General features: G+C 42.9%; 49 protein-coding genes (1 of these 49 running past the window's edge). 26 read left to right on the forward strand and 23 right to left on the reverse strand.

What is annotated here, in order from left to right:
- From ACRC32_RS26815 to ACRC32_RS26825, 3 genes are all read right to left on the reverse strand, one after another.
- A partial coding sequence (locus ACRC32_RS26815) for an FAD-dependent oxidoreductase (RefSeq protein WP_438556833.1) occupies window positions 1-1843 on the reverse strand: 1843 nt, incomplete at its 3' end.
- A 218-nt stretch (window positions 1844-2061) separates the two neighbouring features.
- The gene (locus tag ACRC32_RS26820; RefSeq protein ID WP_438556834.1) at window positions 2062-2319 is read right to left on the reverse strand and encodes a sarcosine oxidase subunit delta; all 258 of its coding nucleotides are present in this window, start codon (window positions 2317-2319) and stop codon (window positions 2062-2064) included.
- 2 nt (window positions 2320-2321) lie between these two features.
- Window positions 2322-3563, reverse strand: coding sequence for an FAD-dependent oxidoreductase (locus tag ACRC32_RS26825; protein ID WP_438556835.1), 1242 nt, complete (start codon window positions 3561-3563; stop codon window positions 2322-2324).
- A gap of 152 nt (window positions 3564-3715) precedes the next feature.
- Here ACRC32_RS26825 and ACRC32_RS26830 point away from each other — a divergent pair, with 152 nt between their 5' ends.
- Complete coding sequence (locus tag ACRC32_RS26830; RefSeq protein WP_438556836.1) at window positions 3716-4345, forward strand: helix-turn-helix domain-containing protein; 630 nt, start codon at window positions 3716-3718, stop codon at window positions 4343-4345.
- A 254-nt stretch (window positions 4346-4599) separates the two neighbouring features.
- Here ACRC32_RS26830 and clpB read toward each other — a convergent pair whose 3' ends face one another.
- On the reverse strand, window positions 4600-7227 hold the full coding sequence (gene clpB, locus ACRC32_RS26835; RefSeq protein WP_438556837.1) for an ATP-dependent chaperone ClpB: 2628 nt from the start codon (window positions 7225-7227) through the stop codon (window positions 4600-4602).
- Between the two features lie 160 nt (window positions 7228-7387).
- Complete coding sequence (purH, locus tag ACRC32_RS26840; protein WP_438556838.1) at window positions 7388-8962, reverse strand: bifunctional phosphoribosylaminoimidazolecarboxamide formyltransferase/IMP cyclohydrolase; 1575 nt, start codon at window positions 8960-8962, stop codon at window positions 7388-7390.
- 175 nt (window positions 8963-9137) lie between these two features.
- On the opposite strand from purH, the gene ACRC32_RS26845 reads away from it, so the two are divergent.
- The gene (locus ACRC32_RS26845; protein ID WP_438556839.1) at window positions 9138-9662 is read left to right on the forward strand and encodes a DUF937 domain-containing protein; all 525 of its coding nucleotides are present in this window, start codon (window positions 9138-9140) and stop codon (window positions 9660-9662) included.
- Between the two features lie 62 nt (window positions 9663-9724).
- A complete protein-coding gene (fmt, locus tag ACRC32_RS26850) occupies window positions 9725-10717 on the forward strand; it encodes a methionyl-tRNA formyltransferase (protein ID WP_438556840.1) in 993 nt (330 codons plus the stop codon).
- Between the two features lie 20 nt (window positions 10718-10737).
- Here the strand turns inward: fmt and ACRC32_RS26855 are convergent, their stop codons facing one another.
- The 13 genes from ACRC32_RS26855 to codB all read right to left on the reverse strand — a co-directional run bounded on the left by ACRC32_RS26855 (window position 10738) and on the right by codB (window position 29235).
- Window positions 10738-11091, reverse strand: a complete 354-nt coding sequence (locus tag ACRC32_RS26855) for a DUF6464 family protein (protein WP_438556841.1) — start codon at window positions 11089-11091, stop codon at window positions 10738-10740.
- Between the two features lie 131 nt (window positions 11092-11222).
- A complete protein-coding gene (locus ACRC32_RS26860; protein WP_438556842.1) occupies window positions 11223-12656 on the reverse strand; it encodes a sugar transferase in 1434 nt (477 codons plus the stop codon).
- Window positions 12657-13055: 399 nt separating this feature from the next.
- A complete protein-coding gene (locus tag ACRC32_RS26865; protein WP_438556843.1) occupies window positions 13056-16541 on the reverse strand; it encodes a Calx-beta domain-containing protein in 3486 nt (1161 codons plus the stop codon).
- Window positions 16542-16725: 184 nt separating this feature from the next.
- Window positions 16726-17847, reverse strand: coding sequence for a glycosyltransferase (locus ACRC32_RS26870; RefSeq protein WP_438556844.1), 1122 nt, complete (start codon window positions 17845-17847; stop codon window positions 16726-16728).
- A 152-nt stretch (window positions 17848-17999) separates the two neighbouring features.
- A complete protein-coding gene (locus ACRC32_RS26875; RefSeq protein ID WP_438556845.1) occupies window positions 18000-19094 on the reverse strand; it encodes a glycosyltransferase family 4 protein in 1095 nt (364 codons plus the stop codon).
- 116 nt (window positions 19095-19210) lie between these two features.
- On the reverse strand, window positions 19211-20200 hold the full coding sequence (locus ACRC32_RS26880; protein ID WP_438556846.1) for a glycosyltransferase family 2 protein: 990 nt from the start codon (window positions 20198-20200) through the stop codon (window positions 19211-19213).
- A 71-nt stretch (window positions 20201-20271) separates the two neighbouring features.
- Window positions 20272-21483 carry an O-antigen ligase family protein gene (locus ACRC32_RS26885; protein ID WP_438556847.1) on the reverse strand — a complete coding sequence of 404 codons (1212 nt, stop codon included), beginning with the start codon at window positions 21481-21483 and terminating at the stop codon, window positions 20272-20274.
- A 170-nt stretch (window positions 21484-21653) separates the two neighbouring features.
- Window positions 21654-22373, reverse strand: coding sequence for a CatB-related O-acetyltransferase (locus ACRC32_RS26890; protein WP_438556848.1), 720 nt, complete (start codon window positions 22371-22373; stop codon window positions 21654-21656).
- A gap of 20 nt (window positions 22374-22393) precedes the next feature.
- Window positions 22394-23314, reverse strand: a complete 921-nt coding sequence (locus ACRC32_RS26895) for a glycosyltransferase family A protein (protein ID WP_438556879.1) — start codon at window positions 23312-23314, stop codon at window positions 22394-22396.
- Window positions 23315-23316: 2 nt separating this feature from the next.
- The gene (locus ACRC32_RS26900) at window positions 23317-24033 is read right to left on the reverse strand and encodes an FkbM family methyltransferase (protein ID WP_438556849.1); all 717 of its coding nucleotides are present in this window, start codon (window positions 24031-24033) and stop codon (window positions 23317-23319) included.
- A gap of 5 nt (window positions 24034-24038) precedes the next feature.
- Window positions 24039-25346 (reverse strand): flippase, encoded by a 1308-nt coding sequence (locus ACRC32_RS26905; protein WP_438556850.1) that lies wholly within the window; start codon window positions 25344-25346, stop codon window positions 24039-24041.
- A gap of 8 nt (window positions 25347-25354) precedes the next feature.
- Window positions 25355-27565 (reverse strand): GumC family protein, encoded by a 2211-nt coding sequence (locus ACRC32_RS26910; RefSeq protein ID WP_438556851.1) that lies wholly within the window; start codon window positions 27563-27565, stop codon window positions 25355-25357.
- 377 nt (window positions 27566-27942) lie between these two features.
- Entirely contained in the window at window positions 27943-29235 is a 1293-nt protein-coding gene (gene codB / locus ACRC32_RS26915) for a cytosine permease (protein WP_438556852.1), read from the reverse strand.
- Window positions 29236-29690: 455 nt separating this feature from the next.
- Between codB and ACRC32_RS26920 the strand changes: the two genes are divergently transcribed.
- From ACRC32_RS26920 to ACRC32_RS26950, 7 genes are all read left to right on the forward strand, one after another.
- On the forward strand, window positions 29691-31730 hold the full coding sequence (locus tag ACRC32_RS26920) for an aconitate hydratase (protein ID WP_438556853.1): 2040 nt from the start codon (window positions 29691-29693) through the stop codon (window positions 31728-31730).
- A gap of 155 nt (window positions 31731-31885) precedes the next feature.
- Window positions 31886-32233: a polyribonucleotide nucleotidyltransferase gene (locus tag ACRC32_RS26925; RefSeq protein WP_438556884.1), complete on the forward strand. Its 348-nt coding sequence runs from the start codon at window positions 31886-31888 to the stop codon at window positions 32231-32233.
- A 168-nt stretch (window positions 32234-32401) separates the two neighbouring features.
- Entirely contained in the window at window positions 32402-32680 is a 279-nt protein-coding gene (locus ACRC32_RS26930; RefSeq protein ID WP_438556854.1) for an acylphosphatase, read from the forward strand.
- A 220-nt stretch (window positions 32681-32900) separates the two neighbouring features.
- The gene (locus ACRC32_RS26935; protein ID WP_438556855.1) at window positions 32901-33971 is read left to right on the forward strand and encodes a 3-deoxy-7-phosphoheptulonate synthase; all 1071 of its coding nucleotides are present in this window, start codon (window positions 32901-32903) and stop codon (window positions 33969-33971) included.
- A gap of 13 nt (window positions 33972-33984) precedes the next feature.
- Complete coding sequence (locus ACRC32_RS26940; protein WP_438556880.1) at window positions 33985-34968, forward strand: alpha/beta hydrolase family protein; 984 nt, start codon at window positions 33985-33987, stop codon at window positions 34966-34968.
- 246 nt (window positions 34969-35214) lie between these two features.
- Entirely contained in the window at window positions 35215-36657 is a 1443-nt protein-coding gene (locus ACRC32_RS26945; protein WP_438556856.1) for a RecQ family ATP-dependent DNA helicase, read from the forward strand.
- 15 nt (window positions 36658-36672) lie between these two features.
- A complete protein-coding gene (locus ACRC32_RS26950; protein ID WP_438556857.1) occupies window positions 36673-37710 on the forward strand; it encodes a threonine aldolase family protein in 1038 nt (345 codons plus the stop codon).
- Between the two features lie 38 nt (window positions 37711-37748).
- Here the strand turns inward: ACRC32_RS26950 and ACRC32_RS26955 are convergent, their stop codons facing one another.
- The 3 genes from ACRC32_RS26955 to ACRC32_RS26965 all read right to left on the reverse strand — a co-directional run bounded on the left by ACRC32_RS26955 (window position 37749) and on the right by ACRC32_RS26965 (window position 39902).
- Complete coding sequence (locus ACRC32_RS26955; protein WP_015156623.1) at window positions 37749-38150, reverse strand: fasciclin domain-containing protein; 402 nt, start codon at window positions 38148-38150, stop codon at window positions 37749-37751.
- Window positions 38151-38280: 130 nt separating this feature from the next.
- Entirely contained in the window at window positions 38281-39147 is an 867-nt protein-coding gene (locus tag ACRC32_RS26960) for a metal ABC transporter permease (protein WP_438556858.1), read from the reverse strand.
- On the reverse strand, window positions 39147-39902 hold the full coding sequence (locus ACRC32_RS26965) for a metal ABC transporter ATP-binding protein (protein WP_438556881.1): 756 nt from the start codon (window positions 39900-39902) through the stop codon (window positions 39147-39149). Before ACRC32_RS26965 ends, ACRC32_RS26960 begins: the two co-directional genes overlap by 1 nt.
- Window positions 39903-40056: 154 nt before the next feature.
- Here ACRC32_RS26965 and ACRC32_RS26970 point away from each other — a divergent pair, with 154 nt between their 5' ends.
- The 8 genes from ACRC32_RS26970 (at window position 40057) to ACRC32_RS27005 (ending at window position 46219) form a co-directional block, all read left to right on the forward strand.
- Window positions 40057-41157, forward strand: coding sequence for a metal ABC transporter substrate-binding protein (locus ACRC32_RS26970; protein WP_438556859.1), 1101 nt, complete (start codon window positions 40057-40059; stop codon window positions 41155-41157).
- Window positions 41158-41160: 3 nt separating this feature from the next.
- Window positions 41161-42102 (forward strand): urease accessory protein UreD, encoded by a 942-nt coding sequence (locus ACRC32_RS26975; RefSeq protein ID WP_438556860.1) that lies wholly within the window; start codon window positions 41161-41163, stop codon window positions 42100-42102.
- Window positions 42103-42183: 81 nt separating this feature from the next.
- Window positions 42184-42486 (forward strand): urease subunit gamma, encoded by a 303-nt coding sequence (gene ureA, locus ACRC32_RS26980; RefSeq protein ID WP_438556861.1) that lies wholly within the window; start codon window positions 42184-42186, stop codon window positions 42484-42486.
- An 82-nt stretch (window positions 42487-42568) separates the two neighbouring features.
- Window positions 42569-43213: a class I SAM-dependent methyltransferase gene (locus ACRC32_RS26985; RefSeq protein ID WP_438556862.1), complete on the forward strand. Its 645-nt coding sequence runs from the start codon at window positions 42569-42571 to the stop codon at window positions 43211-43213.
- A 70-nt stretch (window positions 43214-43283) separates the two neighbouring features.
- Window positions 43284-43799 carry a hypothetical protein gene (locus ACRC32_RS26990; protein ID WP_438556863.1) on the forward strand — a complete coding sequence of 172 codons (516 nt, stop codon included), beginning with the start codon at window positions 43284-43286 and terminating at the stop codon, window positions 43797-43799.
- Window positions 43800-43864: 65 nt separating this feature from the next.
- The gene (locus ACRC32_RS26995) at window positions 43865-44752 is read left to right on the forward strand and encodes a hypothetical protein (protein ID WP_438556864.1); all 888 of its coding nucleotides are present in this window, start codon (window positions 43865-43867) and stop codon (window positions 44750-44752) included.
- A 195-nt stretch (window positions 44753-44947) separates the two neighbouring features.
- Window positions 44948-45322 carry a hypothetical protein gene (locus tag ACRC32_RS27000; RefSeq protein ID WP_438556865.1) on the forward strand — a complete coding sequence of 125 codons (375 nt, stop codon included), beginning with the start codon at window positions 44948-44950 and terminating at the stop codon, window positions 45320-45322.
- 78 nt (window positions 45323-45400) lie between these two features.
- Window positions 45401-46219, forward strand: a complete 819-nt coding sequence (locus ACRC32_RS27005) for a glucosamine-6-phosphate deaminase (protein WP_438556866.1) — start codon at window positions 45401-45403, stop codon at window positions 46217-46219.
- Window positions 46220-46384: 165 nt separating this feature from the next.
- Here the strand turns inward: ACRC32_RS27005 and ACRC32_RS27010 are convergent, their stop codons facing one another.
- The gene (locus tag ACRC32_RS27010) at window positions 46385-48262 is read right to left on the reverse strand and encodes an N-acetylmuramoyl-L-alanine amidase (protein ID WP_438556882.1); all 1878 of its coding nucleotides are present in this window, start codon (window positions 48260-48262) and stop codon (window positions 46385-46387) included.
- Between the two features lie 218 nt (window positions 48263-48480).
- Here ACRC32_RS27010 and ACRC32_RS27015 point away from each other — a divergent pair, with 218 nt between their 5' ends.
- The gene (locus tag ACRC32_RS27015) at window positions 48481-50127 is read left to right on the forward strand and encodes a CTP synthase (RefSeq protein ID WP_438556867.1); all 1647 of its coding nucleotides are present in this window, start codon (window positions 48481-48483) and stop codon (window positions 50125-50127) included.
- A gap of 36 nt (window positions 50128-50163) precedes the next feature.
- Here the strand turns inward: ACRC32_RS27015 and ACRC32_RS27020 are convergent, their stop codons facing one another.
- Window positions 50164-50397: a Nif11-like leader peptide family natural product precursor gene (locus ACRC32_RS27020; RefSeq protein ID WP_438556868.1), complete on the reverse strand. Its 234-nt coding sequence runs from the start codon at window positions 50395-50397 to the stop codon at window positions 50164-50166.
- A gap of 334 nt (window positions 50398-50731) precedes the next feature.
- Between ACRC32_RS27020 and dxr the strand changes: the two genes are divergently transcribed.
- The 7 genes from dxr to ACRC32_RS27055 all read left to right on the forward strand — a co-directional run.
- Window positions 50732-51928, forward strand: a complete 1197-nt coding sequence (gene dxr, locus ACRC32_RS27025) for a 1-deoxy-D-xylulose-5-phosphate reductoisomerase (protein ID WP_438556869.1) — start codon at window positions 50732-50734, stop codon at window positions 51926-51928.
- 82 nt (window positions 51929-52010) lie between these two features.
- Complete coding sequence (locus tag ACRC32_RS27030) at window positions 52011-52583, forward strand: Uma2 family endonuclease (protein ID WP_438556870.1); 573 nt, start codon at window positions 52011-52013, stop codon at window positions 52581-52583.
- A gap of 42 nt (window positions 52584-52625) precedes the next feature.
- Window positions 52626-53282 (forward strand): hypothetical protein, encoded by a 657-nt coding sequence (locus tag ACRC32_RS27035; RefSeq protein WP_438556871.1) that lies wholly within the window; start codon window positions 52626-52628, stop codon window positions 53280-53282.
- Between the two features lie 78 nt (window positions 53283-53360).
- Window positions 53361-53843 (forward strand): adenosine-specific kinase, encoded by a 483-nt coding sequence (locus tag ACRC32_RS27040; RefSeq protein WP_438556872.1) that lies wholly within the window; start codon window positions 53361-53363, stop codon window positions 53841-53843.
- A gap of 461 nt (window positions 53844-54304) precedes the next feature.
- Window positions 54305-54649, forward strand: coding sequence for a DUF962 domain-containing protein (locus tag ACRC32_RS27045; protein ID WP_438556873.1), 345 nt, complete (start codon window positions 54305-54307; stop codon window positions 54647-54649).
- A 77-nt stretch (window positions 54650-54726) separates the two neighbouring features.
- A complete protein-coding gene (locus ACRC32_RS27050) occupies window positions 54727-56127 on the forward strand; it encodes an amidohydrolase family protein (RefSeq protein ID WP_438556874.1) in 1401 nt (466 codons plus the stop codon).
- 247 nt (window positions 56128-56374) lie between these two features.
- On the forward strand, window positions 56375-57671 hold the 5' portion of the coding sequence (locus tag ACRC32_RS27055; RefSeq protein ID WP_438556875.1) for a B12-binding domain-containing radical SAM protein. Its footprint extends 272 nt past the window's final position; 1297 of the gene's 1569 nt are visible here — the first part of the coding sequence; the start codon lies at window positions 56375-56377; its stop codon lies beyond the right edge, outside the window.

Consider the following 57671-nt stretch of genomic DNA (forward strand, 5'->3'; position numbering starts at 1 on the left):
ATTGGGTGTAGTATTCAGGTCGTCGCCAAGCTCCTGCTAGCATAAACTCAGCGCCCAAAGCAGCATGACGACTATGCAAAGGAGTATAGCGCTCTGGAGTAAAGCCCCGTCCGGCTAAGTGCGATAAGGGAACTGGATGAAAGAACGGTCGAGCTGTTGTCGTACCCACTTCACCAGGAGATTTACCTGTAATGCGTGCTAAAACTCGCAATGCATTCATGTTGGAGTGCTTGCCCTGGCTCGGTCCCATGCCTACGGTGGTAAATCGCTTCAGCAATTCAATATTGTCAAATCCTTCCTGAATGGCGTTGGGAAAATCTTTGAACTGAAGATCTTCATCAAAATCGACAAAGTTCTTACCTGCCGGATGTTCCACGATCGCCCACGGATGTGAGGGGGATTCTGAACCAGGTGCAACAGCAATCTCGACTTTTTCTGTCAATCCCAGAAAAGTAGCCGCCTCTAATCCAGCCCGACGACCATCAACTAACTTGCGATCGAACTCGTACGCGCCATTCACCCGTCCGCAGGCAAAGACACCCGCAGGTAAGCGTTCGGGAACGAACTGCTGCAAGTCTTCATCAAAGCGCATCTTCGCGCCTGCTTGATAGAGCAAATTTGCTGCACCTGCCCAGCCGACACTCATAATAATCCCATCGCAGGCGATCGCTTGTTTGAATTCTGTCTGCGTGCCGTTGGCATCCAGCGGACAAAGAATAGCACTAGAAACGCCATCTTGAGCCGGATTCGTTCTGGCTTCGTAAATACAATGGCTGGTGAAGATGGGAATACCGAGCGTTTGTAAAGCTTGAGTTGTTGGGTTAGTCGTGTAGATTGGGCGTAAATCTGCGATCGCCTTCACCTCAACACCATGTTTTGCTAAATCTAAAGCAGCTTGATAACCGTCACTATTAGCCGTTAATACCACGGCTCGCTGCATCGGTTTGACAGCATAGCGATAAATTAATCGTTGTGCAGCAGAAGCTAACATCACTCCTGGTAAATCGTTATTGCGAAACACGGCTGGCTGTTCGTATGCCCCATTTGCCATCACGACGGCTTTTGCCCGCATTTTAGTCAGGCGATGGTCGCTTCGCGAACCGCCGAAGGCATCGCGATCGACCAGTGGAATCCAGTTATCCGCGTAATACGCAGCAGCTACTGTTTCGGTGTAGAGCCGGATGCGATCGCAGTTTTTAACTGCTTCTACGAGTTCGTGCGTCTGCGTCAACCATCCACCAGAACCGCCTGCGCGTGGATTCTCATCCACAATCACTACATCTGCCCCTGCATCGGCTGCGGCTAACGCTGCTGAAAGTCCTGCCACGCCTGCGCCAATAACTAGCACATCGCAGAAATCATACTGCTTTGCCGTGCGAATGTGGGGTGTGGAAACATCAACTTTGCCCAATCCACTCAGATTGCGGATCGTCCGTTCCCAGAAGGGAAATAGCCTTTTGTTGTGAAAGGCTTTGTAATAAAACCCGACTGGGAGGAATGGGGAGAAAAAATCTAAAATGCTGTGGCGATCGCCCATCACCCCACCATTCGTATTCACCGCATACAAAGACATTCCCGCCTCTATTGGCGTAACATCGGCTCTCACGTTGAGCCGTTGCCCATTTTGCATCAGAGCATTAATGTCGTGACTCGCCAAACTCAAAATTCCGCGCGGACGGTGGTATTTGAAACTGCGTCCCAGCACTCGTTGTCCAGCAGCCCATAACGCACTGGCGATTGTGTCTCCGGCATAACCCCAAAAGCAATTTCCTTCAAAGGTAAAGTCAATCCGCTGGCTGCGGTCGATCCATTCACCGGAAATAGGTGGTAGGCGATTGCTCATAGGGCAATAGGTTGGGTTAAAAGCGATCGCTCCGCGAAGATCCCCCCTAGCCCCCCTTCAAAAGGGGGGAACAATGCTCTCATTTTTAAAAGTTCCTTAAAAAGACTGAGCCAAACGCTCCACCAATCCTGAGATGAGAGGAACAATGCCCCCCTTTTTAAGGGGGGTTGGGGGGATCGAATCTTATCCCAACTGTATTGCCTCATGCAACATTCTCCTCACCGGATAAATAGATACAAATAAGTACGCAAAACCTCATCAGTCAGCGTATTGCGCTCTGCAATAAACCAGGTATTACTTGGCGTATGACACCACCATTCCTGTTTAATTCCAGGTACGCCAGTGCGGTTAAATACATACTCTGCCCACTTTTGGTCATCTACTGTTTGCGGATCGGGCATGGAGCGAACTTCCCCGCCACAGATAAACTCAGAAATCGGTCTTGTCCCGTTAATCGGACAGGTCATCATTTTCATTGTTAATGCCCTACTGATGCTGCACCCTTCTCACCCACCAACGCATAATTTTTGAAGCGATCGAGGGAGAATTTTGCAATTAATTCGTGAGTGCGATCGTTTGCCACGGTATACGCCATCGTTTTGCCACACACCGGAGTTGCTTTAAAACCCCAAGTTCCCCACCCAGCATCGAGATAAAATCCCGCGATCGCAGTTTTGCCCATAATTGGCGCAAAATCAGGAGTCATATCTGCCATGCCCGCCCATTGCCGCACGATCTTAACGTGAGAGAGAAACGGAAAGAGTTCGAGCATATGCGCTGCTAGCCCTTCCGCAAAATCTAGGGTCGATCGCGTGGAATGCAATTCGTAAGGATCGAGAGATGCTCCCATCACTAACTCCCCGCGTGCGGTTTGACTCACATAAACGTGCAGGCTACCCGAAACAATAATTGGATCGAGCCAGGGTTTCATTGGTTCGCTTACCATTGCTTGGAGTGGATGCACGTAAAGGGGCGATCGCAGTCCTACCATTTGCAAGAGGCGCGGTGTAAATCCGGCAACTGCACACAGTACTCGTGGTGTAGAAATCGTCCCTTTGCTGGTCTGTACTCCTGTCACTTTGCCCGATTCAACGTTAATTCCCAGGACTTCGGTTTGCTGGTGAATTTCGACTCCTCGCCGATCTGCACCGCGACCGTAACCCCACGCCACGGCATCGTGGCGAGCAATACTCCCAGGTGCGTGATACAGCGCGCCCATCACTGGCGCTTTGCCACCACACGTCAAATCCATGTGCGGGCAAGCTTTTTTAATTTCATCTGGCTCGACTAATTCGCTCTCAATGCCGAAATGCTTGTTCACCTCAGCCCGCCAACGCATCGTTCTTACCGCAGAGTCAGTATGAGCTAGCGTGAAATGTCCCCGCGTGGAATAAAACAAGTTTAAATCGAAATCCTGCGCTAAATCTTGCCACAGTCGCACCGATTCATCGTAAAATTTTACGCCTTCTGGGGTGAGATAGTTAGAGCGAATAATCGTCGTGTTGCGTCCCGTATTCCCGCCGCCAAGATAACCTTTTTCTAACACGGCAATATCGGTCATGCCATAATCTCGCGCCAGATAATAAGCGGCTGCCAGTCCATGTCCACCTGCACCAATGATGACAGCATCGTAGTTCGGTTTGAGGCGATCGCGATGGCGGAACATTGCGGGTTCTGGATGCTGCTTCGCCAGCGCAAATTTCAGCAGATTTAAAGGCATCTTAAGTTTCCTGACAGGAACCTTTGCTGAATATCATGCATCAAAGATTTCTGGGTGTCAACAAAGTTTCCTGCTATGATTCGAGACGATGCAGGGTGAAATGGTAGTCAGCGCCGTTTCTCTATACTGCTCCTATACTGTGAGGTAAGCGCATGACAGATGCCACAGCAAATGGTCTAGAGCGACGAGCTGAAGTACCAGCCGTCGATCCGCTAGAACGCTACATTGGCAGTACGATTCGAGAAATGCGCCAAAAACTCGGACTCACCATTGCCGAAATTTCGGAACAGACGGGAATTTCACGGGGGATGTTGTCCAAGATTGAAAACGCTCAAACTGCTACAAGTTTGGAAACATTGACGAAAATTGCCCGTGCTTTGGGCATTTCCCTGTCAGCCTTCTTTCGCAATTACGACGTACCCACAGGCAGCGCCCAGCATGTGAAGAAAGGTGAAGGGATGGAAGTTGTACGTCGCGGCACAAAGCGAGGACATACCTATCAATTGCTGGCATACGATCGCGGTTCGACAAAACTATTTGAGCCTTTTCTGATCGCTATGGATGACGCTTCAGAGGTGTTTCCCACCTTCGAGCATCCTGGGGTTGAGTTTATCTATATGCTGGAAGGAAAGCTTGAATACCGTCACGGACAATCAACTTACTTGCTAGAACCTGGTGACGCATTGACTTTTCGCGGTGATATTCCTCATGGTCCTGAAAAACTGATCGAGTTACCGATTCGCTTTCTTGCCATCATTCACTATGCCACATCTGATGGCTGATGGCGATCGCCAAATAGGGATAAATTCACAATGTAATGCAATGTGCTACTTTCTCTTGTTCCCCCCAATTCATCGGGGGGCTAGGGGGACCTCTTCGCAAATAACGCAGTTCTCCGATCCCCCAACCCCCTTAAAAAGGGGGCTTTATTCCTCCCTTTTTAAGGGAGGCTAGGAGGGATCGTCGAGGTCTGAAACTTCAAGTGCGTAAATCCTGAATTTATAAAAAAATAGGTGGGCATTTGCCCACCTATTAATTAATTAGATTGTGTTGTCAATATCTCCACGGGCAAACGCTTGAAAGCAAGGCGTTCGTTTTCCACATCAACAAAGATCGTGTCGCCGTCGTTGAATTCATTCCGCAGAATTGACTTAGCAATTTGCGTTTCCAATTCCCGCTGAATTGCCCGTTTTAAAGGACGCGCACCAAATACGGGATCGTAACCTACTTCTGCCAAGAAATCTAAAGCAGCTTCAGAAAGACGCAACGACATCTTGCGATCGCCCAGTCTTTTTTCCAATCGCTGAATTTGCAACTTGACAATCTGCCGCAATTCTTGCAATTGTAGGGCGTGGAAAATAATGATCTCGTCAATTCGGTTGAGGAATTCTGGACGGAAACTATTACGCATCGCTTCCATCACCCGACTGCGCATTTCATCATAGCGCGAGTCATCTCCGGCAATATCTAAAATGTATTGCGAACCGATGTTGCTGGTCATAATTACAATGGTATTCTTGAAATCCACCGTATGACCTTGAGCATCAGTCACCCTACCGTCATCCAAAATTTGCAGCATGACGTTGAACACATCTGGGTGTGCTTTTTCAATTTCGTCAAATAGCACGACAGAATACGGACGACGGCGAATCGCTTCAGTCAGTTGTCCCCCTTCGTCATAACCCACGTAACCAGGAGGCGCACCAATTAAACGCGATACGGCGTGTTTCTCCATGTACTCCGACATATCGATCCGTACCAACGCCTCTTCGGTGTCGAAGAGATAAGCGGCTAAAGCCTTGGCGAGTTCGGTCTTGCCTACGCCCGTAGGACCGAGGAAGATAAAACTAGCAATCGGACGATTCGGATCGGCTAAACCAGCACGCGATCGCTGAATCGCATCAGCTACAGCTGTAACTGCTTCATTCTGCCCGATGACGCGATGGTGCAATTCGTCTTCTAAGTTGAGTAGTTTCTCTTTCTCAGTTTCGACTAACTTACTGATTGGAATACCCGTCCACTTAGAAATAACTTCAGCGATATCGGCTTCGGTAACTTCCTCCCGCAGCAGCGATTTACCTGTTTTTTGCGTTTGGGTTAACTGACTTTCAGCGGCTTCCAATTGTCGATGCAAATCGGTCAATTTTCCATATTTTAATTCCGCCGCTTTATTGAGATCGTAATCTCTTTCTGCTTGCTGAATTTCGACGTTGACGCGATCGATCTCTTCTTTAACAGACTGAATTTTATCGATCACATCTTTTTCAGACTGCCATTGAGCGTTAAGCGCCGCTTGTTCTTCCTTGAGATCGGCAACTTCTTTTTCTAACCGTCCTAACCTTTCTCGGGAAGCCGGATCGCTTTCTTTTTCTAAAGATAAGCGTTCCATTTCTAATTGCAAAATCTTGCGATCGATCTCGTCTAATTCCTCCGGCTTTGAAGTGATTTCCATCTTCAACCGCGCCGCCGCCTCGTCTACTAAGTCGATTGCTTTGTCGGGTAAAAAGCGATCGCTAATGTACCGATTTGACAGAGTAGCCGCCGCAACCACAGAACTATCGGAAATTCTTACCCCGTGGTGGACTTCATACCGTTCTTTCAAACCGCGCAGAATCGAAATTGTATCTTCTACACTGGGTTGATCGACATAAACTTGTTGGAAACGTCGTTCCAACGCCGCATCTTTTTCAATATATTTGCGGTATTCATCTAAAGTTGTCGCCCCAATACAACGCAGTTCGCCCCGCGCCAGCATTGGTTTGAGCAAGTTCCCTGCATCCATCGCCCCTTGGGTAGCACCCGCACCGACAACGGTGTGAATTTCGTCGATAAATAGGACGATATTACCTTTAGACTCGGTAACTTCTTTCAATACCGCTTTCAAGCGTTCTTCAAACTCACCCCGAAACTTCGCCCCTGCAATTAATGCTCCCATATCTAAGGCGATTAACTTGCGGTCTTTGAGCGACTGGGGTACGTCACCAGCGACAATCCGCTGAGCGAGTCCTTCGGCGATCGCAGTTTTACCCACACCAGGTTCGCCAATCAGTACGGGGTTATTTTTAGTGCGGCGAGACAAAATCTGAATCGTGCGGCGAATTTCATCGTCTCGTCCGATTACAGGATCGAGCTTACCTTGACGGGCAGCTTCCGTTAAGTCGCGTCCGTACTTTTCGAGTGCTTCGTATTTGCCTTCTGGGTTTTGGTCGGTCACTTTCTGATTTCCACGCACTTGTTTAATCGTAGTTTTTAGTTTGTTTTCGTCTAACCCAAACTCTTGAAATAAACTCCTACCAAAGCGATCGTCCTTAGCGTAAGCTAACAACAAATGCTCGATCGAAATGTATTCGTCAGCAAATTCCTGACGGTAAGCATCGGCTCTATCTAACAGGGTATCGAGGCTGCGTCCTAGATAAACAGAGCTAACGCTACCAGAAAGTTTAGGCTGACGTTGAATAAATTGCTCGGTGCGATCGCGTAATTTTGGGACGTTAACACCAGCTTTATTGAAAATACTACTTGCCAAGCCTTCTTGTTCCAGCAGCGCTTTCATTAAGTGTTCGCTTTCGATTTGCTGCTGTGGCACGGCTTTAGCAATATCTGGGGTATGCGCGATCGCTTCCCAGGCTTTTTCGGTAAATTGATTGGGATTAGTGGGTTGCATCCGTTACTCTCCCCTCCTCTAAAATCTACTAACCATCAGAGCTATTTCTAGGCTATTCCTAGCTCGTGCCTCCCTCTAAGGTCATTGTAGAAATACTGACATGGGATGCAAGGTCGGTGTTTACGCAATCCATACGGGGTATTTCCGAATGGGGAGTGACTTAATGCAAAAAATGCCTTACACCTGTCAACACCATCACAATTCCCAATTCATTTGCTGCCTTAACTGAATCTGCATCCCTGAGACTTCCCCCAGGTTGAACGATCGCAGTTATGCCAGCAGCGGCGGCTGTTTTGACTGAATCATCAAAAGGAAAGAACCCATCGCTAGCTAGTACCGCAGCTTGAGCTTTTTCTCCAGCTTGTTCTAAGGCAATTTGTACCGAACCGACACGATTCATCTGCCCCGCACCTACACCAATGGTAGCGCGATCGCGGGTCACGACAATCGCATTTGATTTGACGTGCTTGCAAACTTTCCAAGCAAATAGTAATTCTTCTAACTGGGCTGAAGTTGGTTGTTTTTCCGTTACCATTTGCCACTGTTGAGGATCGGCAACCATATCGTCAGATGCTTGTACCAAGAAGCCACCCGCGATCGCTTTTATTGTCTCTTTTGCACCCGTGCCTAATTCTGGTAATACTAAAACCCTAACTTTAGATTTACTCGCCAGAATTTCCCGGGCTTCTGGTTCGCATTCTGGAGCAACGACGCATTCTAAAAATGTCTTTGTTAAAGCTGTAGCCGTAACTGCATCAATTGCCCGATTTAAGGCAACAATTCCCCCAAAAGCCGAAACTGAATCAGCATTAAAAGCCTTTTCATAAGCTTCGGAAATTGTATTTCCCAATGCCGTACCGCAGGGATTTGTATGTTTAATAATTGTCGCTGCGGGGAGATCGGTAAATTCTGTAATTATTCGCCTTGCTGCTTCTAAATCGACTAAATTGTTGTAACTCAATTCCTTCCCTTGAAGTTTCGTCGCAGCCGCCCAACCCGTTGCTGTCGTTCCTGTCTGATACCAAGCCGCAGGCTGATGCGGGTTTTCCCCATAGCGTAGAGATTGTACTTGCTTGCCTGAAATTGTAAAATTTTGGGGTAATTCTTCCCGACTCCCGTACGGGCGGGTTTCTAAACCCGCCCCTACCGACTCCTGACTCCCTAAAAAAGAAGCGATCGCGCGATCGTAATTCGATGTATGCCAAAAAGCTTTTTGGGCGCAAGCAGCGCGAAATTCAAATGAGACTTCTCCCTGTTGGCGTAATTCCTGCAAATATGCTGCGTACATCGCAGGTTCGCACAATACGGTTAAGTGAGCAAAATTTTTAGCCGCTGCCCGGATCATTGCGGGACCACCAATATCGATTTGTTCTACTGCTTCTGCTAGAGTCACGTCAGGCTTGGCAATCGTTTGCTCGAACGGATAGAGATTGACTGCCACCAGATCGAAAGGGCGGATATTGTTAGTCTCTAGATCTGTCACGTCTTGCGGTACATCCCGCCGTGCTAAGATGCCACCATGAATCCGAGGGTGAAGAGTTTTGACGCGCCCGCCGAGAATTTCTGGTGAACCAGTGTAATCTGCAACTTTAGTCACTGGTAATCCTTCTGCTTTAATGGCTTGAGCCGTTCCGCCGCTGCTCACAATTTCAAAGCCAAATTCTTCTACCAAACTACGGGCAAAATCGATCAGCCCTGTTTTATCAGATACACTCAGCAGCGCCAAACGTGCCATAGTTCCCAGTCCCCTGCAATTCAATTCAGACAAAGAACTATTGTACGTTGTTAGTTATCAGTTATCAGTTTGTTGGTTGACAGCGAACAGTTGTGTGTTTCGACAAATGACAAATGACAAATGACAAATTCATGGTATTAGACATTATGGAGATGTCAAATGGAGATTAGAGTAAATGGGACTCTTCGATCAGATCGTCAGTGCAGTCGGTAACTCTAACCAAGCTGGTAGCGCAGGTCAAATTGGTGCTATCGTCAACACGATCCAACAGCTCAGCAACAATACTGGTGCAGACCCTTCTACCCTACAATCAGTATTATCATTAGTGGGCGGTCAGGTGCGCTCGTCCTTACAACAGCAACGCGCTGTTAATGGCGAAGCACAAGCACAGGCGATCGTCAATCAGTATAGCGGCACGGAACCCAGCCCTCAAGCTGTCGATACTCTGTTTTCTTCAAACCAACAGCAACAACTGATCCAACAAATCGCCCAGATGACAGGACTGAATTTGGGTTCGATCCAGCAGATGCTACCCATACTCGTGCCGCTAGTGCTGAATTTGCTACAATCTGGGACTCAAACTCAAAACCCCCAAGGCGGCGCTAATCCCGTCCTCAACGCTTTTCTAGATGCCGATCGCGATGGGGATGTGGATGTGGCTGATGCAATGCAAATGGCAAGCCGCTACTTAAGCCGATGAAATAAATTGTAAATTATGTCGTGGTTTGCACGACATAATTTACTTTTACTCTTGACTTCCGAATGAAAATCATCTTCTTCGGTACTCCCGAATTTGCCGTTCCAACTCTAGAAAAGCTACTCAGTCATCCAGAATTTGACGTTGTGGCGGTTGTCACTCAACCAGATAAACGTAGAGGGCGAGGCAATGAATTAATCCCATCACCAGTAAAAAGTGTTGCGACAGCACGGCAAATACCCGTATGGCAACCTTCAAGGGTGAAAAAGGATGCTGAAACTCTGAATTTACTAAAACAGTCTGAGGCAGATTTTTTTGTAGTTGCTGCCTACGGACAAATTCTTTCTCAGCAGATTCTCGATCTGCCACGCTTGGGTTGCATTAACGTGCATGGTTCGATTTTACCCAAGTATCGCGGTGCTGCGCCCATACAGTGGTGTTTGTATAACGGCGAGACGGAAACCGGAATTACGACGATGTTAATGGATGCGGGGATGGATACGGGGGCAATGCTTCTGAAAGCATATACGCCGATTCATATCCTAGACAATGCCTACGAGTTAGCCGCCAGACTATCAACGTTGGGGGCAGATTTATTAATAGAAACGCTGTTGCAATTAGCAAGTCAGGAGATCGAACCCATTCCCCAAGATAATAACGAAGCAACCTACGCACCTTTGATCGAAAAGGAGAATTATGCCCTCGATTGGTCAAAAACTGCGATCGCGCTGCACAATCAAATTAGGGGCTTCTATCCCAATTGTACGGCTACCTTTCGCGATCGCATTCTGAAAATACTCGCTACTGTACCTCTCGATGCTGCCTATACGTCGCAGCTCTCACCAGATTTGCAGCATCCACTCCATAACTTTTCTAATTTGTCAAGCGATCGTAGTCCTGGGGAGATCGTCCAGATTGTTAAGGGCATAGGAGCCGTCATTCAAACTGGTGCAGGTTTATTGTTGTTGCGGGAAGTCCAGCCAGCAGGAAAACGCCCTCAGTCAGGCTGGGATTTTGTCAACGGCAACCGCCTCACTGTGGGAGAGGTATTCTTGTAGAGGTGCAATATTTTGCCTTTCTACATATGGGTTTCATAATAGCGACAGCGATCGCAGGGTCCCTCTGGGTTTACCGCACAACGGATCAACTCAGAATGGGCGTTGAAGCGACAGCTAGCATCGCCAATCACCCAACGTCCCTCAACAAAACTTTTCTCTGCTGGTCGTGCCGCTGACTGTACGTAAAGCGCAATCTTATTCAAACGATAACGCCCCGCTTTCAATTGATAGCGGTGGCGACGTTCTAAAACAGCGTAGGTTTTCCCTTCTAAATCTAAATAGTTCCCTGGTTGGGGAGTCCAATCGAGCATAACTTTGCCGAGGGACTGACGCGGATGCGTCAGAATAACCTCGGTTGGCAAATCTGGTTCCATAACTCACATTCAGGTGTAATGCCGACTACTTTTTGGATGGTATCGCACAATTACCTTTGTCTGAGCAGTTTGAGACGATGTTTTAGGATTGGTAAACTAGAAACGTTACGTGTGATATCCGTACCGTAGTGCTAATATGCACCTTTGCGACCCAGCACTACCGCGATCGTTTTGAGTAGGATTTGGATATCTAACCACAGCGACCAGTTTTCCATATACTTGATATCTAGGCTGACAACCTTATCGATTTCATAATCATCACTATTAGACCGACCAACTTGCCATAAACCAGTCATACCAGGTAAAACTTGGTAGCGGATAAAATGGCGATCGGCAAATTTCTCTACATCTGAGTTTGGTACTGGTCGCGGTCCAACTAGGCTCATCTCACCGCGCACGACATTAAATAGTTGTGGTAGTTCGTCTAAACTATAGCGCCTCAAAAATTTGCCTATACGAGTAATACGCGGATCGTTTTCTATTTGAAACAAGACACCATCTTTCCACTGATGATTAAACTCTACACTTTTTTGCGATCGGTCTGCATCAGTTTTCATAGTTCGGAATTTCCAAATTTGGAAGGTTTTCCCATGCAATCCCATACGATTCTGCTTATAAAAAATAGTACCGGATGAATCTATTGCAATCAGCAACGATATCAATAAGTAAACCGGAACTAAGATTAAAATAAGTGCGATCGCAAAAATGAAATCAAAGCATCGCTTAATTAAAAAATCGCTACCTGTAGTTAGGTAAGATCTGAGTTCAAAGGTGGGAATTTTACCTAAAAAACTCAATTTAATATTTTGCTCAATAACTTGTAAGTTAGCAGGCAAAACATGTATATTAACTCCCATATTTTTGAGTTTCAGATAGAAAAGAGGTTGAGAATTAATGGATTCCCAAGAGTAGATCAAAATATCAGACACTTTTAATTTATAAATATTTTGTAGTAAAAGATATTGTTCGTTTATAGTATTAATATCTGACCAGCCAGCAAAATGATATCTCTGTTCGTTTTCTAATAGCTTAATAGCTGAGTTTTTATCTTCGAGCTTGGATATCAAATATATAGGATAGCGAAGAAAACCTTGTTGCCGTAAATTTTTAATGGCGATATCTATACTATATCTAAAGCTACAAACCAAAGTAATGTTTGAAATTCCAGAGAGAATGAAAGAGAGGTATGAAGTAATTTTTGAATCTTGCAAAAAGAAGACTATTGATAATAGTAGCAAATGGGCAAAGGTTAAGGTTTTAATAATGTTAATATAATCTCGACGCTTGTCCCCAGCTTGATATAGCTCTTTTGAAGCTAATAGACTAACTTGAAATGTAATAATTGTGGCGATCGCGAGTAAACTATTTTGATTGTCATTAAGTAAATAAAAAGGTTCGCCAAAGCTCGCTGTCACTTGGTAAGATATCAGTAAAGCACAAATATCGAATAGCAATAATGTAATCAGTCTTCTCCAGCGTTGACCTATTCTCTTTCCGAGTTGGCTAAATAGTGGAGCACGTAAATCCCGATCGTACTGATTAGGTAAAACAGTAGTAGATGTCATAATCTATGAATATTGGACTGAAAATCGTAAGATTTATTCGATAATAGAGATTACTACGTTCGATATTATGTACTCTGCTTTGGCTTAAAGATCGAGAAGAATTAATATAGCTATTGCTTGTCAGAATACAATTTGATTTGCGATCAAATTAAGCCTCTATTTCTGATTGAGATAGGCGATCGTAGTGGATGTATGTAAGTTATAAATTAATATTAAAGTCATCTGCTAATTTTTCAGTGCAGCAAATATACGGAAAATTTTTGCTTTTAGATAAACGATTTATCAACGAACTCGGTGAATTCAAGTATTTACAATGAGAAGATATGCATTAGAGGTGCGCGGCGATTCACGCACCTCTAGTTTGTAGTAAAGCTTAACGCTATACTAACCAGAAATCACTTAGGCAATAATAAAATCGCTGGCACTGAGAGTAGGTTTACCGGAGAATTGAGCGACGGCTGACTCTCCTCCTAATACGCCTAGATCTGGATTGTAGAACAAGTTTCCGGTTTCTAAGCTGTATACGATTTTTGCAGTACTGCTTTTAGCAGCGGCATCCGTACCAACTGATGCAAACTCTTCAGTAGAACTGAATCCACTGCCAACATTGCTGGTAAGTCCGAAGGTCATTTTGCCGAGGACAATTTTGTCTAATTCGCTGCTCTTGAAATCGCTAATAATATCGACACCAATATCAAACGTAGAGAAGGCGGCACCAGTATTGTAATCGAAGCGATCGGCTCCAGTTCCACCTACTAAAGTATCATTGGCTCCTTGACCTACCAGGGTGTCATTACCTGCACTACCGAGCAATGTATCGTTCCCCGTACCACCTGCCAGCTTATTAGCACCATCATTGCCGGAAATGATGTTGTCTAGACTGTTACCAGTACCGTTGATATCTGCGTTTCCAGTTAAAGTCAGGTTTTCTACATTAGTCGTCAGGCTGTAGTTGATGGAAGAAAATACGAGGTCGAGACCTGCATTTGTGTTCTCACTTACTGCATCTCCAGCATTGTCAACTACGTAAGAGTCGTCACCGTCACCGCCTTTCATGGTATCGCTGCCTAACCCACCATCCAGGTAATCGTTTCCTGTTAAACCTTCAAGGGTATTATTGCTAGTGTTCCCAATCAAAACGTTATTACCAGCATTACCAGTACCATTGAGAGCATCAAAGCCAGTAAGAACAAGTTTCTCAACGTTATCTGTTAACGTGTAACTAACTGAAGCATGAACAGTATCAAAACCTGTATCAGTTCCTGCTGACTCAATAATGATATCGCCAGTACTGTCAACGTAGTAGACATCGTTACCTAACCTGCCCGACATAGTGTCGTTACCAGCACCACCATTGATGATGTTGGCATATTGAGTAGTCAGACTACTATCAACTGAAATGTTGTTATCCAAATCGTTACCAGTACCACTAATGTTGCCCTGGTACAGCACTAAGTTTTCAACGTTATCGCTGATAGTGTAGGAAGTGGCGGCGGAGTGTACGGTATCCAACCCCTCATTAGCAGCTTCCACAATGATGTCTTCTGGTAGACCGACGAGATAAGTATCGTTCCCCAACCCGCCATATAAGGTATCGATGTCACCTGTACTGCCATCGAGGGTATCGTTACCAAGCCCACCAAGGATGAGGTCTTTACCGCCACCACCATCAAGGTAGTCGTTACCATCTTTACCATCGAGGGTATTAGCTATATTGTTACCAACGACTGAGTTGTTCAAGCTATTGCCAGTACCGTTGCTAGCTAAATCGGTTAAGGTGAGATTTTCAACATTGATTCCTAGAGCATAGGTGATGGAAGACTTAACGGTGTCATTGCCACCGCTATCAGTTCCATTAGACCAGGTTTCTACAACTTGGTCTCTGAAATTGTTAACGACATATGTATCATTGCCGACTCCGCCTTTGAGATAATCTTTGCCAGCGCCACCGTCAAGCAAATCATCTCCACCATTTGCAGAGTCATCGAGAAGCCAGTCATCTCCATCTCCACCATAGAGGGAATCGTTGCCAACATTACCTCTAAGAGTGTTGTTACCAACATTGCCGATTATCTTGTTGTTTAAGATATTACCTGTACCATTGATGTTGGTGATTCCGGTTAATGTCAACTCTTCGACATTATTAGTCAATGTGTAAGAAACCGATGCTTGTACGAGGTCAATCTCATTCAGTAGCGTAGAGCCTTCCGTTACTACATCTCCAGTGTTGTCGACAATGTATGTATCGTTGTTTGTTCCACCAGAAAGGTTATCAGCTCCAACTCCACCATCAAGAGTATCGTTACCACTATCACCACTGAGACTGTTATTGAGATTATTACCGATGAGGATGTTATTGATGGTATTGCCAGCCCCAGTGGTAGCACTTCCAGTCAGAGTTAAATTCTCAACGTTACTATCTAGCGATCGCTCGTAATTTATTGATGACACAACTGTGTCAATGCCTTGACCGCCGTATTCAGTCACTCTATCAGCAACGTTGTCAATAATATAAGTGTCGTTGCCAGTCCCACCAGCTAGTGTATCATTACCTAATCCACCATCAAGGAGGTTGTCACTACTATTGCCAGTTATAGTATTAGCAACGCCGTTACCTATCCCTTCAATCTTGCCAGTTCCTGTCAAGACTAACGTCTCAAATCTGTCTTTCAGGGTATAGCTGAAATCGGTTTCGATGGTGTCTCTGCCGCCGGTGTCATTGCCACTGCTGTCAGATTCAATCGGATTATCGCTTGGGTTGTCGAGAACGTATCTATCATCTCCAGCACCACCTATAAGCGTGTCAATACCAGCGCCGCCATCAAGGACATCGTTGCCAGCACCACCTGTTAGAGTGTTGCTATTACTATTACCAATGAGTGTATTATCGCTACTGTTGCCCGTACCATCGATTTGGCTAGTTCCCAAAAGAGTTAAGTTTTCTACGTTGGTAAGATTAGCCAAGGAGTAAGTGAAATTAGCTTGAATCGTATCGCTACTTGGGTCGGTATCTTCAATAACCGTGTCTCCTACGTTATCTATAACGTAAACATCATCACCAACCCCGCCTTTTAAGGTATCAGCACCAGCTTTGCCATCAAGGATGTCGTTGCCAGCCTGACCATCAAGGGTATTGTTACCACTATTACCAATCAGGCTATTATTGCTACTGTTACCAGTACCAGTCAGATTTTCAGTTCCCAGTAAGATGAGATTTTCGACGTTAGAGGTTGAGGTTGAGAGAGAATAGTCAAAGTTAGTTCGAACAGTATCAATGCCTGCATTCAAATCTTCGACAACTGTGTCCGTACTATCAATAGTGTAGATGTCGTCGCCAACTCCGCCCTTTAAGGTATCAGTACCTGCTTTAGCATCTAGATTATCGTTACCAGCCAGTCCCTCTAGGGTATTATTACCGCTATTACCGGTCAAAACGTTGTTACCACCATTACCAATACCATTAACATTAGCAGTACCAGTAAGAGCTAAATTTTCAATATTAGCAGCTAGAGTTGTGGTAGTATCTGCAACTTTAGTGTCGGTAATCTTACCAATTCCAGTAGTCACCAGATTATCTGTAGTACTGCTGTTAAGGGGAGTACCTTTAGGAATAAAAACATTAACTAAGAATGTTTCATCGGTTTCATTAATGTTGTCATTGAGAATGGGAATGCTAATAGTCTTAACAGTTTCTCCTGGATTAAAAGTGACAGTTAAATTACTTGCGGCTGTATAGTCTTGTCCGCTCGTAGCTGTGGCATTAACCGTGCTGTATTTTAAGATTTGACTGAGGGTAAGAGGTTCTGAAAGGCTAATTGTGAAAACTAGGCTAGTAGATTCACCCTCAACAATCGTAGCACCACTGATATTGAATGTAGCAGCCATTTGTCCTCCAATTATGAACTTGAAAATAATCTTGATCGAACTTTAAAACATCACTGTTTTAGCAATAAAGACTAGCAATCAGACAACCGAAGAATTACGTATGCGCTATCGTTAAATAATTTAATTTTGTAAATTTCCATGAAAATAATTATTGTTGAAAAACTATGGGTTTTTAATCTGGAATTTATATTAAAGCAGCGTATAACTCATTTAAAGATTGCATCATACGATCTGCTGAAAAAATTTTCTCAAATCGAATTTTTGATGCTCGACTCATTGATTGACGCAATGTCGAAGATGTAGCTAATTTTCTCATTACGTCCACTAATTCAAGTAGATTTTCTGACTCTATAATAAAACCGTTGACTCCTTCAATTACTAAAGCGCTAGCTCCAAAAGTTCGAGTACAAATAATTGGCAATGAAGCTGCCATTGCCTCCATAGCAGCTAGAGAGAGTCCTTCATAGCGACTTGGTAAAACAAAAATATCAAAAACTCTGAGTAAGTCTGGAACATCTGTTCTTTCACCTGTAAAAATTATACGAGAATTAGTTGTTTGTTTGAGAGTATCTAGTAATTCTCCAGTACCAACAATTAGAAGGTAGCTTTGGGGATGATTGAGATTGTGAAATGCTTTGAGCAAAAGTTCGGGATTTTTTTGATGAGTTAATCGACCTGTAAAGCCAAAAACTAAAGCATCGTCAGGAATACCTAACTCTTGTCGAATCACCTGACGAGGACGAGAAGGGCGAGGCAAGGAAATACCATTTTCTATAACCTTAACTTTATTAGGATTAAATTTAAAAGTTTTTAACATATAAGCTTGTTCGTCCTGAGATACAGCGATAACTTTTTGACAAGCTAAATAACCTAGCAATAATTCAGCTAGCCATATTAGTAGTGCTTTAAATCCAACTGCTTCAGTTGATAATGTTGCTAAACCATTGGGAGTATAGAGCGTTCTGTGGCTCATACCATTCAATATTGAGGCGATCCGTCCAGTCACTCCTGCTTTTGAACTATGACAGTGAATAATATCAAAAGAACCATTTTCACGGATATAGTTTGAAATCGCCTGAATCGTTTTCCAATCTGATATTAAGTTGATGTTGCGTGACATCTGAATTTCTTGAAGCCGTACACCGATATTACTCAAATGCAATAACTCTTTTTGAAAAGAGGCATCCGCTCTTGCCGATGAATAAAGTAGATGAACCTCATGTTTTTTGGCTAGATTATTGCAAATTATGCAAACATGACTGCCAACTCCAGTAAGACATGATTCAACGATCAAGGCAATTTTCATTTTGAATATGGTGGTAAAAATGAGACTTTTTGAATGAGTCTATAAACCGAACGTAAACCAGGTACTATTTTTAGTAATCCTCTGTCAGCATAGCTAGTTTTTCTACTGATAATGCAAACAGTCTCAATTTCATTATTTCTAATATACTTTAATCATTTGGCTGCATTTAATAAAACATCTAATGTAAGTTGTGCAGTTTTGTTCCAGCTAAATTCGTTTGCCTTATTTTTTCCACACTCGGTTAAAGTATTTTGTAATTCTGGATTGTTTATTATCGATAACATTGCATTACTTAAACTATTGACATCTCTTGGTTGAACTAAAATTCCTGCGTTACCCATAACTTCCGGTACTGAACCGCCGCTAGCTGCTATGACAGGAGTTCCTAGCGCCATTGCTTCTACAAGAGTTAACCCGAACCCTTCGTATTCAGATGGGTTAACTAAAGCTATTGAACTAGCAATGAGACTATTTAACTGACTTCTATTCAATTCCCCAAGCACCTGAATGTATTCTTTTGCTGTGGAGGATTGAATTCTAGAAGCTACGTCATCTGAATGGTTATAGTTATGCCTACCTGCAAGAATCAGTTTCGGACGAACTTCCTTATCTGCACAAGCAGCATCTACTAACTCAAATGCTGCTATCAAATCGGGTACTCGCTTCCAAGGTTTCCAATTCCCAACATAAACGAAGTAGGGCGGATCGAGCTGTTGCGATATGTGAGGATGTCCATGTGTTAGGTTGACTCCGTTATAAATTATTTCTATTCGACTAGAATTTACACCTGTCCAATGGGAAAAATCTGAGGCTGTGCTTTTTGAAATACAAATGATTTTTTTACACTTCCAAGCTGCTATTCTCAGCATAAGTAAGAAGTATGTTCGAGCTAATCGAGAGGTAGCATATTGAGGATAATTTAGCCAAATTGTGTCATGTACAGTGAGGACTGTAGGACAAGATGAAAAAATAGGAAAAGTTACATGAGGACTAAAAAATATATCTGGTTTGTATGTTCGACAAAACCTTGCCAACCATATTTGTTCCCATATAGAGAACATTTTTGGTCCTCTAATTACATTGATACTTTCTGGTTTAAGAGCTTTAATTTCGTTTAAGCTTTGTTCGTTAGCTCCTACGATTAAAAAATTAATATTTGTTTCATGAATTATTCTATTTAGAATTTCTCTGATGTATTCTCCAATGCCACCTTTAGAAATATGCCTAGCATCAATAGCAATTTTCACTAATATACTCCGATAAATTTCTCGATTAAAGTCTAGACGTATGTTGAGTTAAGGCAAATATAATCGTATCGTTTGAATATGCTTATGCAAAGATAGTTATACAGCAAAAGTCATACTCAATAGCGATCGTTCAAACTTTTGTTGCTCTCCAAAAAATTCATTATAATAAACCGCAACTGGAACCATTTTTTCTCACCCATGAGAAAACGAGTTACACACCTTACTAATAAAATTACTGATTCTAAAGTAACAGAAGGATTGTTTATTACTGCGGACTTAAGTTTAACCAGTGCTGTAGAGAAATTTCCCATCTCCATATACATTTTGGCACACAAAAGATTCACACGACTTTGCGCTTGCTTCTCATCTAAAATTCCTCTTGTCTTGGCTCTGCTCAATACTTCTGCAATATCATTTACCAAACTTTGAGTGATAGTAAATGTTTTCGATGCTGAATGTAGACGAAATAGAGCTAAGTTATAAGAAATGTGTTTTAACGGCAGTTTTTCAGCTAACTTAATCCATAGGTCAAAGTCCATTGCAAAATGGAGTGATAAATCTATTCCTCCCACTTCACGAACGTACTTTACCGGAGCAAACACGGCGGGTTGCGGTAAGTGATATTTCCAAGCCAGAATTTTTTTAAGTGTCATATCTGAACACTGGCGAGGACAAAGACCAAGATCGTTATCGCGTTCATCAATAAATCTAGCTAATCCATAAATAATACTAGGTTGCTCAGTTTCCATCCACGCAGAAACTACTTCAAAAAGTGCATTTTGAGTTAGGACATCATCAGAATTAAGCCAAGAGAAAATTTCTCCTTTAATTCTAGCAAGTCCTTTGTTGATAGCATCACTCTGACCACAATCGCTTTCGCTTATCCAATGAAAGCGTGAATCGCTTTCGTATTCTTTTAAAATAGATATTGTTTCATCTGTGCTACCTCCATCAATTACCCAATACTCAATTTTCTCGTAATTCTGTGTTAAAACGCTTTCAATCGTTTTTCTAATAAACTTTCCTTGGTTATATGATGGTGTAATAATACTAACCAAGGGTAGAGATGAATTATTTTTAGCTTTTAACAAAAGATTCTCGGACATTGAATAGCTAGCCTCTAAGCTAAAATTGATTTTTGCTTGACGTTGGTAGGAAAAGTTAAATATAAATGTAGTTAAGAGTTAAACTGCGTGTATATCTCAGCTATCTCTCGAGGTTTTTTATAATTTTTACGTTTAGTAAGGAGACATTTACTTAAATAAGTAGATAGATATACGTACAAAAACCAAATAATACTTTGTCTTGCAGACAAAACTCCAACATCAGTTAAGTTAGAAATAATTATAAAAGTAATAAGAGTTATCGGTAAGATAGATTCAAGTTTGCTTGACCGTTTCAACTCACCTATGGCTATAAAAATATTTCTAACTAATGACATCAATAAAGCTGACATACCGAGTAAGCCCAGTTGCAAACCTACATCTAATAATCCATTGTGAGCATGGGGTGCTTGCCATCTCATTCTTTGCCAGATATCAGCACAAGGACCGTCCAAACCTGTCCAAAAAGCATTAAGCCCGTAGCCTAACACTGGATGTTCCATAATTTTTTCCCAAACTATTTCCCAGAGAATTGTTCGTCCAGTACCTGTAGTGTCACGACGAAAAAAGTCTAGAACGGTTTCATAATTCGTAGCTAAGATAGTGATTATTGAAGTAATAAAAAACAAAACGAATGAAATTAAAACAACGTTTTTCGTTTTGAAAGTTCGCAATAATAACAAAAGAATCAAGAGTTCCAACAATGACAAGTAGGCGCTGACAGTATTTGTAATTACCAGCGAAGTTGTACATATAGCAACGATGCTCCAACTAATGAATTTATGATGTTTTGTATAAAATGCATGAATTAACCATAGAACTATACTTAGTACCATGATGCGTCCGCAATTTGTTGGATGACTTAGTATGCCTTGAAAACGCAATCCGGTACGCAAATCAACAGTAAAGGCATTAGCTGGCATAAATAGAGCAAATACTAAGCCTAAGATTGCTATAATTGCAAGAGACCAGCGAAATAGTCTCAGCATTTCATTTAAGCTATAACTAGTACCAAGGTAAACGGCAAAAATTGTTATTGCTAAAAGTGAAATACTATGAAAAAAAGTACTTATAGGTACTACTGACCAGATTGTAGAAAGAAGTGATAGGGTAAGAAGAACACATAGAAAAATGTCTTTAAACACTAAATTTAATACTTGCTTATACTTGAAGCTTGCTAAGAAAATTCCTAATCCATAAATACTATAGTTGATGAAGCTTGTGTAAGGGTTATAAGCTTCTAATAATCTAGTACCTGGCTCTGGTTTTTCTAATGAAATTCCCATAAAAAGGCACAAAGCGAATATGATAAAAACATTTTTTATGGGCTTGAGATGGATTTTGCCAATCATTTTACTGAATAAAAATAGAAAACTTTAAAAACTAGCTTGATTGCTAAAACTTATTTCATTAACTAGGTTGTAACATTTGACTACAACAATAAAATATTTTCTGCTCACTCATGTGCCTGTTTAAATTTATTGATGTCATGAAAATCTTTAAAGTTTTGCTTCAACCACTCTTCGTCTTTTAGCCACCATTTGAACTTTAGAAGAAAGTCCACTACTTCCTTTTCAAACCTATAACGAATAAGTTTTGCTGGAACACCACCATAAATAGCGTATGCTGGAATATCTTTAGTGACAACTGCACCAGCAGCAATTATTGCTCCATCACCTATACTTACGCCATCTAAAATGATAGTGTTAGTACCAATCCATACATCATTTCCTATAGTAATAGTATCGCACTCTTTGAAATAGTCTTTGTTCGAAAATGTTAATCCTACTTGTTTCCGAGTTGAAAAAAAGATTGGATGAGTTGAAACAAAATATCTAGTAGGATGACTCCCTAAACCAATTTTACAATCTGAAGCAATAGAACAAAATTTACCTATACTTGCTCTATTAACTACGGTGTTTTGACAAATATAAGTAAAAGAACCAATTTGAGAATTAGAAATTTTGACTTGCTTGTAAATTGTAACGTTAGGTTCAATTACTGAGTTATAAACATGGGAAAGCTCGCCTTGAGTAAAATTTTTGAATTGAAATTTATTGTTGCACCAATTATGGAGAAAACGCAAGTAGTAAGTTATGGCATTTCTAGGTTTATACTTAATCAGCCTAGACAAACCATTTATTAATGAACTTGTATTTTTTATGTCAAATAGCATAAATTGCCTCGATTGGATCTTTATACCTTATAAATAAGTTTTTGTAATCTTGCCATAGCACGACTCCAGATAGGCGTGTTAAATCTCGTTTTTTGAGTAAATTTATCTGCATCTGAGTTTTGTAATACGTATGGTGGATGTTTGAGCGGAAACTGAATTTCTCCTATTTTCATATTAGAATATGGGCTATGACTTGTTGTATGAGTTGCTGCTCGTCCAAAACCAATATTTGAAATTAAATTTACATTAGGAAAGATACCTAAACCACTTTGAATCCAGCAAGAAAATAACCAACGAAAGAACCAACTATTAATCCGCCCATTATAAGTTGAATGAAAAGTATGATTCCAGTATTTAGCTGCTTGAAAACTTGATAACTTATCTGTAAGAATTCCACTATTCTCGATTGTTTGCCACAGCTTCATATCAAAGTCAAAATATTGCCATGCTCGTTTCCAGGTTGCCCAACCCCAACAATCATGGTAGAGAGAAACATAATAGCTATACTCAGTTCTTTGCTGTCCAGCTTGAAAATTAACTCCTGCAATAGACATAATTCGTCTATCGTGACGATAGTATTCAAGAAGTTCTTCACAGTACTGAAAAAAAGTAGGATGAGGTAGACAATCATCTTCAAGAATGATAGCTTCTTCTATATTACTAAAAACCCAGTTTAGTCCACTGGAAACACGATACTGGCATCCCATATTAATATCAGAGTAATTTTTTATTACTTCGCATTTCCAATCAACTTGCTCAATAATTGCACGGACAGCAGCACACTTTTCAGCTTCACCAGGTTTATCGTCACGAGAGCCGTCAGCAATGACAAAAAGCTGAAGAGGTTTAACTTGACGAATTGCCTCAAAAACTTTAGCAGTAGTATCAGGTCGATTAAAGATAATAAAAACAACAGGTGTTTTTAATTGCCAATTACTCATCATTATAAACCGGAGGTTTTAAGTATCAAAGTTCTACAAGTTTTCGCAAAGAGTTCGTATCCTTGTTGAACGAGGAATTGATATGTTTCATTGGTTGATAGCTCGGTGATACTTAAATTCAAACATTCAATCAAAATATATTCTGGTTTAAAAGCTTGCCAATCGTTTGAGTAAAGCACTTCTAAGTCTAATCCTTCGACATCAATTGACATAAAATCTATTTTTTTATGAAACAAAAAATTACTACTCAGTATTTCTTTAAGAGGTACGGCGATCGCACTTTGCTCTTTAAGAAGTTTCCATCCATGAGCAATTCTTTCAGAAGCTAAATTTTTATCAAAGGTATTAAGAGCAGGCTCATCAAACATAAAGAAGGACATTTCTGTTTTTTCTTTAGCAATAGCTGCCTCTATATTAATATCTCTCGATCTTTGTGTTTTAAACAGATTCATACTACCTGGCATCGCATCAATATTGATTCCATTCCATCCTTTTTGGTAAAATAAGTAGGTATTTGAAAATCGTTTTGGATGATGCGCACCTACATCAATATAAAACCCATTTTGTCTGCGTTCAAATATTTTACTTAGAATTAGATCCTCTCCTTCTTGAGAATACGATTTATTAACATAATTATCGGTTATTCTTTTTTTTAATTCTTGCAGTAGGCTCCAAATCTTGATAGGAAGAATACTCTTTAGGGTACGTTTCACGTTCATTGGCTTCAATTGATTAGAAAAAGTGCTTTGAGTTGGATGAAAAACATTTTTCTTGTTTTTTTATTAAAGAAATTTGCAACAAAAGCAGCACAGGCATAAGAAATAACAGTAGCGATCGCCGCACCATTCCCAGAGTAAGTAGGAATTAAGAGAAAATTTAGTAACACATTAGCGATCGCACCAATTAGCGTTCTTTGTAAAGAAAGCTTTGTCAAACCTTCAGTGATAAACCAAGGAGAAGTAGCAACACCCACAAAGACAAATAGAGATGCCCAAATATGGATTGCAAGAATGGAACTAGCTGCAATATATTCTTGACCAAACAGTCCTACCACTAAAGTTCTCGACAGAAATGTCATAGGTACTGCGATCGCGATGGATAAAAATACCATCAGCTGCAATAGCTGTTTTATGCGCTGATAGTACAAACTCTCACTTATTTCCTTTGCCTCAATAATTGTAGGAAAGACGGAAGAGCAAATTGCTGTGGGAATGAAGTACCAAAGTTCGGAGATCCGAGTCGCTGCTGAGTAAAGTCCGACGGCGCGATCGCCGCTCGTTTGTCCCAACATAATCTGATCGATACGCATATAAATCATTATCGATAGCCCCGAAAGCATCAGCGCCCAACTTTCTTTTAGTAAGGCGATCGCACGGGTAAGACTCCAACGCCAAGCCAAAAGGCTATATCCTTGCATTCGGTAGTTGATCGCTAACCCAATTGCACCTAACCCGCTTTCTACCAAAACTACCCAAGCAAAAGCTATTAGAGATGCATTAATTTGAATCAAAATTATTTTGACAAAGGTGATAATGATAAACGCTATATTCTTAGCAATAACCGTATATTTTGATTGAACCTGCGCCTGAAACTGCAAATCAATTGTGTCAAAAGCTTGAAAAATAACTCCGGCTGACAACACACTGACTACCCAGTAAGTTAGCCGATCTCCTGAACGCAGCAGGGAAATGCTAATAAGTGCTAATCCAACTAATACAAATCCGCCAAAAAATCTGAGAAAGAAAGTAGTACCAAGAATTTCATCCTTATGTGAAGAGTCCCGTACAATTTCACGAACTACTATGTTATCCAGACCTAAAGTTGCAAAGGGAGTTAGCAAAGCTACAAACGCAGTGGCATAGTTAAATAGACCAAATTGCTGTGTTCCTAAATAACGAGCCACCCACACACCCACAAAAAGCCCTACACCCATACGGAGAAAGCGGTCAGTAAATAGCCAACCAGTATTTACCGCAACTTTGCGTAGCTGAGGATTTAATCTCTGGCTAATAGTTTCAATTGGTTTGAACATTACTCCTGCTATGTCTTACGCTTAGCTGTAGAACGCTGACGACTAGTAGAATCTTCCTCCATGTAGTAATCCTTAACGTAGTAGTAATAACTATCAGATTCGTTTTCTAAAATCACGCCATTGACAACTAAACCTAAAACTTTCTGACCGGAAGATTGCAATAGATCTCTAGCAGTAGCAGCAGTATTAGAACTCACAACACCAGGTCTTGCAACCATCAATAAACCATCTGCCATCTTACCCAAAGTGAGAGCATCCGCAGCTACTAAGACAGGAGGAGCATCAATAATTACAAAATCAAACGATTTAGCAAAATTATCGATTAAGGAAGTCATTCGCACGGAATCAATTAATGCTACTGGGTTGGGAGGAGTCGCACCAGATGTGAGAATATGCAACTTAGGCAGAACTTCTTTGATTGCAGACTGGTAATCTACCTGACCAACGATCGCATCGCTCAAACCTTCTGTATTAGCCTTTTCCCAAATATGATGTTGTCTGGGACGGCGCATGTCTGCATCAACAATCAAGACTCTGTTTCCTAATTGAGCGATCGCCGCTCCTAAATTAGCAGAAACCGTAGATTTACCTTCGCCAGGAACAGAGCTAGTGACTAAAATCACTTTCAATTTGTCCGAACTGGAAAATTTTAAATTAGCTTGAAGCATCCGAAAAGCTTCGGCAATCGGCGCACGCGGAGTATCTCTGACTGGAAGGGCGATCGCAGATGTCTCCCCATTTTTTCCATCAGCAGCAGCTTTCTTGGTCAGAGAAGGAATAGCTCCTAAAAAGGTATAGCCAAATAACTCTCTTGCTTCCTTCAGAGTTTTGACCGATGTATCCTTAACTTCTAAGGCTGCAACCGTGCCACTTGATAACATTACGCTCAACAATATCCCTGCTGCCAAAATCATCGCCGGTTTGAGCAGCAAAGCTTTTTCGGGGGCTAATGCAGATTCAATAATCCGAGCGTTACCCATATTTTGATTCTCTGCTACCTTCACCTCTTGCAGCTTTTGCAGCAGAATTTCATATGTTGATTGAGCCGCTTTAAGTTGTCTTTCGAGTTCCCGTTGTTGCTGTTCTAATTTGGGCAGAATATTCGCTCTTTGTTTGTAGAGCTTATATTCACCAGATAAAGAAGCTAAACGACTTGCCAAACCCAGACGCTCTACTTCTAATTGAATATACGCTTCAGTAAGTTTTTGTTTACTTTCACCGATTTGTAACTTACCATCAGCTACGGATCGCGCCTTTCCCACAGCCTGCGCAATCCGTTGGCTTAGTAAGGCTTTGAGAGCTGTTCTCTTTTGCTTGAGATTAGAGATCCCTGGATAGGTTTCCGCATAGCGCGTCCGCAGTTGTGCCAGTTCGGCTTCTGTTTTTTGATATTCTGTTAAAACTCTTTGCACGCCACGAGACTGATTGAGCGCGTTGAGGTTCAAGCTATTATCTGCATCCATACCGACTTGTTGCCGCAGTTTTGCCAGCTTAGTATTAGCATCTGCTAATTCTGCTCGAACCTGAGCGATTTGTCCTTCTAAAGTTTGAATGATCGTGACTGCACCTTGTGCCTCGACTTCTAAAGCAATCAGGTGATTCTGTTCTTTAAAGCGGCGCAGGGCGCTTTCAGCTCGCCGCACGCGGGCTTCAACATCAGGAATTTGCTTAGCAATAAAATCTCCGGCTGCTGTTGCCGTAACTCGGTTAGTTTGAATATTATTTTCTAGATAAACGTTCATCAACTTATTGACGACAGCAGCAGCTTCATCAGGACTGACGCTTTTGTAAGTTACTTGCATTACGTCAGTTCCACCAATATTTTTCAACTTTAGTTTGTTGATAAAGCCTTCAGGCTTAAGTGGTTCATTTTTGCGATCGTCTTTGAGATTTAGCACTGCTATAGTTTTTTGTAACAGAGGAATGGAACGTACTACCTCAATTTCTGTATTGACAGGATTACTTTGAAGATTTAAACCTTCCAAGTCTCCGATTCCCTGCCCCAAACCTGTGAGAGCAGCCGTTTGATCGTTTTTCTTAATGATTAGTTTTCCAGTTGCTTCATAAACGGGTTTCTGCAAGCATACAGCTATAATTGTCAAACCCAAGATGGCACTGAACACGCTTGCACCAGGTAACCAACGGCGTTTAAGAATTAACCATAATTTTGAAAAATCTAAATCTAGATTTTCCGAGGTTTCAATAAGTCGCTCTTGCATAACTCAGAAATAGTAGAGAGAATAGTTCAGGCAAAGATTCCTGAAATACCAAGTTATAAGTTCTCAGTACAACGCGAATCTTTACAAAGTTATTAAAGTTTTTGAGATACTACAGTTCAGTAAACTAAAATTCAAATAAAAGCTAACTTGAGTAATACAAGATATCCAAGCGAGTTTTCACCGATAACTTTATTTAAAGTTAATTCACTATTAGGATTTCTTCCGTAGATTTACGTATATATATAGATAGTTTAGGATTTTATCTTGTAAATAGCTCTTTTGACAAAGGACAATTAGAGATTTTAAATTTAATCAGAATTATGCACTTGAAGTCAGAGATCCCCCCTAGTCCCTTTTTAGGGGGGAATTAATCAAAGTTATTGATTCACTCTGTTATTTTTAGGAATTAGAAATTTACTCAAAATAAAATAGGCGATCGCAGCTGCAATAATGCCATTAATAGGCTTGATGCCTGGAGAGAAGTAGGCGACTGCACTCGCTAAAACATAAGCAATAATTCCCGCCCAGTTAAATGCAGGCTGTTTTTCTGTTAGTGCAGGGAACTGTCCTTTATGATGCAACCAGTAATCTGCCATTATGACCCCACCAATGGGAGGAATAAACGTTCCTAGTAAAATCAGGTAGGGTACGAGTAAATTGTAAATTCCGCCCCAAGCTAACACTAAAGCAACAGTTGCACCACCCAACACGAAAGCCGTCCGTTTGTTAGTACGGAACATATGCGCGCCTGCAACGGAGAATGCATAGATGGTGTTATCTTGTGTCGTCCACATATTCAAGAACAACAGTACCAAACCCCAAAATAGCAATCCTTGCTGCGCCATGACTTGTACGATGTCTTCATTACCGTAAACTAGAGCGCAGAATGCCCCGCTAAATATGAGTAAGCCATTGGCAAAGAAAAAGGCACTAAGAGTACTTATCCATGCCGTGCGTCCTGAATTGGCAAATCGACTCCAGTTAGTAGCTTGAGTTCCGCCTGAAATAAACGTCCCGACAATAATTGTAATGGCTTCACCGATTGGCATGGGTTCTTTAGGAACGATCGCCTGCAACCCTGCAAACCCTCCTACCTTTATCCCAGCGATCGCCAAACTCCAAACCATTAAAATTAACATTGCTGGGACGGCAATTCGACTTAGCCAATCCATCGCCCGATAGCCAATATACGCTGTAGAACAAAAGAAATAAGTAAAAAATAGAATAATCAGCCAATTCCAGCCAGCCGGAACGCCTAAAAGCTTATTTGCTAACTCTGCCATCAGCGCCGATCCCCAAGCATACCAACCAATTTGGGTAAAACCAAGCAGAAAATCAACCCAACGAGAACCCATATTGCCAAAGCTGAACCGCGACATCAAGACCGTACTCAGCCCCGTCTTGGCAGAAATATAAGCTAGTAGACTCGCGTAGATACCTAAAATTAAATTACCGACGACAATCAGCGAGACGAGATCGGGGAAAAATCGAAACGATGGACCTACCCTACCCCCAGCAAATAACGTTCCCGAGTATAAGGTAAAACCCATCAGCAAGGGAGCTAAAGACCAAATTGATTTGCGTGCTGAGGCGGGGACAGCACTCAGGGGATAATCTTCACTCACTGGCGATCGCGCTACGAATTGCTGTTCTTCTGACGTGCTACTCATACTCAGGCGAATAAAAGGTTGAAATTATTCTCAGGGCGATCGCGATCGAGTAAATGTATCATAGTTAACACGACACGCGCTGAATTTTGCGTTACTAGCCTATCGAACTGTAGCGATATGACTGCATAAATTCATATCGAAACTACAACATATAGCCGACCGGAAAGATCGGAAATTGCCGAAAATCTTACCTTGAGAAGATGCGCGATCGCCTGAATATACTTTTGCATATATTAATAACTGTAACTGCTAAGTAGTATGAATCGACAGAAAATAGCAGGCAAAAAAGAAACAAAGTTTATCTTTAATTCTTACCATTCATTGACTAAAAGTTGCACCTGATACAAATTTCTAATTTTTGACTTTTGTACGGGCGGGTTTAAATCGTAAATTACTGATAATTCATCTGAAATTGAGAAATAAATTCGCCCCTACTTGACTTTTTCATAGGAGCCATGATGCCAATGAACGTCACTCAAAAACTGATTCAGTCTCATTTAGTTGAGGGAAAAATGATTCCAGGGCAGGAGATTGGTCTAAAAATCGATCAGTCTCTGACCCAAGATGCTACGGGTACGATGGTGATGCTGGAGTTGGAAGCTTTGGGAATCGATCGCGTCAAAACAGAACTTTCTGCCCAATATGTAGACCACAATTTGTTACAGACAGATTACAAAAACGCCGACGACCATTTATTTCTGCGTTCTGCCTGTCAGCGATTTGGTATTTGGTACAGTCGCCCTGGAAACGGTGTCAGTCATCCCGTCCACATGGAACGATTCGGTATTCCTGGGAAAACTCTGATCGGTTCCGACAGCCACACCCCCGCCGCTGGTTCTTTAGGAATGTTAGCTTTTGGGGCAGGTGGAATTGACGTAGCTATGGCAATGGCAGGGGAACCGATGTATCTCAAAATGCCGAAAGTCTTGGGCGTGAAGCTTACAGGAAAGTTGCCCGACTGGGTAAGCGCCAAAGATGTCGTGCTAGAGATGCTGCGGCGCTACGATGTCCACGGCTGTCGCAATACAATTATCGAGTACTACGGATCGGGGCTGGAAAACTTGAGTGCAATGGATCGGCACGTTATTGCCAACATGGGTACGGAAATGGGGGCGACAACGACGGTATTTCCATCCGATGCTGAGGTAAAACGGTTTTTAGCTTCCCAAGGACGGGGTGAAGATTGGGTGGAACTAATCGCCGATGCTGGCGCAGAATACGACCTTCATGACGAAATTGATTTATCTGAATTAGTCCCCCTGATTGCCTGTCCCAGCAGTCCTGGGAATGTCGTCCCCGTGCGAGAAGTGCAAGGCAGATCGGTACAGCAAGTGGTAATTGGTTCTTCCGCAAATCCAGGCATACGAGATTTTTGGATTGTGAGTCAAATTGTCAAAGGTAAAGCAGCAAGCGATCGCGTTTCCTTTGATATTAACCCTACCTCGCGCCAGGGAATCGAGAATTTAGCTGCTATGGGAACGACTTTCTTAGATATAATCCACGCTGGGGCGCGGTTTCATCAAGCGGGTTGTCTCGGTTGTATTGGTATGGGACAAGCCCCCGCCTCAAATCAAATTTCTTTACGCACGTTTCCCCGCAATTTTCCTGGGCGATCTGGAACTGCTGACGATCGGGTATATTTGTGCAGTCCAGAAACAGCAGCAGCGGCAGCTTTAACAGGGGTAATTACAGATCCGCGAGATTTGGAACAAATCTATGGCATGAATTATCCTCAATTTGTTGCTTTAGAAAAAGAGATTGTTAATACAGAAATGCTCGTACCACCTCCTACAGACGGGAGTAAAATTGATTTAGAAAAAGGACCAAATATTAAATCCTTGCCAGATTTTCCAGAATTGCCAAATTGGGTTACTGCTCCCGTTTTACTTAAAGTTGGTAACAATATTTCTACTGATGAAATTATGCCAGCAGGGGCGCGAGTTCTACCATTTCGTAGTAACATTCCTGGGATTAGTCAGTTTGTCTACTATATGGTGGATGAAATTTTTGCGGAGCGAGCTAAAGTTGCTCAGAAAGAATATGGCGGTCATGTCATCGTTGCAGGCGACAACTATGCCCAAGGTTCGAGCCGAGAACATGCCGCGATCGCACCCAAATATTTAGGACAAGTAGCGGTGTTAGCTAAGTCCTACGCCCGAATTGGGTGGCAAAATTTAGTTAATTTCGGTATTATGCCGCTAGAATTTGTCAATCCTGATGATTACGACACTATCGATCGCGATGATGAAATCGAAATTATAGGATTGCGCGATGCCTTGACTTCTGGACAACCAATTGTGGCTAAAAATAAGACAAAAAATCTTGTTTATGAAATGACTCATAGCATCAGCCCGCGTCAAATTAATATCCTTTTACATGGAGGTGTAATCAACGAATTTAGGGAAAAATTGAGCGATCGACAAGATTTAAGCGAAGATCCTAGCATTTCTGCCAAGCAAGAATCTTTGGCTGATAAACAGGATGTATTGGGGTAGTTAGTAGTTGGTAGTTAACCCTTCTCCCCGTTCGATCTCATTCTATTTACCGATCGCTATTTATAACTCTTGGAGGAGATAGCAATCAAAACTTCTATGACAGACTACGGATTAATTCAGTAAAAAAATCTTGCCCGACCGTTAGGAGAAAGATTATGGGTATAGGCGATTTTTTTAAAAACATTCCTGGTGTAGGCGATCGCAGACGAGATGACGATCGAGACGATCGAGATCGCAACGACGACGATCGCAGATATCGCAATCGCGACGAAGATGGGGACGACGATCGCGAGTACAGATATCGTTCGCGGGTAGAAGAAGAACGAGAATATAGAGATCGGTACGACGAAGAGGATGACGACGACGACGATCGCAAATATAGAAGGCGCGATCGCGACGATGACGATGACGATCGAGAGTATAGAAGTCGCAGTCGGGATGACGATGATGACGATCGGGAATATCGATCTCGCGATCGCAATGATGACGATGATGATGACTAAAACCGTCGTTTTGAGTCTGAGCTAGATTGCAGCACCATTTTTGCTTAGAATGAACCAAGTAAGGCTTCGTTTGGCGTTAGCTTCCCAGTTAGCGCCATTTTTGTTGAGATCGTTTGCTTTCGGAAAAAACTATTCTGTTGTACTAAAAAAATACATTTGCGATTACCCATGCAAGATCGACTTCGCGCCCATGTATTCGTTTCTGGTAGAGTCCAAGGAGTGGGCTACCGAATGTCAACTGCCCAGATGGCTGCTGAGATGGGGTTGCATGGCTGGGTGCGCAATCTACCAGATGGGAGAGTAGAAGCCGTATTTGAAGGAACGAGAGAATTGGTAGCAGAGGCGATCGCGTGGTGTCGCCAGGGAAACCCCCCTGCTGTTGTTAAAGACGTGGCGGTTGAGTACGAGACACTAGAAGGGTTACGCAAGTTTGAGATCCGACGTTAAGTTAGCAAGTAGAGGCAGCCGTGCGCTACTGTTTAGGTTTATGACAGGTAATAACAGCGATGTGGAAATCGCGATCGCGCCTGGTGTAGTCTTTTTTAGACCATCTAGAACGCTTAGGGGAATTTTTCTGCCAAATTGTTTCATCTGCCTCTATTGAGAAAATACTATACTGAATATTGGTTTTCTCTGTTGTCGTTCTTCAAAATAGGTAATTTTTACTATGCAAGATCGTATAGCTGATATCCGTATTGATAATTCACATATCTTAATAACTCCGAAAGAACTAAAAACAAAGTTACCTTTAACGGAAAAAGCAGAAAAAACTGTCCTCCGCTTTCGGAAAGAATTAGAAAATATATTAGATGGTATAGATAATAGAAAGTTTATTGTAGTTGGTCCCTGTTCTATTCACGATGTCGCAGCAGCAGAAGAGTATGCAGGGAGATTAAAAAATTTAGCAGACAAAGTTCAAGATAAATTTCTGCTGATTATGCGCGTGTATTTTGAAAAACCTCGCACGACAGTAGGATGGAAAGGATTGATTAATGACCCCGATATGGATGATTCTTTCCATATTGAAAAAGGTCTGCATTTAGCCCGGAGCTTATCATTAAAGCTGGCGGAAATTGGCATTCCTGCGGCAACAGAAGCACTCGATCCAATCGTACCGCAGTATATCAGCGAACTCATGTCTTGGGCGGCGATCGGTGCAAGAACAACTGAATCACAAACGCACCGAGAAATTGCTAGTGGGCTATCGATGCCAGTAGGATTTAAGAATGGGACTGATGGTGGGATTCAGGTAGCTCTCAATGCCCTCCATGCAGCGAGTACACCTCACAATTTTTTGGGAATCGATCAAAGAGGACGAGTGAGCGTTTTTAAAACTAAAGGAAACGCTTACGGTCATATTATTTTACGGGGTGGTGGTGGCAAGCCTAATTACGAGACTGCCCATGTTAAGAAAGTAGAAGAGAAGTTAAAAGAGGCAGGTTTACCTCTACGAATCGTCATCGATTGCAGCCACGGTAACTCAAACAAAAATTACAAATTACAAACTGTAGCCTTTAACGATGCGATCGCGCAAATTGTAGAAGGAAATACATCAATTCTAGGGATGATGTTAGAATCTCATTTGTATGAAGGTCATCAGTCAATTCCGTGCGATTTGTCAAAATTGAAATATGGTATTTCAGTGACAGATCAGTGTATCGGTTGGGAGCAAACTGAGGAAATTATTTTGGCAGCTCATGAGAGATTAAGTAAGGAGGCGATCGCGGTAGGTGGTTGAAAAGCAAGATGTCATGAATATTCGAGCATTTTTCCAAGCTGCCAAAATTGAAGATGCTTCTTCCCCCTATGACACGATTCACCTGAAGGTTTTCTACCCAGCCCATAGCTCGGGCAGCGATCGAGAACGGGATCTGGGTATCGTTCCTGCTGATTCTCGCCATTCTCCATTTCAGGTTGTTATTCTGTTCAACGGCATTAACTGCGGTCCCGAACTGTATCAGTGGCTGGCTGTTAAATTGTCAGAGCGCGGACTTGTGGTTGTGACATTTTCTTGGATTGCTGAAAATTTACCTGGGATGGTGGCTCTCACTCCAGGTGTTGACATGAAAATGTTAGCTCCAAATATGTACGGTCAAGGTCCAACAGCTTCTGCTTTGCCAACACTGCTAACGGCGTTAGAGCGTTTACAAGCTGAAGGGGTTTTGGCTGGCTTGCTCGACCTACAACATATTATTCTGGGCGGGCATTCTGCTGGAGGTAGAGTCGCAATTGAAAGCGCAGATTCACAATTTTTTCCACAAGTTGTAGCTGCTTTTGCTTATGGTGCTCATACAGCGGCGATCGTTCAGTTAGGGTATGCATCTGGCACAATCCTACCCCTACCTGATTCTCTACCACTATTGTTGATTGGCGGAACCCGTGATGGGGTGATTGCGAATAGCAGCCATCGCTATGGAGTGACTTGGGAACAAGCGACAACTCCTGTTAGGCGTACCTTCCAAGAAGCGATCGCAGGTGGCAGAAATGATAGTTATTTGTTGCTTTTGGAAGGAGCCAACCATTTTTCTATTGCCGATCCTTTCGATTCCACCACAGGCAGACCATTTCTGGACTTTCCAGCTACTCAACCAGAAGATCAACTGAGAAATTTCATGACGGAAGCAATTGGTTTATTTATTGATGCTCATGTCCGTTTGCAAACAACAGCCCTCGATACTTTGAATCGACTACTAAATTCTACCCATCCTTCGATCGCGTCCTTCGAGCGAAAGTAGCTCGGATAAGATCTGCCGTGTTGGAAAACCTGTCATTTCAAATGCCAAGGAAAGCTTAAGGCTTTTATCAGAAATTACTATCAAATTTGAATGAATCAGGTTGTACCTTAGTGACGAATAGGTCTAGGTGCAGTTGTTAGCAGTTATACAATTCGCTCGATCGCATGGACTGCTTCTGCTACGATCGTGATTGGCTTATCCGTCAGTTAGCAGTTATATTCAGAGTCAAAAAATTGCTCGATACCTATGAATGACTCTGAATCTGGACAGCATATTCACTCTAAGTTACAGCAAATTTGGGGATATTCAGATTTTCGTCCACCCCAAGGGGAAATTATTCGTAGTATATTATCAGGGCAAGATGCTTTGATAATTATGCCCACGGGTGGGGGTAAGTCAATTTGTTTTCAACTTCCAGCACTACTACAAACAGGTTTAACTATAGTCGTTTCACCTCTAGTAGCGTTGATGGAAAACCAAGTTAAAGAATTGCGCGATCGCCATCTTCCTGCTGCTTTATTACACAGTGAACTACCAAAAGATAGTCGATTTAAAACTCTACAGCAATTAGAACAGCAGCAGTTAAAATTAGTCTATTTATCGCCAGAAACTTTACTTAGTAAACCGATCTGGGAAAGGCTATCTCAACCGCAATTACACATTAATACTTTAATCTTAGATGAAGCTCATTGCTTATCTCAATGGGGAGATACATTTCGTCCAGCTTATCGCCGTTTAGGTACAGTGAGATCGGCTTTACTTCAGTCTAAACCAGTTGGAACAAAAATCGCGATCGCCGCCTTTACTGCAACTGCCAATCCGACAACTCAGCGGACAATTCAGCAAGTCTTACAACTACAACAACCAGCAATTTTTCGTCAAAATCCCTACCGTTCTAATCTGCATCTTCAGGTAAAAATAGTTTGGACACCTAAAGGACGGAAACAACAATTAGAGAAATTTATTCAGTCACAACAGGGGGAAGCTGGATTAGTTTACGTGCGTACCCGCCGCGATAGCGAAAGTTTAGCAGAATGGTTAATGCAACGAGGATATGTGACTGCGGCTTATCATGCCGGCTTAAATCCAGAAGAACGTCGTAGAATTGAAGCTAGCTGGTTGAATGGAGAAATGCAATTTGTTGTCTGTACCAGCGCGTTCGGAATGGGAATCAATAAACCTAACGTGAGATGGGTGGTACATTTCCACTCTCCCTTATTATTATCAGAATACGTGCAGGAAGTTGGACGTGCTGGCAGAGATGGAAAACCCAGTATTGCATTAACGTTAATTAGCGAACCTACAGGATGGTTAGATCCAGAAGATAAGCAGCGTCAGCAGTTTTTTGAAACCAAAATGCGATCGCAATATTTATCAGCACAGCAATTAGCAAAAAAACTTCCAGTTAAGGGAGAAGTAGAGGCTGTAGCACGCAAATTTTCGGATGGTGCGATTGCGTTATCTCTCCTCCACAGTGCAAATTTGTTAGACTGGCAAGATCCATTTCATTACACGATCCGTCAACCAATTAAACTACAACCACCTAAACAATTTCTTGCCGTACAGCAGATGACTCAGTATCTTACAACGAAACAGTGTCGCTGGCAGTATTTGTTAAAATGTTTTGGTTTTAGTCAAGAATTACCATTTTCAGGTTGCGGACATTGCGATCGATGTAAAAAACATTAATTATGTAGATAGATTATGGTAAACAATCCAGAACAATTTGCCAGCGATAACTATTCTGGAATTTGCCCAGAAGCTTTAGAATATATGCTTAAAGCTAATGCAGGGAGTTCGCCTGCATATGGTAACGATGAATGGACGCAAAAAGCTTCGGATTATTTTCGGCAAATCTTTGAAACTGACTGCGAAGTATTCTTCGTCTTTAATGGTACAGCCGCTAATTCACTCTCTCTAGCTGCACTTTGTCAGTCTTACCATAGTGTCATTTGTCACGAAGTTGCACATATTGAAACTGATGAATGCGGTGCGCCAGAATTTGCTTCAAATGGTTCTAAGTTATTACTAGCCAGAGGCGAAATGGGTAAGCTAAACCCAGCATCAGTAGAAGCAATTGTCAGCAAACGTGCAGATATACACTTTCCCAAACCTAAAGTTATCAGCTTGACACAAGCTACAGAATTAGGAACTTTATACTCTATTGACGAACTTTTAGCAATTCAAGAAATTGCCCAAAAATACGACTTAAAAATTCACATGGATGGCGCACGCTTTGCTAACGCTGTCGTGGCGATGAATAAAACTCCAGCCGAAATTACTTGGAAAAGTGGTGTTGATGTCTTGTGTTTTTGCGGAACGAAGAATGGTACGGCAATGGGTGAAGCAATTATCTTCTTTAATAAAAGCTTAGCAGAAGACTTTGCCTATCGCTGCAAGCAAGCAGGACAATTAGCATCAAAAATGCGATTTATTTCCGCACCTTGGCTGGGTTTGCTAGAGACAGGTGCTTGGTTAAGAAATGCGCGTCATGCTAATGAGTGTGCGGCATATTTAGAAAATCAACTTTTAAATATTGATGGTGTAGAAATTCTATTTCCCAGGCAAGTCAATGGTGTGTTCGTACAGCTATCAGAACATACCATTAATCAATTACGTGCCAAGAACTGGCAGTTCTATACTTTTATCGGCGCTGGTGGTGTAAGATTTATGTGTTCTTGGGGAACGACTAAGGAAAGAATCGATCGGTTGGTTTCAGATATTAAAACGTCGATCGCCTGATGTAGAGACGTTACATGTAACGTCTCTACAGATATAAATTACCCCATCAAAATCACGCGATTAATTACATGAATCACGCCGTTATCAGCTTCAATATCAGGTGCTAATACTGTGGCATTTTTGACTTCAAAGCCATCAGTACAATTAATCGGAATTGGCGAACCTTCCACCGAAATGACAGAATCGACTTTTGCTAAGTCAGCTTGCATCAACTTACCAGAAACAACATGGAAAGTTAAAATTCTTGCTAATTGAGGAATGTTTTGTAGTAAGGTTTGAATAGTTCCAGGTGGTAGTTGTGCAAATGCTTCATCGTTAGGTGCAAACACCGTGAAGGGACCAGGACTTTTGAGGGTGTCTACTAACCCTGCTGCCTGTACTGCCGCTACTAAAGTATTGAAAGAACCTGCACCCACAGCAATATCGACAATGTCAGCCATGTATCTTACCTAGAGTATAAAAAAATGCTCGTATAGCAATTACCAATTACGAACATATCATAGGTAGGGACGCATAGCCGTCCGCTCCTATAAGATATATATTATTCAAATGATAGAATTGACTCTACTATTATTCATTACTCAACTGCTTGGTTTTCACTTGTCGCCAACGCATAAAAACCCCATAATTGGGACTGAATAAAAAAGCCAGGGCAAATAATCCTGAAACAACTAGGACGATCGCGGGACCGGATGGTAAGTTAAAAAAGTAACTGAGATACATGCCGCTAATACTAGAAACAATCCCAATCGCCGCACCTAAAATCATCACTTGATGCAAGCGAGTTACTAGCAAATAGGCAGTTGCCCCAGGTGTAATGAGGAGGGATAATACTAAAATCACGCCTACTGCTTTCATGCTGGCGACAATTGTTAAAGCAATTAACAACATTAAGCCAAAATTCAGCTGATTCACTGGTAAGCCAGCAGCTTGAGCGCCTAGCGGATCGAAAGTATAAAATAGGAGTTCTTTGTATAAGAGAAAAACCACAATTAATACTACAGTGGCAATAATCGCCGTGTCGCGGACATCATCAAAAGTTACGCCGAGAATGTTGCCAAATAAAAAGTGATTGAGATCGATTTTATTCTGCTTCTGAATTGTCGTAATTAAGGTAATTCCTAGTGCAAAAAAAGCTGAAAAAACGATACCCATCGCTGCATCTTCTTTGATCGGCGATCGCGTGCGTATCCAAGCGATTAGCAGCGTACTAATTACCCCAGCAATAAATGCACCAACAAAAATATTTGCCCCAACTAAAAAGGCGATCGCGAGTCCTGGTAGTACGGAGTGACTGATGGCATCGCCCAATAAAGCCAAGCGTTGTACCATCAAGTAACTGCCGACGACAGCACACAACAAACCGACAAGAATCGCAACGACAAGCGATCGCTGCATGAATCCATACTGCAACGGCTCAATCAGTGCCTCAAGCATTAAGCAGCAGCTCCACTAAAATACATCACCTTACCACTGTAGGCGCGATAAAGATTATCTTCAGTTAACACTGAAGCGCGATCGCCTGTAGCAATTATCTCGCGATTGAGCAAAATCAAATCGTCAAAGTGCTGAATCGATTCTCCCAAGTCGTGATTCACAACTAATACGATTTTTCCAGCTTGGGCTAATTCGTGGAAAACATCAAAAATTACAGTTTGGGTTTTTTGGTCGATTCCTACCAATGGTTCGTCAAAGCAAAATATTTCTGCTTCTTGAGTCAAAGCCCGTGCCAAAAATACTCGTTGCTGTTGTCCTCCCGATAGCTGTCCGATGGGACGATGTTTATATGCGTCCATTCCTACCCGTTCTAATGCAGATTGGGCGACTTTACGACTGACAGTAGAAAAACGCTGAAATAAACCCGTTTTCTTGACTCTGCCCATCATCACCACATCCCACACCGTAGCAGGATAAGTCCAGTCAATCTGCGATCGCTGGGGAACGTATGCAACTTTTTCCAACTGCTGCACCAAAGGCTTGCCCTGGTAAAGCACGTTACCGCTAGACAAAGGAACCAGTCCCAACATTGCTTTGATGAGAGTACTTTTACCCGCACCATTGGGACCAAAAACTCCGGTCAGTCTTCCAGGTCGCACCGTACAGTTGACATCGCGTAGTGCTTCTTGCGTGCGGTACTGCACTCCTAAATGACTGATATTAATATTTGCAGCGCTGGCGATATTTATATCCATTTTCTGTACGTTCGCAGCAGTTGGCACAAACCCATGAGTATTTATTCTGGGCTGGAGTTTCAAATTAAAAGTTTTCATAACACTAACTTTTTTTGTCTACTTTGAGCATACTGTAAAAATGAAAAGAATATGAAAACATCTATAAAAGGAAATAATGTTGAAGATAAGTGGGAGTAATGGTACAGGGAGCAGAGAGCAGGGAGCAGGGAGCAGGGAGCAGGGAGCAGAGGGGCAGAGGGGCAGAGGAGCAGAGGAGCAGGGGAGCAAATACCAATTACCAACTACCAACTACCAACTACCAACTACCAACTACCAACTACCTCTCGCCTCTTGCCTGTTACCTCTTGTCCTTCTATTCAGTTGTAGCCAACCAGATGCAAGCCGCACCACTCCAGGGATAGAAAAGCCGCGAGTGGTGGCGACTAGCACCATCATTAACGATTTGGCAGAACGGGTAGGAGGAGAAGAAATTCAACTGCGGGGAATTTTGAAGCCAGGGGACGATCCCCACGTTTACGAACCAGTCCCAGCCGATAGTCAGGCATTGGAAGATGCAGACTTGATTTTGTATAACGGCTACAATTTGGAGCCAGGACTAATTAAGCTGATGAATGCGGCAGGATTGAAAGGGCGTAAATTGGCTGTGGGGGAAGTTGTGAAACCTTTACAGCTAGACAAAGGCAAAGGGGAAATCGTCCCCGATCCTCATGTTTGGGGCGATGTGGAAAATTCAATTCAAATGGTGAACCGAATTCGCGACGCTTTGATTGAATTGTCACCGGAAGATAAAGAGAAATTTACTCAAAATGCCGCACAACTGATCGCCCAGTTGCAGGAATTAGATACTTGGATGGCTCAGCAAATTCAAACCATCCCCGCAGAACGACGAAAACTAGTTACGACGCACGATGCGTTTCAATACTTCGGTCGCGCCTACGGAATGGCGATCGCCGGGACTCTAATTGGGATCAGTACGGAAGAACAACCCAGCGCCCAAACTATCCAAAAATTAGTCGAAGCTGTGAAAAAAGCTGGAGTTCCTGCCATTTTTGCTGAAACCACAATTAACCCTGCTTTAATTACTACTGTTGCTCAGGAGGCGGGAGTCAAATTAGCACCGCGCCAACTCTACTCTGACTCGATCGGCGCTGCTGGTAGTAATGGAGATTCGTATATCAAAATGATGGTAGCAAATACGCAAACGATTGCAGAAGCACTGGGAGGAAAATATCAGCCATTTGAGGAGGGTAGGTAATCTATGTATCAAGATACTGCGATCGCCAAAAATATTCCTTCTAGCTGGCATGGCAATTTAGATATCGTGTATGCTCTGCGTAACGGTAAGACACAACCAATAAGCGATCGCGTTCAAGCACCGTTAAAAGTGCAGCGTCCGTTTTACCCAGAAGGAGACATATGCCATACTGCTATCTTGCACACGGCTGGGGGAATTGTGGGCGGCGATCGCCTTTCAATCAACCTGCAACTCCAACCGCGATCGCAAGCTTTAGTCACGACAACAGCCGCGAGTAAAATTTATCGCAGCAACGGCTTACCAGCCAGACAAACAGTTGAGATTCAGATCGATGAAGGTGCTTGTTTAGAGTGGTTGCCTCAAGAAACAATCGTCTTTAACGGGGCAAATTATCGCCAAGACTTGCGCGTGGAATTAACCCCAGGTGCTAGCTGGTTGGGCTGGGAAATTACCAGATTTGGACGCAGCGCTAGAGGAGAAAAATTTTTACAAGGAGAATGGCGATCGCATACTGAAGTATGGCAACAAGGACAACCTTTATGGATCGATCGGCAATGGTTGCCAGGAGAAGAAGCGGTTCTCAACAGTCCCCACGGCTTAGCCGGACATTCCATTGTCGCCAGCCTTACCTGGATCGGATGCGAAGTCTCACCAGAATTAGTGGTGCAAGCGAGAGAATTATGGGGACAAGGTTCGGGAGTCGGGAGTTGGGAGTCGGGAGTCGGGAAAAGAGAGCTGAGGGAGCTATGGAGGCTGGGGGAGCTGAGGGAGAATTTAATTCCGAATTCTGGAGTCACTCGCCTCCCACATGGATTATTGTGTCGTTACCGTGGCTCTAGTTCGATCGAAGTACGACACTGGTTTACATCTGTGTGGCAGTTACTGCGCTTATCATTATTAGACAGGTCTAGCTGTTTACCTAGAGTTTGGCAAATAGGCAAGTGAGTCATGAGTCGTGAATCGTGAGTAACAAATGACCAATGACAGCCATAACGCCAAATATAACGAGTTAAATAGGAAGAAAAAATGCAACTTACGCCGCAGGAAAAGGATAAACTACTCATCTTCACCGCTGCTTTGGTAGCAGAACGCCGTAAAACTAGAGGATTAAAACTAAATTATCCAGAAGCAGTTGCGTACATTTCTGCCGCTATTCTGGAAGGTGCGCGAGAAGGACGTACCGTCGCCGAGTTGATGAGTTTTGGCGCAACTCTCCTGATGCGAGATGAAGTCATGGAGGGTGTACCGGAGATGTTACATGAAGTCCAGGTAGAAGCAACATTTCCTGATGGGACAAAACTAATTACCGTCCACAACCCGATTCGTTAGGTAGAAACGAGTGGAAAAATAGCTTTACACTTCGTAATTTTTTCTACACTGAGAAGAGTAGAGGTATTGAAACACTCGAATTATGATTTTGCGCCCTCACGACCGGATCAAGTTAGACGATACTAACGACCAGCAGTTCTATTCCTTTCCTCGATTTGTCACCCATGTAGACGACAATTTCATTCAACAGCTGACTCAGCTTTATCGAGAACGCCTCAAACCCCAGACTCGAATTTTTGACATGATGAGTAGCTGGGTGTCTCACCTTCCAGAGGAAATAGAATTTGCTCATGTCGAAGGACACGGGATGAATGAAGAGGAACTAGCCCGTAATCCTCGATTGCATCGTTATTTCGTGCAAAATCTGAATCAGAATCCCAAATTTTCGCTACCAGACCAAGATTTCGACGCAGTTTTGAATACTGTTTCGATACAATACTTGCAGTATCCAGAAGCAGTGTTTAACGAGATTCATCGGATTCTGAAACCGGGCGGAATTGTTATCATCAGCTTTTCCAACCGCATGTTTTACCAAAAAGCAATTCAGGCTTGGCGTGATGGGACAGAATCAAGTCGGGTAGAATTAGTCAAACAGTATTTTCGAGCTGTGCCAGGATTCTCCGAACCCGAACTTATTGCCCATCAGTCCGGCACTAATAATTTCATCCAGTGGTTAGGTGTCGGTGCGAAAGATCCGTTTTACGCTGTCATTGCCCAACGCATATAAAATCTTCCGAAACTAAAGCAAGCGATCGCCAGAATAAATGATAAGTGTAAAGAATCGAGCAGGAGGCGTTATGTTTTTTCATCAAGGGCGTAAAATTTTAGTGGCGTTAATGCTGTCATTGTTGCTATTTACTACAGCATGTACGGCTACAGAAACTCCAGGGCGGTTTGACCAAGCACAACAGGTCAGCAATCAGCAAAAAAGCGGTCAAGCAGTAGTCAAAGAAGCGACTCAAGGCAGCGAGTTCAATCGATTTTTCCCAGCCGCTAGCGGGGAATTTCAACGAGTTTATACCCAAGAGAAAAAAGGTTTTGCTGAGGCAAAATTGAAGAAAGGTGGTAGAGATATGGCAATGCTGTCTATTTCCGATACTAAAAGCTTGCCCACTGCCGCAGCAAAGTTTAAGACGAGTACGAAACAGATTAACGGTTATCCTGCTGTAGAAGTTGGGACGACACAAACAGCAGTATTAGTCGGCGATCGCTATCAAGTTAAAGTTTTATCTCGCGATCCCTCCTTTACAGCTAGCGATCGCGAAGCGTGGTTAAAGAAATTCAACCTCAATGGACTCTCAAAATTGCAATAAATTAGTCATTCCGCGATCGCAAATGACAAATGACCAATGACAAATGACTAATCAAGGAGTTTGATATGAGCAAATCAATTATTGAGTTGGTGGACGGACTATCTACCAATAATATGACTGTTTCCATGCTGCGATCGCTAGATTTTGTGATTCCCGGGCAGTGGAATAATTTAGTCGGTTTTGAAAATACAATTCGTACTGTTACAGGCGAAACTGACGAAAGTATTATTCAACAAGTTGGCGAACGGGCAATCTATCTCTACAACGATCGCTCTCAAGGATATCAAAGAGCGATGTGGTTATATCAAACTGTAGATAGTACTGATAAAGCCTTAGGTGCAGCAGCTTTAGCGAATAAAGTTGGGGAAAAAATCCCGCTTTTAGGTTTCTTAAATAAAGTCACTCCTAAAGCTGATAAAGCCCAAACTATCGACTTAACTTTGAAATTAGTCGTCGAGTTACTGGCTTTTTGTCAAATTAACGGTATCCCTGGCGATAGTATTGGTGATTTCGTCACTTCCCTGGCGGATTACAGTGGCGAATCCTTGATGCGCATGGTAGCCTTAGTTTGCGTCGATGGTTTGATTCCTTTTGGTCCTGATTTTATTCAAAAGGCTTTAGCAACTTTAGATAAAACGAGTCCCCAGGAATTAGAGCAAAACTCTACCTTCCGAAATATCAATAGCGATATTCCAGGGAATAATTCTGCCAGTAAGTTGAACTTTCTCGGTGAAAGTTTCAACTCTGTCACGGGCTGGATGAACGATTTGGTCGTTTCTCGCGGATTAACGCCGCAGAAAGTTGTGAGCAACCTACAAGGTTTTATAGAAGTTGCTGACGATAAATTAGACTATCTTGCTGCTTTTCTAGATGTCTCGACCAATTACTACGAACATACAGGAACCCAAACATTAGCGCGACGGTTAATTGAAAGAGCAGTAGCAGAAATATAAGTTCTGTACAGACATTTGTAGAGGCGTACGCATAGCGTCTCTACATTCTCAGCTTTTTCCATAGAATATTGCTAGCAAAATCTCTCTGTAGGGGGATTGTTTTTTAGCGCTCTATCCTCTACATTCTCCTATCAATAAGTCTTGCTCGTATTCGCTATATCAAATTATACCAAACTAAAGCTAGTAGTAAATCAGATGGAAGAAACTTTTGAACTAACGGAATTACAACCTGAAGATTTAGAAACAATTAAAGTTGACTCTTTAGCAGATCTAGATAGTTTAATAGCAGAAAAATTTCACCTTTTCGTGCGCCCCTATTCTACAGACATCAGAGCTGCTTTAGAATTAGTTGCTTGGGATTTAGAAAATTCAGATGCACCTCACTTTGAGTTATTTCGAGTTGAGGAACATTCCTTACCAGGATTACCTTTTGTGGCTAGCTTTATCCCAAATGGCGTTTGGGGTTATGGTGAAACTGCGCCTCTAGCAATTTGCCAAGCAGCACTATTTCGGCATAAACAAATTAAGTTCGAGCTATCAGTCAATTCGTATAGCAGCAAACAAACTTGAAAAATCGTCTGCTCCCTACTCCCTAATCCTTGCTCCCTGTTATATATAGAGTGGCGGTACGCTTGTAAGGCTGTTTAAATGTCTTATCTTCCTCACAACTTCCAAACCGACACACTCGCTAAAATTTTTCCAGTAGATGCGCTGACAGTACGTTTATACGATCGCACTGATGAACTTACCACAGACGCAGCTAAAATCACGCAAAGCTATTTACAAAACTTACTGACGCAGCAAGATAATGCTACGGTAATATTAGCAACTGGCAATTCTCAAATTGAATTTCTCTCAAAATTGGGAAATTTAGGTGAGATAGACTGGTCGCGAATTGTCTTTTTCCATCTCGATGAATACTTAGGAATTGATGCTAACCATCCGGCAAGTTTTCGGCGTTATTTGTGCGAAAGAGTCGAACAGAAAGTCAATCCAGCAGCATTTCACTATATTGAAGGCGATACCGTACAACCGCTAGCAGAATGCGATCGCTACACTAAGTTATTATTATCCCAGCCTATCGACCTATGTTGTTTGGGATTAGGAGGCAACGGACACTTAGCTTTTAACGAACCATCAGTAGCAGATTTTCAAGATCCTTACTACATAAAACTTGTAAAATTAGAATTATCTACCCGCCAGCAACAAGTTAGCCAAGGCTATTTTACTGAAATTGCAGCTGTGCCACAATACGCTTTTACGCTGACAATCCCAGCAATTTGTTTAGCACAAAAAATATTTTGTTTCGCCCCGGGAAAACACAAAGCTACAGCAGTACAGCAGACTTTAGAAGGTGTGATCGCGACGAGTTGTCCTGCGGCTATCCTCAGAAGTCAAGCACAGGCAACATTGTTTTTAGATGGAGATTCAGCGAGCCTTTTGAGTAAGTCAAAGGTCAAAAGTTAAAAGTCAAACAATAGTTAAATTTGTCTTTATCTGCGTTCATCTGCGTTTATCTGCGTTTCTATCTGCGTTTAAAATTTTGTCGCGCAATAGACGCACCAGCCGAAGGCGAAGCGTTGACGCAAAGCGGTTTCTCGTAGAGTAGGCGCAAAGAAGGACGCTAAAGGTCTATCTGATATTGCTAAACCATTGGGTGATTCCTTGGGCGATCGCACTGGCTAGTTGTTGTTGTGCTTGCGGGTTGACGATCCATTCAAATTCGTAGGGGTTAATCATAAATCCTAGTTCTAATAATATTGTTGGGGCTGAAGCGGGACGAGTTAAAGCGAGGTTGTTCCAGTACAGTCCGTAGTCAGGGCGGTTCAGTTTTTGAACTAAATAACTATGTAAAAAGCTAGCGAGATCGTGTGCTTGGGGATGATACCAAAAGGCAGCTAATCCTTGAGTTTTCATGGCATTGCCTGCATCTGGCAGAGCATTGTAATGTAGAGAAATTGCGATCGCGGGTTCAATTTTATCGATTATGGCTACTCGATCTGGTAACGATAAATCGCGATCGTCCTCCCGCGTCAGGTAAACTTCAGCACCTCGCCGTGCTAATTGTTCTCGAACTAATTTAGACATTAATAAATTGATCTCTTTTTCAGGATAACCCGTCGATCCCAAAGCTCCACTTTCCTTCCCTCCATGCCCAGGATCGAGAAGAATTTTGATTCCCGATAGAGGGGAGTCGGGAGGAGCCAGTCGCTTGCGGGGGTTCCCCCCGTTGTGCGAACTGGCGTTCGGGAGTCGGGAGTCGGAAATTTTTAATTCTGAATTTTGAATTTTGACTCTTGACTTTTGACTTTTAACTTGTTCTCTATTTCTCGGCTGATGCCGCAACGTTAATACCAAACTCGTCCCTTCGTACCTCAATTTGTAACCCCATTGCTGTTGGGATTTGAGGTTAAAAATATATTCCAGGCGATCGGGTGTGACTTGCTGCCAATCGAGGCGAGAGATTATTGGGTCGTCGTCGAAGCGAATTGTATCGGTTTGAGCAGTAGTATTATGTAAAGTCAGAGTTAAAGTGCGATCGCCCTGCTGTATGCTTACGGGGACGGGGACTTGTAGCGGCAACACGATCTCTGTTGCTCCAGGTACGCGATGGGCGCTGACACTCCGAATTAGCGATCGCGGTGGGATTGCTCCTGGTATGATTCTAGTTTCCTGACTGTTAATCCAACCGCCATAATCTAAGCGCAACCATTCCCCTTCTTTTCCCGTAACTGTTGCCCGCGTACCCTTGGGTAAAGGTGTGAGGCGAGAGTAATCGGTACTCGCACCAGTTCGCGCTACCCCTTCATTTGCTGTGACTTCGACAACTTCTAAATTTGCGGGTGAGAGGATTGTAACTTTACCTGGACTTAGTTGAGTAACGGTTTGACCGTTTAATGTTAGTTGAAACTGTGGTTGAATTCCAGAACCAGGAGTGAAACCACTGGTCATAACGTTATTCTCATATGGGAGATTCCCTAGTTCTGGTAGAGTTGTACAACCTTGATATTGCCCAGACGTTAATTGTCGAGTCGGCTGATTTCGTCCGGTTAAAAGTGCGGAGTTAGCTGGGAGTTGTGCTTGCTGTAGTTGGGGGAGAAGGCGAATGTTATCTTTGCCTAATTGAACGGAAACTACAGATTGAGGAGGAGCGATCGCGCTAAAACAAACAAGTTCCCCTGGCATTCTGGCAATATCGACATTAGGAGTCAAGGAATCTTTACCAAAAGCCAATCCTATCGGTGGCGCGGGAGTTGTATCTTGTCGCTGTACCTTTAGTTGCACCTGTCGATCTTGGTATTGCAACGTAAAAGTATTATCCCCGACTCGCAAGGGAAAACTAGGGGCGAAATGTCCGGCGCGGCTGCGTTCTATCGGTTTACCGTTAACTAAAACTTTACCCGTTGGCGGCGCTGTTCCTACCAAAAAGATGCGATCGGCTACTGTTTGATGGTTAGCAGGGGGATACACTACTGATAGTTGCTGTTCTGCCCCAACTGGACGCACCATAAGCAGGACAAAGATAGTTCCGAGAAAGAATAATCCGAAAAGTTTTTTCACGCCAAAATAGGGAGTCGGGAATCGGGAGTCGGGAGTCGGGAAAGAATTCAAAATTAAACCATGCACCACGCACCACGCACCACGCATTACGCACCACTCTCTTCAAGAATATGTCACAATTATCGGGGTGAATGGCTGAAACTTGCCCAAGATTAAGAAAAACTACTATGACTAAATTTGTGTTTGTGACTGGTGGCGTAGTCTCCAGCATTGGTAAGGGTATTGTAGCGGCAAGCTTGGGACGGCTGCTCAAATCGCGAGATTATTCAGTTTCTATTCTCAAACTCGACCCTTATATTAACGTCGATCCAGGTACGATGAGTCCCTTTCAACACGGGGAAGTTTTTGTTACCGAAGATGGCGCGGAAACAGATTTAGACTTAGGACACTACGAACGTTTTACCGATACTTCCATGTCGCGCCTCAATAGCGTCACGACTGGTTCAATTTATCAGGCAGTAATTAATAAAGAACGGCGTGGCGATTACATGGGGGGAACGGTACAAGTCATTCCCCATATTACAAATGAAATTAAAGAAAGAATTCAGCGCGTTGCCAAAAATACGAATCCCGATGTCGTCATTACCGAAATTGGCGGTACGGTGGGAGACATCGAATCGCTGCCATTTCTCGAAGCAATTCGGCAGTTTCGTAAGGATGTAGGGCGACAAAACGTGTTGTATATGCACGTTACCCTCGTTCCCTGGATTCCTTCGGCGGGGGAAATGAAAACCAAACCGACACAACATTCTGTTAAGGAGTTGCGATCGATTGGGATTCAACCAGATATTTTAGTCTGTCGGAGCGATCGCCCCCTACCCGACGGTCTAAAAGCAAAAATGGCTGAATTTTGTGACGTATCTGTTGAATGCGTCATTAGCTGTCAAGATGCCAGCAGTATCTATGAAGTCCCTTTAACTTTAGAAACAGAAGGGCTGGCACAGCAAACCATAGAATTGCTGCAACTCGGACAACGCCAGCCCGATCTCTCGCAATGGCAAACTATAGTACAACGACAAGCCAACCCCACTCACCAAGTTGAAGTTGCAATTGTTGGTAAGTACGTGCGTTTAAACGATGCTTATCTATCGGTAGTAGAAGCTTTGCGCCATGCAGCGATCGCGACAAATGGCGAATTACACCTGCGTTGGATCAACTCGGAAGATTTAGAAATAGAAGGGGCAGACGCTTTACTACAGGGCGTTCATGGTATCGTCGTCCCTGGAGGCTTCGGCGTGCGCGGTGTAGATGGCAAAATTGCCGCTGTAGAATACGCCCGCGAACATCAAATTCCGTTCCTCGGTTTATGTTTGGGAATGCAATGTTCTGTCATTGAATGGGCGCGTCATGTCGCGCATTTGGAAGATGCCCATAGTGCAGAGTTTGCCCCTAATTGTCAATATCCCGTAATAAATCTTTTGCCAGAACAGCAAGATGTCGTCGATTTGGGTGGAACCATGCGGCTAGGGTTATATCCTTGCAGTCTCACACCCAATACCCTAGCGCACGCACTGTATCAAAAACCCCTAATTTACGAACGCCATCGCCATCGCTACGAATTTAACAACGCCTACCGCAACCTATTTTTGGAGTCGGGATACGTCATTAGTGGCACTTCTCCAGACGGACGCTTGGTAGAAATTATCGAACTACCCAGCCATCCATTTTTCCTCGCCTGCCAATTTCACCCAGAGTTTCAATCTCGCCCTAGTACGCCCCATCCTTTATTTAAAGGGTTTATTGAGGCGATCGCTCGACGATCGCAACCAGAGGCGATCGCGCCAACTCCAGTAGAAGTATCATGGAGCGGTTAGTAGAGACGTTATATGTAACGTCTCTCAAAGTGGACATTATCTAGGCATTAAACGCCGTCGTGGAGAAATTCCTGGGTTGATTACCGCAGCCATCTCTTCAGGAGTTAACTTGCTAATTTGAGCATCCAATTCGGCAACTGTGAATTTGTATCCTCGCTCAGATGCAATCTGAATGAAAGCTTCTGGTTCAGTTGTAGCTTTGAGTTTAGCCTTTAATGCTTCATCTTGATGTATGGCTTTAAAAAAGCGGGCAGCATGTTCTTGAGTCATATCAATCTCCTGCTATTAAAGAGAAATTAAATTCAATGGCTCGTTAGCAAAGTTGGACGAAGTTCTTACCACTCCCCACCCAAACTGCGATCGAATGAGATCGCACCTTAATTTCGCATTGTTTTTAGCTGCTCCTGTATCTGTGAGCATAGACCCTTTTCTGAAAAAAAATCATCAAATCTTGATATAAATTAAAGTTTTTGGTAACAATGTAAACAAAAATTAGTAATGGGTGTGACTAGTGGCTAGTGGCTAGTCACTGCTCCCTGCACCGAAGCGCTCCCTGCTCCCTGCTCCCTGATAAAGTGGTATTGCTGCTAATTCTGAAACAATCGTGAAAGCAATTACTCTCCTGGGATCGACTGGCTCTATTGGTACTCAAACTCTGGATATTGTGGCACAACACCCCGACCAATTTCGGATTGTCGGGTTGGCGGCTGGACGCAACGTGGAAATGCTGGCGGCGCAAATTCGGCAGTTTAAACCGAGTATTGCCGCTATCTGCGATATAGATAAGTTATCAGAGTTGAAGGAGGCGATCGCAGATCTCGACCCACAACCGATTCTATTGGCAGGGGAAGAGGGTATTGTAGAAGTTGCGCGCTATGGCGATGCCGAAAGCGTAGTAACGGGAATTGTCGGCTGTGCGGGATTGTTACCTACAATTGCGGCGATTGAGGCGGGTAAAGATATTGCGCTGGCAAATAAAGAAACTCTGATTGCGGGTGGTCCTGTTGTCTTACCATTAGTAGAAAAACACGGAGTTAAACTTTTACCAGCAGATTCGGAACACTCGGCGATTTTTCAGTGTCTTCAAGGCGTGCCGGAACGTGGCTTGCGGCGAATTTTACTCACGGCTTCTGGGGGTTCTTTCCGCGATTTACCTATAGACAAGTTAGCAAATGTCACCGTTGCCGATGCTTTAAAACATCCTAACTGGACGATGGGACGGAAAATTACGATCGATTCAGCGACGTTGATGAATAAAGGATTGGAAGTCATTGAAGCTCATTACTTATTTGGATTAGATTACGATCGCATCGATATTGTCATCCATCCTCAAAGTATTATCCATTCTCTGATCGAACTACAAGATACTTCTGTATTAGCACAGTTAGGCTGGGCAGATATGCGTTTACCCTTGCTATATGCCATGTCATATCCAGAAAGAATTTATACTGATTGGAAGCAATTAGACCTCGTAGAAATTGGCAGTTTAACTTTTAAAGCCCCAGACCATGATAAATATCCTTGTATGCAATTAGCATATAGTGCGGGTCGTGCGGGTGGCTCGATGCCAGCAGTTTTAAATGCAGCTAACGAACAAGCAGTTGCCTTATTTTTAGAAGAAAAAATCCGCTTTTTAGATATTCCTCGTTGTATCGAACTCGTTTGCGATCGCCACTCAACCGATAATTGTGCTTCCCCATCTTTAGCTGACATCGTAGCAGCAGACCGCTGGGCGAGACAAGAAGTACTAGCAGCTAGCGAAGATCTGAGTAGAGGCGATCGACTGATCTCATTAAGATAAGATCGAGCTATAAAATCCGTCAATAATTACTATGGTAAGACGGCGTTTTGTATCCCGTACATTTTCATGTAAAAAAAGACATATGGTGAATACTTTAACAATACATGCTTTAAAAATTTCAAATTTAGAATTCGATCGCATTGTTAAAGCCAACCCCGATTGGCAATTCGAGCAAACAGCAGCAGGAGAATTAGTAATAGTGTCGCCTACGGGAGGAAGTTCGGGACGGCGTAATAGTAACCTAACCAGACAATTAGATACTTGGAGTAGTTCCAATAACTTAGGAATAGCATTTGACTCTTCTACATTATTTATCCTTCCCAACGGTGCAAAACGTTCTCCCGATGCTAGCTGGGTAAGACGCGAAAGGTGGGAAAACCTCACATCCGAACAGCAAGACGACTATCCCCCTCTGTGTCCCGATTTTGTGGTTGAATTGCGTCCTCCGACAGATAATATTAACGACCTACAAGCCAAAATGCAAGAATATATGAATAATGGCGCTCGCTTGGGTTGGTTAATCGATCCACAGTCTCGACAAGTAGAAATATATCGTTCTGGACAAACTGTGGAAATATTAAATTTCCCTAATACTGTATCAGGAGAAGATATACTACCAGGTTTTGTCCTAGATGCGATCGCAATTTTTAGCTAGGTATGTAGTAAATTATTGCCAAGCCAAGTAGAAGCAATAGTTATGATTGAGTTTGCCATCAAGTGGGGTACAAAGACATTTCCTACTGAGTATATTGCTCTATGTATATCCATTTTGGCAGTTGTCGCTACTTGGGGGAATTTCTGGAACTCAAGAAGAACGTTTGCGGCTGCCAATTATCCTAAATTAAGAGCAGAACTCAACTGGCTACCAAATCAAATCTTCCCTAGCTGTAGTCTTTTCAATGAAAGTGACAAAATTTCTGCTAACGATATTCATGTTACCGTGAGTGTTGCTCGGAGCGATCGCTGGTATTTTGACAGTGAAAGATGGTTTACTTACGAATACGCAGAATTAGCTAGACTCAAACCGCTAGAAGGGTTTCCCCTTCCTCAAGAAGATGATTTAGTTCAATGGTGTCAAACCAGAGGTTACAAACAAAGGTTATTTATTCCATCCGAATCTACCCAATTGCAAGAAATCGTTCGACAAATTTCTGATTTAGATTTCTATTATATTCGCCTCAAGGTAGCATATACATCTAATGTATTTGGAGCTAACAGAATATGTAAGATTTCTCGAACATATAGAATAGAGTACCAGCAAAATATGCCGAAATTACCGTCGAAAAGCGAAGTAGTTTGGGAGGCACGGGAGAAAACTCAAACTATGCACCAGGATGAAATTTCTACAAACTAACAACCTGATTTATCGCTCTATTTATCATCATAAAGTATTTGGAATTGATTGCAATCGGGCAACATTGAGGAGGAAAAAATGGAACTCAAATCTGTAGCAATGGAAATTCCTGAAGGTAGCAATATTATCATTGGTCACAGTCACTTTATTAAAACTGTGGAAGACTTATACGAGATTGTCGTCGGGATCTCTGCCCAAGCAAAATTTGGGATCGCTTTCTGTGAGGCTTCTGGTCCCTGTTTAATCCGCACTGGCGGAAACGATAAAGAACTACAAGATATAGCTACTAAGAACGCTCAGGCGATCGCGGCAGGACACAGTTTCGTGATTCTGATGAAACAAGCCTACCCGATTAACTTCCTCAATGCAATCAAACAATGTCAGGAAGTCTGCAATATCCATTGCGCGACAGCAAATCCAGTAGAAGTCATCCTAGCAGAAACTCAACAAGGACGGGGAATCTTGGGTGTTGTAGACGGATTTTCCCCCAAAGGTGTAGAAAATGCTGAGGACGTACAAGCACGACAAAAGTTTTTACGCCAAATTGGATATAAGCTTTGAAGAAGTCAAAAGTCAAAAGTCAAAACTGAGAAGTCAGTTGTCAGCGACCACTACTCACTACTGACTACTCACTCTCACTAATGACAATCCTTGAAGTGTCATAATACCGCTTTGGTAAAGGTAGGTAAATTAGGTTTAATACAAGGGATTAGTTTGCGCCTGCTAGTCTCAAGTAGCCGCTGCTAAACTATTGCTTCTGTGTCATACTTAACGGGGCAAAACAAGCGCGATGCAAAACTCTTATATGCATCATAATTTTAAGTTGCAAAAATTATGAAATAAGAACCCGAACGCATTGAAGGACGAGAGGTGTAGGAGTATAAAAACCTACGCAATTGGCTAAACCAGCTACGAAATCTTAGAAGAATATTACAGTAGTAAAAATTCTTGGCAACAGCATCGTTAATATCTTTACAATACAGCTTAAAGTTGGCGTGCGGCGTACCTGGAGGAATGTTAAGTTGAGTTACTTCCAAGAAGCTAAAGCATATTTCATAGCAAGTCATCAGAACCCGATCAACATATTTTTACATCATTTAACAGTCTTGTTGGCGATATCGGCGGTTGTATTGCTGTTCTACGATTGGCGATGGACGCTAGTTTGTCTGGTACTGACACAAGTATTCGCGATCGGCGGACACGCATTATTCGAGAAGAACAAACCTGCTTTTGTCAAGTACCGCAGCGGAATTATGATTCCTGTTTCAATTTCTTGGTCGTTCGAGAATTTATTTGGCTTGCGTCAACTTTGGAGTTACTTTCAAAGCAAAAATCGCTTAAGTGAAGTCGTAAGTCGTAAGTCGTAAGTTGAAATTTAGTCAACCTCTTACCTCTTGCCTCTTGCCTCTTGCTTCACTCACAACCATTCATTTGAGGAAAATACATGTATCAAGGTTTACCAGTTATTGATGCAGATGCCCACAAGCTTGAAAATCCTTTAGTCATGCGGGATTATCTAGAGCCAAAGTATCGCGATCGCGTGGGGATGGTAATCGATAGTCTGGGCGATCAGCGGGCGCGGGTAGTAGATTTTAACCCCGCTACGGGCAAAAACGATCTAACGCGGATGTTTCCCCAGCCTCAAGGCATGGGGAAAGGTGGATTTCGCAACTTACATCCGACAACCACTTTGGGCGCAACATTCAACCGCCTGCGGATCGAAGATATGGATCGGGAAGGGGTAGACGTACACGTAATTTTCGGTACGTTCAACCTGACATTTTCTAGCATTTTAGATAAAGACTTAGCGATCGCCTTGTGTCGGGCTTATAACGACTATATTGCCGAAGATTGTCGTCCTTATGGCGATCGTCTCAAACCAATTGGTGTCATACCTCTACAAGATGTCGATGCGGCTGTCGCCGAAATGCGTCGCTGCGTCAACGAACTGGGCATGATTGGCGTTGCTGTCGCCCCAAATATGCCCATTCCTCACCCGAAAGCACCCCAGGCTTTCCCCGATATCCGCAGTTGTAAGCCAATCAGCCATCCTGACTTCAGACCAATTCTACAAGCAGCAGTAGATTTAGATATTGCACTAGGAATTCACGGTGGTCCAGGTTCTTACATGATGGGTGGAATTTCTGACTACATGGAAACTTTTGTCCTGACTCACATCTTCGTCCAACGCAACCAACAGCAGCACGCTTTGGCGCGGATGGTATTTGATGGGGCATTTGAACAGTTTCCCACCTTGCGGGTTGGCTTTTTAGAAGGCGGTTGTGGCTGGCTACCGGATCTCGCCCATTCTTTCCACGAACATTGGGAAAAACGCATCCGCGATTTCGATCCCAAAAATCCTTATCGTCCTTCGATGATGGATGTCACGAAATTGATGTTGCAAGAACGCAAAGGACGCGATCGCGCTAACATCATCAACATGACCAAGAATCTCTTCGATCTGTTGTGGAACGCCGAACACGACCCCACCAAGATCGATGATGTGAGTCTTTACGAGCATTATGACCTGCGCCATCGCGACCCGATGGAATATTTTGAACGGGGACAAATCTTCACTTCCTTTGAATCTGACGACCCCGCACCCGCCTACTTACCCGTAGCAATGGGAGAGATTGGCAAGCACCTGGCTTGCTTCTCTGGAGACTACGGACACTGGGATGGTGTATTGGAAAACTGCGTCAAAGATGCAGCGGGAGTCACTGACTACGATCGCGAACACTTAGGGTTATTGCTAGGAGGTAATGCCTTAGACTTATATGGCGATCGCCTGCGTCGTTCTCTCCCCAGCTACTTGACAGAACAAACGACTGCTAGCGTTAGCTAGTCGATCCCCCCTACCCCCCTTAAAAAGGGGGGAGTAGTTATAGGATGGTGGGCAATGCCCACCCTACATTTACGTAATTTTTAGTATCACTGGGTTCAACAAAGTAACACAGGCTGCTAAAGTGATCTCAACTAGAACCTGCCTGTAAATAAAATAAAGCTAATTATTTGCAGTTTTACAACAGAACAACTTAAAGGCAATCGGAACAATAATGCAACCATTTTTATGTTGCAAGGGGTGATGTTAAATGCGAGTTTTACTCCTATATCCTCTTTTTCCCAAATCATTTTGGTCTTTTGACAAAGCGATCGAACTCATTGGTCGTAAAGTGGCAATGCCCCCATTGGGGTTAATCACAGTTGCCGCAATTCTGCCCCAAGAGTGGGAATTTCGCCTAGTAGACCGCAGTATTAGATCTGAAACGAAAGCAGACTGGGAATGGGCAGATTTGGTCATCATCTCAGGAATGATCGTCCAGAAACCAGATATGCTGCATCTAATTAGAGAAGCAAAGCGACACGGAAAATTAGTTGCCGTTGGTGGTCCCTACGTCACCTCCGTACCGGAAGCAGCCAAGGCAGCTGGGGCAGACTTTTTAGTATTAGATGAGGGTGAAATTACCTTACCGATGCTAGTAGAAGCATTGGCAAGAGGCGAGACTTCTGGTACTATCCGCTCTAACGGAGAAAAGCCCGATGTCACGACCACACCAGTACCCAGATACGACTTGCTAGATTTAAGTGCCTACGCTGATATGTCAGTGCAATTTTCGCGAGGCTGTCCCTTCCAGTGCGAATTCTGCGACATTATCGTGTTGTACGGACGTAAACCACGTACTAAATCGCCGCAACAATTATTGGCAGAATTGCAAACTTTGTACGATTTAGGCTGGCGGCGATCGATTTTTATGGTGGATGATAATTTCATCGGTAACAAACGCAACGTCAAACTGTTATTAAAAGAACTCGTTCCTTGGATGGCAGAAAAGGGATATCCTTTTAGCTTTTCCACTGAAGCATCGGTAGATTTAGCCCAAGACGAAGAACTTTTGAATTTGATGGTTGCTGCTAACTTTAACGCCGTATTTCTAGGAATTGAAACCCCGGACACCGATAGCTTAGAACTAACACAGAAATTCCAAAATACTCGCAATTCTCTGATTGAATCAGTGCAAAAAATCAATCGAGTGGGATTGAGAGTCATGGCTGGTTTTATTATGGGCTTTGATGGCGAAAAACCTGGAGCAGGCGATCGCATTATCGATTTTGTGGAAGCAACTGCAATTCCTCAAGCTTTATTCAGTATGCTGCAAGCCTTGCCAAATACTGCTTTGTGGCATCGTCTCCAAAAAGAAGGGCGTTTACTCGAAGGCAGGGGAGTAGCAAATATTCACCAAACAACCCTGATCAATTTTATTCCTACCCGTCCTGTAGAAGACATTGCCCACGAATATGTCAGATGCTTTTGGGAACTGTACGAACCCAGTCGCTACCTAGCCAGAGTTTACCGCCACTTCCGTTTCATGAACCCGAAACCTGTGAAGA

The sequence above is a fragment of the Chroococcidiopsis sp. genome (assembly GCF_051657925.1).
Lineage (GTDB): Bacteria > Cyanobacteriota > Cyanobacteriia > Cyanobacteriales > Chroococcidiopsidaceae > Chroococcidiopsis.

Bases quoted from the DNA above. Each gene is read 5' to 3' on its own strand.
- ACRC32_RS26940 (WP_438556880.1), top strand. From the start codon at position 33,985: ATGAATATTCGAGCATTTTTCCAAGCTGCCAAAATTGAAGATGCTTCT.
- ACRC32_RS26970 (WP_438556859.1), top strand. From the start codon at position 40,057: ATGTTGAAGATAAGTGGGAGTAATGGTACAGGGAGCAGAGAGCAGGGA.
- ACRC32_RS27035 (WP_438556871.1), top strand. From the start codon at position 52,626: ATGATTGAGTTTGCCATCAAGTGGGGTACAAAGACATTTCCTACTGAG.
- ACRC32_RS26820 (WP_438556834.1), bottom strand. From the start codon at position 2,319: ATGAAAATGATGACCTGTCCGATTAACGGGACAAGACCGATTTCTGAG.
- ACRC32_RS26950 (WP_438556857.1), top strand. From the start codon at position 36,673: ATGGTAAACAATCCAGAACAATTTGCCAGCGATAACTATTCTGGAATT.
- ACRC32_RS26860 (WP_438556842.1), bottom strand. From the start codon at position 12,656: ATGACATCTACTACTGTTTTACCTAATCAGTACGATCGGGATTTACGT.
- ACRC32_RS26960 (WP_438556858.1), bottom strand. From the start codon at position 39,147: ATGCTTGAGGCACTGATTGAGCCGTTGCAGTATGGATTCATGCAGCGA.
- ACRC32_RS26870 (WP_438556844.1), bottom strand. From the start codon at position 17,847: ATGAAAATTGCCTTGATCGTTGAATCATGTCTTACTGGAGTTGGCAGT.
- ACRC32_RS26945 (WP_438556856.1), top strand. From the start codon at position 35,215: ATGAATGACTCTGAATCTGGACAGCATATTCACTCTAAGTTACAGCAA.
- purH (WP_438556838.1), bottom strand. From the start codon at position 8,962: ATGGCACGTTTGGCGCTGCTGAGTGTATCTGATAAAACAGGGCTGATC.
- ACRC32_RS26830 (WP_438556836.1), top strand. From the start codon at position 3,716: ATGACAGATGCCACAGCAAATGGTCTAGAGCGACGAGCTGAAGTACCA.
- ACRC32_RS26975 (WP_438556860.1), top strand. From the start codon at position 41,161: ATGTATCAAGATACTGCGATCGCCAAAAATATTCCTTCTAGCTGGCAT.
- ACRC32_RS26995 (WP_438556864.1), top strand. From the start codon at position 43,865: ATGAGCAAATCAATTATTGAGTTGGTGGACGGACTATCTACCAATAAT.
- ACRC32_RS26865 (WP_438556843.1), bottom strand. From the start codon at position 16,541: ATGGCTGCTACATTCAATATCAGTGGTGCTACGATTGTTGAGGGTGAA.
- codB (WP_438556852.1), bottom strand. From the start codon at position 29,235: ATGAGTAGCACGTCAGAAGAACAGCAATTCGTAGCGCGATCGCCAGTG.
- ACRC32_RS27050 (WP_438556874.1), top strand. From the start codon at position 54,727: ATGTATCAAGGTTTACCAGTTATTGATGCAGATGCCCACAAGCTTGAA.
- ACRC32_RS27040 (WP_438556872.1), top strand. From the start codon at position 53,361: ATGGAACTCAAATCTGTAGCAATGGAAATTCCTGAAGGTAGCAATATT.
- clpB (WP_438556837.1), bottom strand. From the start codon at position 7,227: ATGCAACCCACTAATCCCAATCAATTTACCGAAAAAGCCTGGGAAGCG.
- ACRC32_RS27015 (WP_438556867.1), top strand. From the start codon at position 48,481: ATGACTAAATTTGTGTTTGTGACTGGTGGCGTAGTCTCCAGCATTGGT.
- ACRC32_RS27030 (WP_438556870.1), top strand. From the start codon at position 52,011: ATGGTGAATACTTTAACAATACATGCTTTAAAAATTTCAAATTTAGAA.
- ACRC32_RS26845 (WP_438556839.1), top strand. From the start codon at position 9,138: ATGGGACTCTTCGATCAGATCGTCAGTGCAGTCGGTAACTCTAACCAA.
- ACRC32_RS26985 (WP_438556862.1), top strand. From the start codon at position 42,569: ATGATTTTGCGCCCTCACGACCGGATCAAGTTAGACGATACTAACGAC.
- ACRC32_RS26905 (WP_438556850.1), bottom strand. From the start codon at position 25,346: ATGTTCAAACCAATTGAAACTATTAGCCAGAGATTAAATCCTCAGCTA.
- ACRC32_RS26935 (WP_438556855.1), top strand. From the start codon at position 32,901: ATGCAAGATCGTATAGCTGATATCCGTATTGATAATTCACATATCTTA.
- ACRC32_RS26900 (WP_438556849.1), bottom strand. From the start codon at position 24,033: ATGAACGTGAAACGTACCCTAAAGAGTATTCTTCCTATCAAGATTTGG.
- ureA (WP_438556861.1), top strand. From the start codon at position 42,184: ATGCAACTTACGCCGCAGGAAAAGGATAAACTACTCATCTTCACCGCT.
- ACRC32_RS26930 (WP_438556854.1), top strand. From the start codon at position 32,402: ATGCAAGATCGACTTCGCGCCCATGTATTCGTTTCTGGTAGAGTCCAA.
- ACRC32_RS27010 (WP_438556882.1), bottom strand. From the start codon at position 48,262: ATGGTGCGTCCAGTTGGGGCAGAACAGCAACTATCAGTAGTGTATCCC.
- ACRC32_RS26885 (WP_438556847.1), bottom strand. From the start codon at position 21,483: ATGGGAATTTCATTAGAAAAACCAGAGCCAGGTACTAGATTATTAGAA.
- ACRC32_RS26825 (WP_438556835.1), bottom strand. From the start codon at position 3,563: ATGCCTTTAAATCTGCTGAAATTTGCGCTGGCGAAGCAGCATCCAGAA.
- ACRC32_RS26990 (WP_438556863.1), top strand. From the start codon at position 43,284: ATGTTTTTTCATCAAGGGCGTAAAATTTTAGTGGCGTTAATGCTGTCA.
- ACRC32_RS27020 (WP_438556868.1), bottom strand. From the start codon at position 50,397: ATGACTCAAGAACATGCTGCCCGCTTTTTTAAAGCCATACATCAAGAT.
- ACRC32_RS26965 (WP_438556881.1), bottom strand. From the start codon at position 39,902: ATGGATATAAATATCGCCAGCGCTGCAAATATTAATATCAGTCATTTA.
- ACRC32_RS26910 (WP_438556851.1), bottom strand. From the start codon at position 27,565: ATGCAAGAGCGACTTATTGAAACCTCGGAAAATCTAGATTTAGATTTT.
- ACRC32_RS26955 (WP_015156623.1), bottom strand. From the start codon at position 38,150: ATGGCTGACATTGTCGATATTGCTGTGGGTGCAGGTTCTTTCAATACT.
- ACRC32_RS27005 (WP_438556866.1), top strand. From the start codon at position 45,401: ATGTCTTATCTTCCTCACAACTTCCAAACCGACACACTCGCTAAAATT.
- ACRC32_RS26880 (WP_438556846.1), bottom strand. From the start codon at position 20,200: ATGTCCGAGAATCTTTTGTTAAAAGCTAAAAATAATTCATCTCTACCC.
- ACRC32_RS27000 (WP_438556865.1), top strand. From the start codon at position 44,948: ATGGAAGAAACTTTTGAACTAACGGAATTACAACCTGAAGATTTAGAA.
- ACRC32_RS26925 (WP_438556884.1), top strand. From the start codon at position 31,886: ATGGGTATAGGCGATTTTTTTAAAAACATTCCTGGTGTAGGCGATCGC.
- ACRC32_RS26895 (WP_438556879.1), bottom strand. From the start codon at position 23,314: ATGAGTAATTGGCAATTAAAAACACCTGTTGTTTTTATTATCTTTAAT.
- ACRC32_RS26920 (WP_438556853.1), top strand. From the start codon at position 29,691: ATGATGCCAATGAACGTCACTCAAAAACTGATTCAGTCTCATTTAGTT.
- ACRC32_RS26855 (WP_438556841.1), bottom strand. From the start codon at position 11,091: ATGGAACCAGATTTGCCAACCGAGGTTATTCTGACGCATCCGCGTCAG.
- ACRC32_RS26890 (WP_438556848.1), bottom strand. From the start codon at position 22,373: ATGCTATTTGACATAAAAAATACAAGTTCATTAATAAATGGTTTGTCT.
- fmt (WP_438556840.1), top strand. From the start codon at position 9,725: ATGAAAATCATCTTCTTCGGTACTCCCGAATTTGCCGTTCCAACTCTA.